This is a genomic window from Candidatus Methylobacter oryzae (genome assembly GCF_003994235.2).
GTDB lineage: Bacteria > Pseudomonadota > Gammaproteobacteria > Methylococcales > Methylomonadaceae > Methylobacter_A > Methylobacter_A oryzae.
In genome coordinates this window covers 1-51,835 of sequence record NZ_RYFG02000095.1, presented here as the reverse complement: position 1 = coordinate 51,835, position 51,835 = coordinate 1, and the positions used below count along the sequence as shown (strand labels likewise).

Genomic DNA, 51,835 nt, shown 5'->3' with positions numbered 1-51,835 from the left:
CTTTTTCGGAATTAATTGGAGCGGGAAACGAGATTCGAACTCGCGACCCCAACCTTGGCAAGGTTGTGCTCTACCACTGAGCTATTCCCGCGCTTCAATTTATTTGCTTATTATAAGCCTTTTTTATATCTTGTCAACTTTTACTGAACATCAATTGCCAAAACCCAACCTGCACTGCCTTTACATTCGCCATCCTCAACCTGAACTTTAACAAATGCATTTTTCTTTCCTGCAAAATCCTGAAACTCCTGAACAGTTACCGGTGTGCCTTGTGCTATACGTCTGCAAGACTCAACTTTGCCTTTTTCTAAATCTTCACTGTCATCAAAAGCCGCTATAGCGCCAGGCACTGCAACTAATTGAATAGGTGATTCAACTTCATAAGTATTCGGATTTTTCAAAACATACCGTTGCCCTGTAACAAGACTTTTAGGCGAAGAACTCGAAATAATACCTGAATCGCCGCCACTTACCATCATAGCGATGAACAGGAAGACTACGCCTCCAATAATGCCAAAAAATACTTTTGGATTATTTTCTTTTAAATCCATCATTGATGAAAACAGCTTACCAGCCGTTTCTTTTGCTGCATCTACCGATTTTTTAGCGTTTTCTTCATTACTCATTTCTTATCCTCACGATTGTAATTTGTTATTATTTTCAGGTTCCAACTCAAAACATATTACCTGATTGTCACGGTAACTCATATACATAAACAATGTCATTATAAGTTAACGCTCTTAGTTTTATTTATATCTACTTTATAAAAGCGACAATTTACATTAATAATCAACTCGACATGCCAACTTACCACGATAAAAAAACTTTTCAAGTGCTATATGCGTATAGCACTATTATTCCGGCTGGATAAGCTCTCTAAATAAAATCGTATCCTTTTTTAGTTTGTGGCGATACAGGCTTAACCTTCTCCGCTACACGCCGGCATTCAAACTGCCAGTAACCTAGACCGACATTCTTTCTGTTGCTCAATACAACGGGAAAGTCTTCACTATTCATAAACATCCGAATGACATCGTCATCTTTCAACATAAAACTATCCGTAACAATATAGCTCTTTTCGTATTCCAATTCCTTTGCGCTATAAAACAGTCCTTTTTGTGGAGCCTCCTTCCCCAGTTCATCCAGATGAACATAGGTGACTGCTGCGGATTGATGAGCCAACAACTGCATACCAAAGTTTATTCTGCCGCTTTGCTTATCAACAATAACCTTGTTGACAATGCCTAAAGACCGCTTGTGCTCAGGACTGTCTGTTTTTCTGAAACTGACCAAACTCCCAACCGATAAAACGCCGGTCTGTTTGAAAACGCCGGATAATAATCTATCAGAGGCCGATTGAACCAGGAACTCCAGCTCTTTCTCTGCAGCAAAATCCAACGCGCTTTGCAGCTCATGAGTTGATTCCAGACCTACAGCAATATATCGATCTGCCCTATCACTAAAAAAAGGCACGCCCTGCAAATCAATCCCCAACCATCTTTGCTCAAGATAATCGAGCAATTCCGCTGCCGGCTTTCCCATGTCATTTTTTATTACATGCATCGAACTGAACCTTGCCTCTGCAGCATTAATCAGTTTTTCTTTTTGCTTAAAGGCCTTGAACAGTTTGGTAAGATCCAAATACAGTGTTGCCGCGTCGTTTTTAGCATTGACTTCAAATTGACAATGCGGCGCTTTATCCTCGTCCACGAAGACAACACATTGTATTTGCTGACCATTGACAGGTTCTTTTTTTAGACCGACTAAAGAACCAATTGTCTCTATAAAACTATAAACCAATAAAAGTTCCTTTTGCATTAAGCCGGTCGGATCGGCAAGACTGAGCAAGAGGATCTGCCGATAGCAGTCTTCAGGACTACTGGCTTTATTGGATTGGCCTGAATCATTCGCAACTTTGGTCGTGCTGTTCTTTATTTTCACACTCAAGCTATAAAGCGAATGTAAATCTATCCATACCCAATCGGGTATCGGCATTCCCATAATGAAATGACTGACGATAATGCCGCTTAATCCTTTAATGCAGCGCTGGATCGCCAATGCGGCATTCTTTCCTTGAAACCAGCCAACGCCTCTCTTGGTTAACTCTTTAAGCACCATCCAATAGCCGATCGTGAATTCCTTTTCAATCGAGATCAATACCGTCAAAATCTTCTTATCATTCTCTTCTTTTGGAAAACCCGTTTTAATCAGTCTAGAGCGAAGATAATCTTCAATCACATGGACGCTTGGACTTAAAAGTTCCAGCGCATCCAGCCTTAACTGGATGCCCATTTCGACAGTATTAAAATCTATAAGAAAATCGTGAAGCAAACGTGTGGCTAATCCAGGATTAGCAGTAGGCAGTTCAGCTACCCAATGTTGTAGCGCTTTTGCTTCAAACTCTTTCAGGCGCTGAGGATTATTTTGTTGTGTTGGAATAACCAGAAAAAAAGAGTTCTTCACATATTCACCGAATTGATTTTAATGCTTTGTATTATCTAATAAAAACTTACGACGACACCGCTCATCAATATCACAAACCCTTTCTAAAAACACATCAAGCCCCTCCTTTTCTCATCATCATCCCTTTTGACGGGTTGTAGCCAATGATTGCAGCCACCATAAACACGACAAAAGCGGCAAAAGTATAGATAAGCGCATGACTGTTAAACTGTCCATAAAGAGCGAAACGAACTAGTTCAACCGCTTGAGAGAAAGGATTATATTGCGCCAAATGATAAAGCAAGGCGCTAGACTCTTTGATTTTCCATAAAGGATACAATGCGGTCGACATAAAAAACATCGGAAAAATCACAAAGTTCATCACACCGGCAAAATTTTCCAATTGTTTTATAAAAGACGATAACAACAAGCCCAAAGCGCCCAACATTAAACCGGACAATAACAGCGCCGGCATGATCCACAAGTAACCTTGCCATGGTGCTTGAATATCATAAAACCAAGCAATCGCTAGAAACACGTAAACCTGCAAGATCGACACACCGGTACCGGCCAGTAATTTACTGAGCAATAAAAACCAGCGCGGCAACGGGCAAACCATCAATATCCGCATACTGCCCATTTCCCTGTCATAAACCATCGACAATGAACTTTGCATGCCGTTAAACAGTTGTATCATGCCGATCAGTCCAGGAGTGATATAGACTTCATACAAGATATAAGTCTCATAAGGCGGGGTAATCGCAAGCCCTAACGCAGCCCTAAAACCCGCCGCAAATACGAACAGCCAGACCAAAGGCCTGACTAGGGCGGAAATAAAGCGCTCGCGCTGAGTAACAAACCGCGATAACTCGCGCCAAATGATGCCCCACATGGCGCGCCAATAATGAACCAACTTCACCCCTGTTCTCCTTGCGTCAACGAGTAAAAAGCGTCTTTAATGGTTGGAGTGCCGGTTATTCTAAGCACGTCATCAACCGTTCCATTGGCTTTAACCTGCCCTTTATGCAGCACGATTAAATGATCATCCGGATAAATTTCATCAATCAAATGACTGGCCCATAAAACCGCCAATTTTTCTTCGGTCGCCAAGCGATGTACATATTCGACAATCGACAGCCGGCTGGGTACATCCAAACCGACGGTAGGCTCATCCAGCAACAGCACCGATGGTTTATGCAACAATGCCCGAGCAATCTCGACGCGCCGGCGATGGCCGCCATTTAGCTGGCGCACGCGCTCAAAACGCCGGTCATACATATCCAGGCGCTCCAGCTCCTGCTGAATCCGCTGCATAGCTTGCTTGCGCCCCATGCCATGTAATGCGGCGTGATAGCGCAAATTTTGCATCACCGTCAAATCCATATCCAATGTAGTCTGCTGAAAAACCACGCCGAGCTTTCCCAACGCTTTCAGCGTTTGCCGCTTAATATCGAAGCCGCATAGCTCGATACGCCCGTCGCGAGTGTCATACAAGCGGGTAATCAACGAAAACAGCGTACTTTTCCCTGCTCCATTGGGACCCAACAAAACCGTACATTCCCCCGGCTGAATCTTGAAACTAACTTGGGTTAGCGCTTTTTTGCTACTATAAGAAAAACTTAACCCCTCAACGGACAGCGCTATCGATGAGTTCATGGTTTGACAGCCACTCCCCAAGGGTAAGTACCGACACCGACCGACTTGATCACAGTTTGGCTATCGAGATCAATAATTGATATATCATTACTGGTGCCATTGGTCGTATAAAGCCGCTTTTGGTCCGGCGAAAAGGCCAAGTTCCAGACTCGCTGACCAACCAGCAGATATTTTTCCACTTCAAAGGTTTGAGCATTAACTACTGCCACGCGATTTGCCGGCCCTAACGCAACATAACCGCGTTTTCTGTCTTTATCGATCACAACGCCGACAGGCTGTATTTTATCGGAGGTAATGCCCTGAACATCGAACCTAACCGTTTTGATGATCTGTTTGGTTTTAACATCCAGGACCATCAACGTGCCGGCCATTTCCGAAGTCACCCATAGCTGCTGACTATCGGCGGTAAAACTTAATGCACGGGGACGAGGATCGACCAAGGTATTTTCGACAATGGCATTGTTCTTGGTATCGATCCAATGCACCATGTTGGTCGTTTCGGAAGCACTGGCTACCCACAGATTATCAGGGCTGACAGCGATGCCTTCAGGCTCCACGCCTACCTTAATCTGTTTGGCCGCTTTTTTGCGCTTAATATCGATTACGGTAACTTGGCTATCGTCTTCATTGGACACATAGAGCTTGTCGCCAACTGGATTTAACGCAAACGTTTCCGGATCTTCACCGGACGGCAATTTTCCGGTTTCTTTGAGTGAATCAGCATCGATAATCTTGATAGTATTATCATCGCTGACTGCGACATATAAATACTTATTATCGGGACTAATAGAGATACCTCTGGGGCGCTGGCCGATTTCCACGGTTTTGATTAACTTGCCGGCAATCGGGTCGACAATCGCCAATGCATTATCCTTTTCCAAAGTAACAAACACAGTTTCAGCCTGCACCGTAGCAGCTAACGCAGCGGTTAAAAATAATCCTAATATATTCTTTTTCATCACTATTGACTCCATTTACAGGTCGACTCGGGCTGATCATAACCCAAAGTATCGAGTTCGGTTTTCGGATGCAAAAATCCTTCAATCGGCGCAACCGCAACCAATGATCTCGGCGCCGCCAATAATACCGGCTGCCGCAACTGATGATCCCAGGAACGAAACGACAGTGGATTGCCTTTATAGCCTTGCAATGCAAATGCATCGCTTAACATATAATCCCTGACTTTATTGACGTCATTGGATTTGGTCCGGGTAGCCGCTTCGCCGATCGCTCGTACCGCCATGTAAGCAGCGTAATCCTGTTCCTCCATCCAGCGCCCGGCTAGATCTTTAAAGCGATTTTGAATCTGTGTCGCTCCCCATTGATCATGAGTACGATGCCATGACGTTGCGATTAAACCTTGAGTGCCGATCACCGGCCTTGCATTCCAAGTCCTGTATTCGAGGTATTCGCCAAATAAGCCTTGCTCATCGGCAACGACCAGCACATCGTAATCATCATTAATTTGGGTAAATACCGCTACATCAGACTGTGCGGTACGACGAGCATCGTACGTATGCTCCCAGTTTTTTTCCTCGACGATTTTCATACCGAAACGTTTAGCCGAGCGCTTAATTGCATCGGCGAACATCCGGTCCTCCGGCTCAGGACCAATAACCAGAAACCACTTATTCCAGCGCTTCTTCATCATGTACTGTGCCAACGTATCAGCGCGCATGGCCCTGTTAGGCAAAAGATGCAGCACATTATTGCGGCACTGTTCATTACGTAACGCATCGTCAATCGTCGCCGCGTCGAACAGCATTTTTTGCTTTGCGGCAGGTAAATCGGCAACTTTATTCAGCGCATCGGCCGGCAAGTTAACTACGACAAACGCATATTGATCGCCAATATCTTTATTAAAGACCTCGACAACATTGCCATCCAACGGTACGGTGAAATTTTTCAGCACATACTGCTGCCCGGTAAATTGCCCAGTCGTATTATTGTCATCGATTGCCAGTTGCATACCCAAAACACCTTTATCTTTTATAAAAGCATCTAAATTAGACAATTGCGGCGGGACTTTTTGCTCTTGCGTAAAATAAGCAACATTAACGACTTGCTTAGCCTCGGCATGAACCAACCCGACAGTAAGCAAATGAATAAGAAATAGGAACTTAGTAGTTACCTGAAAAAACAAGTTGATTGATCGCATCGTTTCCTAACAATAATAAATCGCACAGATGCTAATTTTAACGGATTCATCGACTTTAATTTTGTTTTTCAATAAAGCCCGCTAAATTTAACCGCTAAAGACTTTAAGTAATTTGTTCTAAAATTACTATACCTACTTGAAAAGCCAATGTGTTTAATTCTGATTCGGAAAATTTTCTTGGACTAATCAACGGTACTGTAAATAGGGTATTGACTTCAATCAATAAAGAGTTCAGCATCAATATAAAATAATCCTGACGTTAAAAATCAGGCTAAAAACACCGCCGTTTTTACGGTATCCACTTTAAACTAAAGGGAGATAAAAATGGACACTAGCAGCATACAATCACGACCCGACGCATTCATTAATACAGCCTCATCCCAACGGACGAAAAACCTGGAAAATAATGAACCCTCGACCGAAAACCGATCAGATAATGACAAAGACAACAGCCTAAATGTTTCCCAAGAAACAGTAAACCTTTCTAATGCGTCATTAAAGCTATCGACGTCATCACCTGTAAAAAGCAGCGATCAAGCTGCCGCCATAGCGACTAAAGATCAAGCTCAACAAGCGTTAAAACAACTGATTGCCGATTTTCAAAGCAATCCGTTCCAAGCGCAAGCGGCACACAGCAATATCTTCGACGGCGCGGTAAAATCATTGTTAGGTTAATACTATCGCCAATGACACACTTTACATTAAGCGGAATATTCATTTATCCCGTAAAATCACTCGCAGGCATTAGCGCAAACAGCTGGCCTGTCACTGAAAGAGGCTTTCAGTACGACAGAAAATGGATGATTATCGATAATGACCGGCAATTCCTCAGCCAGCGGAAATTGCCGAGAATGGCTTTAATTAGAACCGCACTGACAGATAAAAACCTGATCCTGTCCGCACCGGACATGGAAAACTTATCCTTACCGCTCGAACCTGTTGCCGGACAAATCATCAACAGCACCATCTGGCATGACCAGTGCGATGCTCGTAGCGTATCAGCCGAAGCCGACAAATGGCTCAGCGATTTTTTAAAACTGGATTGCCGACTGGTTTACCAACCGGATGAAGTCATTCGACGCGTCGATCCCGACTATGCCAAAGTTAACGATCAAGTCGCTTTTTCCGACGGCTTTCCTTTCCTGATTATTTCAAAAAATTCGCTAGTCGCATTAAATCATGAAATGCAGATGGACTTACCAATGACCCGTTTCCGGCCCAATCTGGTCATTTCAGGCTGCCCCGCTTACGAGGAAGACACTTGGCGCGCAATCACCATCGATGCGATAGATTTCAGGCTGCCTAAACCCTGTTCCCGATGCGCTATTCCGACTATCGATCCGGAAACCGCTCAAATTGGCAAAGAACCCCTTACCACACTCAACCGCACCAGAAAATGGCAAAATAAAGTTTATTTCGGGCAAAATGCTTTGCATGACCAATGCGGGCAATTGACTGTTGGCGACGTGGTACACATTAAATCGACCGGCACCAAGCAACCTCCAATCTAGCCAACGCAGGCGAACAGTCAGTCGCCTTCCATTTAAAATCTTACAATAGCATGCATAAAGCCCTTTTGCTGACAGTCATCCTACTGCTGTCTTACGGTTTTTGGCTAAGCGATGCATTTAAGGGGATTGCCGCAGGCGTGTCGATATTCCTGTTCGGCATGTTATCACTGGAGCAAGGATTTAAAGCCTTTACCGGCGGCGCACTGGAACGCATCCTGCAAAGAACTACCGATACGTCCTGGAAAAGTTTCGGCTTTGGCTTTCTGTCGGCTACTTTGATGCAGTCTAGCGGCTTAGTCTCAGTCATTACCGTTTCATTCCTGAGCGCCGGCTTACTCGATTTAGCCGCCGGCATCGGCATTATTTTCGGCTCCAATCTGGGCACCACCACCGGCGCTTGGCTGATCGCAGGATTGGGACTAAAAGTCAATATTGCCGCTTACGCCATGCCGCTGCTGGTTTTTGGCGTTTTATGCATATTCCAACGCAGCAAGAAATTAAAAGGCACAGGCTATGTTCTGAGCGGACTGGGCTTTCTGCTGCTCGGCATTCACTACATGAAAGACAGTTTTGAGCATTTTGAAAACACTATAAACTTGGCGAATTACGCGATGCCGGGCGTCAAAGGATTGCTGATCTACACTGCCATAGGAATCATAGCCACCATTATCATGCAGTCCAGCCATGCGACTATGCTATTGACTATTACGGCGGTTTCCGTGCACCAAATTACTTATGACAATGCGTTGGCGCTCGTTATAGGCGCTAATATCGGTACCACCGTTACCGCAATCATTGCTTCTTTGGGCGCCAATATTCAAGGCAAACGCCTGGCCGGGTCGCACCTGTTAATTAACCTGCTTACCGGAATCTTTGTACTGTTTTTTGTTAAAGATTTTGTCGCTATTATTGATAAACTCAGCATATATCTGGGCATTGCCGCTACAGATAAGGCAATGAAGCTGGCGACCTTTCACAGCCTTTTTAACCTGTCCGGTATCATTCTATTTTTTCCATTTATTAGGCAACAAGTTATGTTATTGGAAAAAATGTTCATAGAAAAACGCCCAAATATTTTTCAACCTAAATATTTGGGAGCATCCGCGATGGATTTCCCTGAAACAGTCGTTGAATCGGTCAGATTGGAAAGCATCCATTTATACGAAAATGCTATCTATATCATTTTGCGTACTTTCGGCTTATATAAATATGATCTTCAAACAAACGTCTTGTCGATGCCACTCATAGAACGAAGCAACCATAACTCTATCGAATACGACATTGATGCCAGCTATGAAAAAAGGATAAAAGGCATATACAGCGCTATCATTGCCTTTATCAGCCAAGTCGGATTCACCGGGCAAATGACTCAATCTTCCAAGCTGTCCTGGCTACGCGAAGCAAATAAACATCTTGTGGAAGCGATTAAAGACACCAAACACTTACAAAAAAACTGGAGCCGGTCCAGAACCTCAAGCAATCAGGCCACGATAAACGAGTACAATAAAATTGCCTATCAAATAGCCTTGCATATCCAACAGATTGAGAATTTCAGGCATGAAATTGAAAACAATGAATTACCGCTATTATCATTGGATACCTTAAAAGCTGCGATTAGAAACGATGACGTACAAATGAATTACGCGATCGAAACGCTAATCAGAGAACAAAAAATAACCCCCCAAACCGGCTCGTCCCTGATCAATGACAGCGCCTACATGCACAACATCAAGAAAAATCTGCTAAAAGCCGCCGAAACGCTGTTTTTACACGGCACCGACGGCAATGCGAGAATTGAACGGCAATTAGCTCTAAACGACGCTGAAATCAATGACATTGTTCAGACTGTGGATACAAAATAGCAGCAATCTACATACTTTTCACGCCTTCTAGTCAGTCATTCCAGCCATGAAAATAGAAAAGTTATTCCATAAATTACATGCTTTTTTTGATACCGATAGACACAGGAAAAAACAGCATATCGAGGAATTAAAAAAAATCCTGCTTAAGCTCAAGAAAAAAGAACGCAAAATAACCCACGCACTGCAACAAACTAACGACGATAGTTTAAGAGAGCATTATCAGACTGAGTTGAAAATTATAAGAGTGCAACGCGTAAAAGGCATTGAACTTTTACAGCAGCTTAAAGAACATAAAAAAGCTGAATAGAAAATCGCTTGAATATGTCCAGCACCCGTCCTGCCAGCGTTTAGCACACCGGCTCGGCATTTATTTAGCACACGCCCGAGCCGTTTCAAATATAATATTCCCATTAAATTAGTCCAGAATCTCCGCCTTTTACTAATCTTTATATTTTTTGTGAGTCATATATGCAGATTGAAGTATTTTTATCCGTTTTTACCTTATTGATACTTGCATTATTGCCCACCAAGATAAACATACCGAATAAAACCAGCTTTACCCTTTCTAATAACCCCCCTTTTAAATTGCTAAAAGTAATGCCTTGCTCGAAATACCATCCGCTGTTAATCGGACTGCTTTTTCCTTCGCTAACAATGGCCGCCGATGAAACAAGCAGCGTTAGCCAAATGCAGCAGTTCGACTTAACCCAACACTGGGCCGGCTATCTGGCTTTAATAGTGTTTGCCCTCGCCTACATTCTTGCCATGACCGAGGAAGTAACGGAGCTAAAAAAGTCAAAACCTATGGTATTTGCGGCAAGCCTTATCTGGATATTCATTGCCGTTTTTTATACCAAGGCCGGAATGAACGAACAAGCCGGAATTGCGTTTCGCGCTACGCTTGAAAGTTATGGCGAGCTGTTCTTGTTCATCATGGTCTCAATGACTTACTTAAACGCGATGGAAGACCGCGGCGTATTTGACAGCCTGCGAGTATGGCTATTAAGCAAGAACTTCAGCTACCGGCAATTATTCTGGATTACCGGCTTCCAGGCGTTCTTTATTTCTTCCGGGTGCAACAACCTGACGACCGCATTGCTGATGGGGTCGGTTATTCTGGCGATGGGCAAAGGATGCTCGCGCTTTGTTACCTTATCCTGTATCAATGTTGTGGTCGCTTCCAATGCGGGCGGCTCATTCAGCCCTTTTGGCGACATCACCACCTTATTGGTATGGCAAAAAGGCGTAGTGCCTTTTGGCGATTTCTTTACGTTGTTAATTCCGGCTATCGTCAACTTCACCATACCTGCCGGCATCATGCATTTTTTTATTCCGCAAGAAAGACCCGCTGCGGTAATGGAAGCTCAGGAGATGCAGCGAGGCGGTTGGATGATCATCTTTTTATTCATATTGACCATCATTACCTCGGCCTGCTTCGAAAATTTCCTGAGCTTACCGCCCGCTGCCGGGATGATGATGGGCTTAACTTATTTAAAGTTTTTCAGTTATTACCTGCAAAAAACCCGGGACGCCCACTCGATATTAATACCGGTGGATCTAGCGGCCGATGCCAAAATCGATCATTTTGCCCCGATGAAATACATGAACAATCCAAAAGCCGAAGGAGCTCAACAACTGGCCCAAGAACAGCCTTTCGATATTTTCCAGAAAGTCGCCAACCTGGAATGGGACACACTGCTGTTTTTTTACGGCGTTATGGTTGGCGTTGGAGGCTTGAGCTTCATCGGTTATATGGAAGTGGCCTCTCATCATTTATACAGCGGCGTCGATCCCACCATAGCCAACATTCTGGTGGGCGTTGCTTCAGCGTTCGTGGATAACGGCACCATCATGCTGTCGGTACTAACCATGGCGCCCGATATATCAGAAGGCCAGTGGTTGCTGGTCACATTGACCGCCGGTGTGGGCGGCAGTATGTTGGCGGTTGGTTCCGCAGCCGGCGTTGGCCTGATGGGACAGGCTAAAGGCATTTATACCTTTACCAGCCATTTGAAATGGACTCCGGTCATAGTGCTGGGTTACTTAGGCAGCATCGCCACCCACTTTCTTATCAACGGCCGTTTTTTTTAGGTTCGAGCTTCGGCAACCAATTACTCTGGGGCAGACAAGACGAATTCATTGCCCCTTCTAACCTGTTCTTATCCTACTTATAACGTTTAGCCATTTCGCCCAATGAAATGGCTTTAATCTTACCGGCGTGCCCGGCTGAGCCGAATGCTTCATAACGTGCCTGACAAAGCGCTTGCATCGCATCCCTAGCCGCTTTATAAATCTTGCGTGCATCCAAGTCGGATGCGTTTTCCGGTTGGGCTATATATCGGCGAATAGCGCCGGTTGAAGCCATGCGCAAGTCGGTATCGATATTGACTTTACGAACGCCGTATTTAATTCCTTCAACAATTTCGTCAACCGGCACGCCATAGGTTTGGGGAATATCACCACCATGATCATTGATGATTTGCAACCAATCCTGCGGCACAGAACTTGACCCATGCATGACAAAATGCGTATCAGGCAAGCGTTGTTGCAATGTTTTTAAACGGCTAATAACTAAAACTTCGCCGGTGGGCGGCTTACTGAATTTATAAGCACCGTGACTGGTGCCAATGGCTACAGCTAACGCATCGATTTGAGTTTGCTTTACAAAGTCGACCGCTTCGTCAGGATCGGTCAGTAGCTGACTGTGATCCAGTGCTTCTGATGAATCTTGCGTTTTTATTTCCAACGAACCTAAGCAACCGATTTCACCTTCGACCGATACGCCGCAAGCATGGGCCATCTTAACTACGGTTCGCGTAACATCGACGTTATATTCAAAAGAGGATGGGGTTTTCATGTCTTCCAGCAAAGACCCATCCATCATTACCGAGCTGAAGCAGGATTGAATAGCTTGCGCGCATATATCAGGCGTGGGCGCATGATCTCGATGCATAACGATAGGTATATGAGGATATTGTTCAACGGCGGCAAGAATCAAATGGCGCAAAAAAACTTCGCCGGCATATCGATTCGCACCGGCCGAGCCTTGCATAATTACAGGACTATCGCACGCGTCGGCCGCTTGCATGATAGCTTGAACTTGCTCCATGTTACTGATATTGAACGCCGGTACGGCAAAGCTATGCTCCGCCGCATAATCCAAAAGTTGTCGCAATGATACTAAAGCCATAATCGGCTCTCCTTAGCTTTGTTTTTATGTTGGGTTCTGCTTCAATCCCCAGGAACTAGCGTATGACTTGAGAGGAATGCAGTAGGACTATTGGCTTAAGATTTCTCCCGATCAACTATCAACACGAGAAAAAGCCCCGCCATTGATACACATTAATCGTCTAAAAAGTCCGCGCATCGGAATTCAAGCGCGAAAGCTTACGCGGCGCTTATTATACCCCACGCAACTCAAAACTTGGTTTAGAGGGATTTGGTTAACTCAACGGCCTGTAGATGACCGACCATGTCAAATTAACCGAACTCGATGCGCGGGAGCATGAGCATCGCCATACAAGCACCATGCCTATCCGCTCAAAGCCGTACATTTGCTTGCTAGAGGTTGGCAAGTAGGCCAAATGACCAAGCCCTAATAAAACAAAGCCGCATTCGATCCGGAATTGATGGGCGATGTTTTTAATTTCGCAAAATTATTTATTCTTTATCGCAAATTAATCGACTCGTTACAATTAAAGCCGACCCGGATTCAGCGTTACAAGGTTACAATAGCAGCCATGAATACAAATCTCACTCCTTTTTCAGCGCTCACCCCCGATATTATCTTAAACGCGCTCGACAGTATTGGCCTGCATGGCGACGGCCGGCTGTTGGCGTTGAATAGCTATGAAAACCGTGTCTATCAGGTCGGCATGACGGATACGTCTTTTATTGTTACTAAGTTTTACAGACCGGAACGCTGGGCAACTGCGGCTATTCTTGAAGAACATACGTTCGTTCAGGAGCTGTTCGAGTCTGAAATTCCCGTGGTACCGGCAATGCCGTTTAGTAATAATCAGACTTTAATCCATAGCGACGGCTTCCGCTTTTCAGTATTCCCCAAACAAGGCGGCCGTGTACCAGAACTTGAAGGCCGCGAAAAACTCGAATGGATGGGCCGGTTTATCGGCCGTATTCACGCTATCGGTGCATTAAGACCGTTCAAAGAACGCCCGACTCTCGATATCGCCAGTTTTGGCGATGAACCTAGAGCTTACCTGCTGGCAAATAATTTCATCCCCAGCGATCTTGCCGAAGCTTACCGCAGTGTTACCGAGCATGCACTGAATGCCGTGAGACGCTGCTTTGAACGCGCAGGCAAGATAAAAACCTTGCGCCTACACGGCGATTGCTACCCCGGCAATATTTTATGGACAGATGACAGTCCGCATTTTGTTGATTTCGATGACAGCCGGATGGGACCGGCAATTCAAGATTTATGGATGCTGCTGTCGGGAGACCGCACTGAAATGAGTGTGCAGTTAAGCTACCTGCTGGCCGGTTACCGGACTTTTTACGATTTCGATAGCCGGGAGCTGCACTTGATAGAAGCGCTACGCACTTTGCGCCTGATTCATTATTCCGCCTGGATTGCACGGCGCTGGGACGACCCTGCGTTTCCGATAGCGTTCCCGTGGTTTGATACGCCGCGTTATTGGCAGGACAGAATTATTGAACTGCGCGAACAAATCGCGTTAATGGATGAAGGGCCGCTTGAGCTGGGCTAATCATTTCGTCCACGAAAACGAAAATTTTCAAAAAACTCAACCGTAGACCGTACCAAAGCAGGAATAGCTAATCTCGTGCTTTTCGTGGACAAGATTAATATTTTCACTGCTGCATCAGCATGGTTTTCACCGGATTGAATGTTTTTCTATGCACGTCCAAAAAACCGAACCGCTCGATTTCGGCCAGATGTTGCCTGGTGCCATAACCCTTATGCACATGAAACGAAAACTCAGGATAGTGCCGATGATAATCAACCATCAGCTTATCCCGTTCGACTTTAGCCAATATTGAAGCCGCACTGATCGCCTGTACTTTACTGTCTCCTTTAACGATTGCCTGAGCTGACATCGACAGTTTAGGAAGCCGGTTGCCATCCACTAAAACCTCGTCAGGCTGGATATGCAAGCCCTCTACCGCTCTTTGCATGGCCAATAGCGTTGCGTGAAGAATGTTAAGTTCATCAATTTCTGCAACACTGGCTTGGGCAATAGACCAGCTCAAGGCGTTTTCCTTGATGATAGGATAAAGACTATCCCGTTTGCTTTCGCTAAGAACTTTGGAATCGGCCAATCCGGCTATCGGCCGCATAGGATCTAATATAACAGCAGCAGCAAACACAGGACCTGCAAGCGGACCACGGCCGGCTTCGTCAACGCCGGCAACCGTTAAACCTTGGGGAATTTTTATTGAAGATTTATCATTCATGATCACTGACATTCCTGTAACAACTTAAGCTAGCACTAACAGCGCTTAACGTAATATGCCACGACTTACATTACGCAAAAAATTTACCATATCCGACAATTCTTTACTTTCACCAGCTAAATCTTCCATCTGATCAATAGCATCTTCCAAACGCAGGTTAGTCTTGTAAATGATCTTGTAGGCTTTCCTGATTAATCTGATGTCTTCAGCAGAAATGCCGTTACGCTCCATGCCAACGGAGTTGATGCCGTGAGGCCTAGTAGGTTTACCGCCGACCATAACAAAAGGCGGAATGTCTTGAGTAATCGCACTGCCCATCGCGGCAAAGCTGTACTGGCCGATTTGGGTAAATTGATGCACCAACGTAAATCCGCCTAGGATCGCATGACTATGTAAATGCACATGCCCGGCCAATGAGGCCCCGTTAGCCATGATCACATGATTGCCGATAATGCAATCATGCGCCACATGGGTATATGCCATGAACAGGTTATCGTTGCCTATCTTGGTGACACTGCGATCCTGCTTTGTTCCCCGATGCATGGAAGTATACTCGCGTATCGTATTTCTATCGCCGATTTCCAGCCGGGTTATTTCTGCCGCATACTTTTTATCTTGGGGATCTTCGCCAATCGATGAGAATTGATAGATGCGATTATCTTTCCCGATTGTAGTAGGCCCTTTAATAACAACATGGGAACCTATCACAGTGCCGGAATCGATTTTTACATCGGGCCCGATCACGGAAAAAGGACCAACCGAAACGTCATCGGCCAGCTCTGCCTTGCTATCAACTATTGCTGTTGGATCGATCAAAACTAGTTTACTACCGCTGCACATCGGATTTCGGCACTTGCAACAAACTCACCATCAACTTCTGCACAACATTCAAATGCCCAGATATTACGTTTGCTTTTCACGAATTTTGATTCCAACATCAATTGATCGCCCGGTACGACAGGTCTTTTAAACTTGGCCTTATCGATACCAGCCAAGTAGTAAATCATTCCCGCCAGTTCATCTCCAGCAGTTTCGGATGCCAGCAGCCCGGTAGTTTGAGCCAAAGCTTCCAAAATCAGCACACCCGGCATAATAGGTTTTTGCGGAAAATGTCCTTGGAAAAACGGTTCATTATATGTCACGTTTTTCACGCCCAATAATCTAACACCGGGCTCACATTCGATAACCTTATCCACCAATAAAAAAGGGTAACGATGCGGCAAGAATTGTTGTATTTGTAAAATATCTAGTGTAATGGACATGTTTGAGTCTGCTGCTCTTAAAAGTTGATGGCTATGCGATTAAATAAAAAATCGGTCGGGATTATTCCGGCATAGATGACAACTTTTGTTGAACTTGAGCAGTTACGTCAATTTGTTCGCTGGCGTAAATAACGCCGTCAGTCAGTAATAAATCAAAATTTTGATCTTTGGCTATTTCCCGGATAGCTTCAACAATACGACGTTGTAATTTACCTAATTCCTCATTACGACGGGCATTGAAATCTTCACTGAACTCTTGCTGAGCTCTTTTTGCATCGCGCTTTTTATTTAAAATATCTTTTTCCAAGTTAACTCGCGCAGATTCCCCCATCACTGCCGCATCTTTAGCCATTCTTTCGTCCATGCTTTGGATTTCTTTTTGCTGGGCAACTAACTGCTTATCACGCGGCGAAAATTCTTGCTCCAAACGTTTTTTGGCTTTTTCTGCCTGGGGTGCTTTTTCAAGAACGGCTGGTATATTGACAAAGCCAATTTTTAAATCAGCATAGCTCACATTGGATGCAAGCAACAATCCTAAAAATAAAGCAATCTTGGTTTTCATTGTTAAACAGATCTCTGATGAAATTAAAATAAATAGTGATTAAAGCTGAGTTGAGCGGCTTGTCCGCTCAAACGAAACTTATGCCCTCAGGGTATATATTTCACTGAAGCAAATTATAGGGGATATAAGCTTGTTAAACAAAAACAACTTCTACTAGAAATTCTGGCCGAAGTTGAATTGGAACATCTGTTTTTGATCCCCTGTAACAGTGCCGTCAGCCGCCGTTGTAGTAGATTTGGCATTCAACGGTAAGGCGGCACTGACTGATAAAGCCCCGAACGGCGATAACCATTCGCCTGAAACCCCGACAGAATATTTCAAATTGTTCGTTTTAAAACCGTTGCTAATAGAACCTGCATCTAAAAAGGTTCCTAACCTGACTGACTTGGTCTCCGGCATAAAAGGCACAGGAAAAAACAGCTCGGCATTGCCGATGATCTTACTAGAACCGCCAAATGGGTAACCATTCGAATCTCTAGGTCCTACTGTGTTATTTTTGAAACCGCGTATCGATCCTGTGCCGCCGCCGAAATAATTTTCAAAGAAAGGTAAACTGTCCGTTTTTCCATAACCGTTGCCGTAGCCGGCTTCGGCTTGCACTCTAAAAGTAAAATCCTTAGCCAACGGAAAGTAAAGCTGATGTTTATAACCGATCTTATAATACTCAAGATCACTGCCAGGGACTGTCGCCAAAGCGGAAAAACGCTGCTGTCCGCCCTTATTCGGAAAAATTGCCCTGTTAAGCGTATCATGAGTCCAACCAATTGCCGGTGCGAATGTTAGAAATGAATCGCCTATAGCTTTAACTATCGGCCGACTATTGGGAACTGTTCCTGGAGGAGCATAGCCGTTGCTAATATTCGAACAAGCATCCATGCCATTATTGCCGTTAATAAAATCGCAAATTTGATTAGATGAATAAGCGGTAGTACTCAGCGCAGTATGTTTTAAATCGAAATCAAAGCGTAAACTGTCGAACTCATTCAACGGTATGCCGAAATTGACTCCTGCATTAGCCACATTCGTTGAATAATTGGCAATGTTTACGGCCCCTGCATTTCGCTTCGTATAGCCCAAATTATAACCTTGGCTCACACCGTCCACGGTGAAATAGGGATTGTAAAAACCAAACTGATAACTTGTTATATAAGTACTGTTGTTAAAAGCAACATTCACCCGTTTACCGGACCCGAAAACGTTATCCTGGGCAATATTGGCGTTCAATACTATCCCTTGAGTTTGAGAAAAGCCTATACCGGCTGACAAGTTACCGGACGGCTTTTCGATTACCGTATAATTAACATCAATCTGGTCGGCAGTGCCTTGAACCGGCGGCGTTTCAACATTGACCTCTTCGAAGTAGCCTAAGCGCTCAAGACGCGTTTTCGAGCGTTCGATTTTCGAACTGGAAGCCCAACTGGACTCCATTTGCCGCATTTCACGGCGCAATACCTCGTCGCGGGTCTTGCTGTTGCCTTTCATGTTGATGCGCCTGACGTAAACGCGTTTTCCAGGATCGACAAAGAAAGTCATATCGACCGTTTTTTGTGCTTCGTTGATTTCCGGCACCATGTTGACGTTGGCAAAAGCATAGCCGTCATCCCCTAAACGGTCGGAAAGCGCTTTAGATGTTTCGGTTGCGTTCTTTCTGGAAAAAGTTTCCCCCGGACCGACTTTTACCAATTTAATAAGCTCTGGAGGATCGACTACCAGATTACCGGCTAGCTTGACTTTTTCCAGTTTATAAATATCGCCTTCTTTAACATTGATGGTTACATAAATATCTTTTTTGTCCGGGGTGATAGCAACCTGCGTGGATTCAATATTAAAGTTAATATAACCACGGTCCAAATAATAGGAGCGCAAGGTTTCCAAGTCTGCCTGCAACTTCTGTTTGGAATACTGATCGTTCTTGGTATAAAACGACAACAGGTTAGAGGTGCTTAATTCAAGATTACGCAACAATGTCTCATCATCAAAAACGCTATTGCCGACAATATTGATCTGCTTGATTTTGGCTACCCTGCCCTCGGAAATCTTGATATGAATACCGACCCGGTTGCGGGTAAGATTGGATACTTCGGTGGTAATCTTTAAGCCGTATTTGCCGTGGCTGAAATATTGGCGGCTTAATTCCTGTTCAACTTTATCCAACACCTGTTGGTCGAACACCTTGCCTTCAGCTAAACCGATTTTCTTTAAGGCCTTAGTTAAGTCGTCTTTACTTAAATCTTTATTACCTTCAAAAATGATTTTTGCAATAGAAGGCCGCTCTACGACGTTAACGACCAATGTTGAGCCTTCTCTTTCTAAAGAAATATCCTTGAAAAAGCCGGTTTTGAAGAGCGCCTTAATTGCCGGACCGACATTATCCAAGGAAAATCTTTCGCCAACATTGACGGGAAGGTAGTTATAAACGGTACCTACCGAGATACGCTGCAGGCCTTTGACTTGAATGTCCTCTACAATAAATTCTTCATCGCCTTTGGCAGTCTGGGAAACCAATAGAGCTAACAATAGCAAGCGAGAAAGAGTATTTAATTTCATGTAGAAGTCTAAAATAAAACGGCGTTGCCCAATGTAAAAAATCCGGCGGATTATATCACAGTAAATATTTAAAGAAGCTTAAGCCCTGTGAATAGGAAAATTAAGCACATCTTCAATAGACGCGCTTTTCGATAACAGCATCAATAAACGATCCAAGCCTATGGCCATACCTGAGCATTCAGGCAATCCCGATTTCAAAGCTGAAATAAGATGTTCGTCCTTAATGGAAACCGGCAGATTTTGTTGTTGCCTGACAGTCAGTTCTTTATCAAAGCGATTGTTTTGTTCTTCCGCATCGGTTAATTCGTAGTAGCCATTGCCTAGCTCAATACCATTAATAAATAATTCAACACGCTCAACAACCTGTGCATTATCTTTGTTGATTCTCGCCAACGATGACTGGCAAGCCGGATACCCATAAACCATATACGCAGTATTGCCCCCCAAATGTGGCTGGACTTTATGGCTAAATATAAAATCCAGCCACGTAGCATGGTCGTGTCCGCAAATACCCACCGCTTCGGATAATCCACATCCTTCAACAAAGGCGCAATAATCTTGATAAAAAAACTCCAAGGGGTCCAAGCCGGTAAGCGAAACAAATAATTCCCGATAACCGACTCTTTTCGTTTCCGCTAACTGCCGGTCACTGAACAGCATTGCAACCAAATCGGCAATTTCATCCATTAACTGAGACAAATTAAAACCGACCCGGTACCATTCAAGCATCGTAAACTCAGGATTATGAAAACGCCCTGCCTCGCCGTTCCTGAATGCTTTACCTATCTGGTAGATAGATCCGCTGCCTGCTGCCAGCAGCCGTTTCATTGCAAACTCGGGCGATGTTTGCAAGAACAATGTTTGCCGTTTTGGCGGCAAACAATACTCCGTGGTAAAAAATGCCAACTGCGGATCCGTTCCGACACTATGGCTAAGCAGCGGCGTTTCTACTTCCAATACCGACCTGTCGGCAAAAAACCGGCGTATATCGGCCAGCATCCGCGCTCTTAAACGCATCAGCTCCAGCGAGCACGTCGGTTGCCAGTCCTGTAGCACTATTCTTTTACGCGGGAAACGTATTCGCCGGTTCGGGTGTCGACCTTAATCATTTCACCTTGCTGTACAAATAAAGGCACCCTGACTACTGCGCCGGTATCCAAAGTAGCCGGTTTACCGCCGCCGCCCGAAGTATCGCCGCGTACGCCAGGATCCGTTTCAACAATTGTCAACTCAACGAAATTGGCAGGAGAAATCGCCAAAGGCGCATCATTCCATAAAGTTACCGTGCAGGAATCCTGATCTTTAAGCCATTTGCCGGCATCGCCGACAATCTTTTCATCTGCCTGATACTGTTCAAAAGTATCCGGCACCATAAAATGCCTGAATTGGCCGTCGTTATAAAGATATTGCATCTCGACGTCGATAACATCCGCGCCTTCAAGAGATTCGCCCGACTTAAAAGTTCTTTCAATAACCCGGCCGGTTTTCAAGTTTCTTATTTTCACCCGGTTGAAAGCCTGACCCTTTCCAGGTTTAACAAACTCATTTTCAATAATTGCACAAGGGTCGTTATCCAACATGATCTTCAACCCAGCTTTAAATTCATTAGTGCTATAGACAGCCATTTTATCCTCAAATATGACAAACAATATAAACTCAACCATTATAATAGAGGCAACAACCGATAGAAACTTTAATAATCTCTGATGCCCGAACCACAAGCCGAAACCCAGCACTTTAATAAAAACTGGCAACAGCAACTTGCCGAAGCCTTTAACAACATTGAAGACCTCTGCCATTACCTGCACTTGTCCCCGAATGACTTACCGGTATCAATCACAGCAGTTGAACAATTCCCTTTACGCGTCCCTTTAAGCTTTGCGGCCTGCATCGAAAAAGGCAATCCGCACGATCCATTATTACGCCAGGTATTACCTATTAGCGATGAACTGCTCGATTACCCCGGATTCAGCAACGACCCGGTCGGCGACCTTGCATCGGCCGCTCAAACCGGCGTTTTACACAAATACCAAGGCCGCGTTTTGTTTATTAACACCGGCAGTTGCGCAATCAATTGCCGGTATTGTTTCCGGCGCAATTTTCCCTATATTGATTTACAACTTAGCAAACAGAATGAAGACGACGCCATACAATATATCCAAAACGACGCCAGTATCTCGGAAGTTATTTTAAGCGGCGGCGATCCGTTGTTGTTGAGCGATTCGCGACTAGCCCGGCTTATTCAACAATTGGACAGTATCAAGCACTTGAAGCGCATCCGAATACACAGCCGACTGCCAATTGTGCTGCCGGCCCGAATCACGAATGAATTCATTAGCACGTTGACCCAAAGCGCTAAGCAAATCGTCATCGTCACCCACTGCAATCACGCCAACGAAATCAGCGACCGTGTGATTGCCTCCTGCAAATCGTTAAAAACCGCAGGGATTACCTTGTTTAATCAGGCCGTGCTGTTAAAAGATGTAAATGACAATGCAGAAGCCTTATGCGAACTGAGCGAACAACTGTTCAACCACGGCATCATTCCTTATTATCTGCATTTATTAGACAAAGCGGCCGGAACGGGACATTTTGAAGTTTCCGAAACCGAAGCGCTTGCGCTTATCCGGCAAGTTCAAGCCGCCTTACCCGGCTATATGGTACCGAAACTGGTCAAAGAACAGGCAGGAGCCCGCTCAAAACAGAATGTTTTATAGATCAACCGTTCCGGTTAACGATGCCATGCGGCACATGCGCAGCAGCGACATGCCGGGCGGCGGATTCACAGTGGCCTTTTTGATCATCAAAGAAAATATCCGCACCAAACGCTTCCAAAAAAGCGCCTTTGTCGATGCCACCCAAAAAGAAAGCCTCATCAATACGGATACCCCATGCTCTTAAAGTCCTGACCACCCGCTCATGAGCCGGAGCCGACCTTGCCGTGACCAAGGCCGTTCTTATCGGCGACGACTCAGGATCGAATTGCATTTGAATATGATGCAAAGCGCTTAGAAAATCCTTAAAAGGTCCTCCCGGCAACAGTTGCTTAGCTTTGCAGCGCTCATTTTCGGCAAACGCATCAAGACCGTACTGTTGATAGATTTGTTCCGACTCATCCGAAAACAGCACCGAGTCCCCATCGAAAGCGATGCGCAGTTGATCGGAATGATGCTCCATCGAAGGACCGCAAAGAATAGTCGCTGCGGCAAAACCGGCACACAGCGCTTTTGCGACATCATCGGCATTGGTCGATAAAAACAAATGAGCGCCGAAGGCAGGAATATAACTATAGGGAGAAACGCCGCTGGTAAATGCCGCACGTATAATCTTTAACTGGTAATGGGCAATGGAATTGAAAATCCTCAAGCCGGTATCGGCACTATTTTGCGATAACAGAATGATTTCGACCAAAGGATCGTTGGTGCAACCGTCATTTAAACTCAAAAACTTTTTAACCAGGACAAAACCGTAGCCCGGTTCTAAAATTTCATCCTCATGTTCTATTTGATACCGGCAGAAAGCTTCCTTGCCTTGCGTCTCAAATATCGTGTGCGACTCATCCAAATTGAATAGTGCTCTGGATGACACCGCCACAACAAGCTTTTTTTCTCTCATGGACGAGGAGGCTTAATTGCTAGTTATCGCTCACCCAGACCGAATCCAGATTAAGCGTTTGTTTGATCCTGGCCGTATTGGCGTTGGCTTCCGCTTTGGTTCTAAAGCCTCCGACGCGTAACCGGTACATTGTGGCATTTCTTTCATAGACAGGTATCACTTCAGCAAAAATACCTTGCCTTGCAAATTCGGCGGCTTTGCTTTTAGCAAACCACTCCTGTTTGAACGCGGCCAGATTGACCCCCCACTTCCCAACAGTTGTTGGCTCGTTTATTTTTGCAGGCTCCTCTTTTTTCAAGATAGCTTTCGGAGGGATAACCGGTTCGGCCTCTTCTTGAGTTTTAGCTTTGGCGGGCGCCGCTTCAGGAACAGGCTCTGCCTTGGCAGATGCTTCTTCGTGCTTTGCCCTTTCTTTAGTGGGGGCAACTTCATGCGCGTTTTTTTCCTTGGACGGATGCGCTTCACTCGCTTTGCTCGGAGCATGCTCTTGGGCTGGCTCGATTTTGGCCGGCGCCGCCGGTTCATGGACGGCCTCGGTCTTGATAGGAGCGGCAACTAACGATTCCAACAAAGGCATTCTTCCTTCGCCCCCGACTTTAGTTTGCAGCATGTCCAAGGCCTTACTGACCATGTCCTGCTTTGCCGCAATATCAGGCACTTTATTGTTTAAAAGATCGGCTAGAGACTGGGGACTCCCTTTAAGCTCCGTTATGAACCCGTAGACTTTCTGGTTCAACTGCACAACAGAATCCATCACAGCATTGATTTCTTCCTTAGGGTTATTTTCAGCATTCTTCGCCAAGCTTGCCTCAAGGCTTGTCACTGTTTCCGTCAGCTTTGAAACCTCGGATTTTGCATTATAGGTCATCACTCCCAAGCCGGCGGCTGCGCTTAACGCTACAGTACCGAATCCTAACGCAATATAAGCGAAGAGCTTTGCTTTTTTAACCCTACGCTCAGCATCTTCCAACTGCTTTTTAACATCCCCCTGCCCGGATGCTGAGGCACTGTTTTTTGCATTTTCAGGATTTTCCGAAACCGTATCTGCGGCTTGTTTCGGCTGGGCCTCAAAAACCGAATCGTCATCTCCCGGCTTGAGTTCCGGTATTTCCGGTTTAAAAGCCTGTATAACATCATCTTCGTCCAGAAAATCACTATCTCCAAACGCATCAGCCAAATCATCTGTTTTAGTGCCTGGGTTGCTGCCCATATCGGAAGTTTCCATGTCGGCAGTAATATCGAAATCCGGCAACAGAAAATCATCTTCATCTTGAGTTGATCGTTCGCCCCCTGTTAAATCAGCCTCTCCTGTTTCCTTGGAGAAGTCGTCACTCACCTCATCCAACTGAAAGAACTCATCAATTTCGCTTAAATCCGTATCGTCGCCGAATTCATCTTTCTTATCGACCGCCTGCTCTAATGCATCCTCCTCATTAAAGTCAGAATCCATGAATAAACTATCAAAGCTATTTTCATCGTTCTGTAAGCCACTGGATTCTCCAACGCTAACTTGCTGTTCTTGATTAGGCGCTACTTCAGGAAGAGAATTGGATGATTCAACGCCATCATCCTGAATCATATCCGATTCGTCAAAACTTCCAGGACTGAAAAAATCGTCAAATTCATCAGCAAACGCGGCATTTTCATCGCCAAGAGATTCTGCCTGCTGTTCTTGATCAGCCTCTACCTTAGCCGGAGCAGGCGATTCAACATCATCCTCGATCATATCGGACTCGTCGAAACCGCCAAGATTGAAAAAATCATCCATCTCATCCGCCGGCTCAGCGCCGAAAGATGGCTCAACAACTGCTTGCGGCTCTGCCTTAACGGGAACGTCATCATCCTGAATCATATCCGATTCGTCAAAGCTTCCAGGACTGAAAAAATCGTCAAGTTCATCAGCAAACGCGGCATTTTCATTGACAGATGATTCCACCTGCTGTTCTTGATCAGCCTCCACCTTAGCCGGAATAGACGATTCAACATCATCCAGGATCATATCCGACTCATCAAAACCGCCCTGACTGAAAAAGTCATCAATTTCATCCGGCAGACCGGCATTAGTATCGATGGAGCGTTCAAACTCCGCCGACTGCTGCGGATTAATCTCCGTATCAGTAGGGACCGATGATTTAACCAGCACATCTTGGACCGGATCCGGTTGATCAAGACCGTCGAAATTTAAAAAATCATCAATCTCATCCGACAGGCCAGCATTATTGGAAGGCGGTTCAAAAGCTGCCGGCTGCCCCGGCTCTGACTCTACTTCAGCAGCGATCGACGATTTAACCTGATCATCCTGAATCAAATCCGACTCATCAAAACCGTCGAGACTGAAAAAATCATCAATTTCATCCTGCAACTCTTCCTCGTCATGCGCAGATAAATTTTCTGCAACTTGTTCAGGCTCGTCAATTACCGGAATGGGATCCGGTTCAACGAAATCGCTAAAATCCGAGAAGGAATCCAATTCCTCATCAATATCGACAGAGCCGGCTTCTAAAGTCGGCTCTCTAACTGCCGCCATAGCCGGAGCCGGTACTTCAACCTCGTCTTCATCTCCCCTGCCGGACTTATCGACAGCATCAATTTCGTCTGTTAAAACCGCATCGTCAGTAAACGTGGATAGGCTATCTGCGGCTAATTCAGGCTCATTAGTCTCGTCCGCCGGCATAGGGTCCGGTTCAGCAAAATCGCTAAAGTCAGAAAAATCATTCAACTCGTCAAGCTCATCGGAATTATCCGCATCAAGCTGGGCATTCATCAACAGCCTATCGATAGCATCTTCTTCATCCTGACTATCAGTTAACGGAAAATCAGGTGAACTCCCTACCGGCTCTGCTAATTCCGCAACGGCTGCCGAAGGTTTTTCCTGAGCATTGAAATCTTCTCCAAAATCGTCAAAGTCTAAAAAATCATCCAACTCATCATGTAAGCCGACATCTGCTCTTGCCTTTGACGGCATTATTTCGTCATCGGTATCAAAACCGGCATCCATTAACAACCTATCGATAGTATCGTCATCGTCTTTAAACTCATCCCTTGGAAGCAAAGAAGATTCCGCCTCATCCAGCATCGCATCCAAATCAACATCGAGATTATCGCGTTTTTCTTTTGATTTTTTATCTATTGGATCGGTCATATTCAGACTCAGCAAAATGAGGAATTAAGATATTACGATTAAATATAGAACATTTTATTCATTATTAATATCAAACAAACTTAATGTTCATCAAGTTTCGGCAATTTAATGATAAACTCCAAAAAAAACTTCCAAGAAACGAAATGCAATTAGCTATCACCGCCTTAGGCCACAATCAGACTAATTTTATTGCCGAAATATTACCCATCGTACGCGACTGTAAATGTAGCATTTTGGAAATAAGATCTTCCCGCCTCGCGCAATCCTCCGCGGCATACCTGCTTATCCAAGGTAATTGGAATCAAATAGCCAAATTTGAAAATACGCTAGACACTATCCAAAGACGACTGGACCTTAAAATCCACACATTACGGCCAGATCCAAAAGACAAACCCAAAGACTGCGTTCCATACTCACTGGAAACAATATCCCTGGACCGCGATAACATCACAGAAGCCATTACTTCCTTCCTGTTCGATCGGCAGATAGATATTGAGGAAATAACCGGCAGCTGCTATCAAGCTCCCTATATCCAAACCTCGGTGTTCTCGACTAAATTTGTGATTTTGATTCCGCCGCAGCTGCATCTTTTAGCTTTACGCGAAGAATTTTTGGATTTTTGCGACCAACTCAATATAGATGCGATTCTTGAACCTATAAAACGGTAATTCTGATCATGATAACTCTCGGCAATACGATACCCGATTTTGAGGCTTTATCGACCGGTGATAAAACGGTAAAGCTAAGCGACTACAGAAATAAATACCTTGTCCTTTATTTTTACCCTAAAGACAACACGCCGGGCTGCACTCAGGAAGGCCAAAGCTTTCGCGATAACATCGAAAGATTCGCCGCGCTGAATACCGTCATCGTAGGCGTGTCCCGTGACACTGTCCGCGTTCACGAAGGTTTTAAATGCAAGCAGGAATTTCCTTTCGACCTGCTTTCAGACGCGGATGAAACGTTGTGCCAGCTATTCGACGTAATCAAAATGAAAAACATGTACGGCAAACAGGTACGAGGTATCGAACGCAGCACTTTCCTGATCGATCCCCAGGGCGTGCTGGTCCGCGAATGGCGCAAAGTCAAAGTTAAGGATCATTGCGAAGAAGTCCTGCAAGCCTTAGATGAACTCACAGGTTCCCGATCATGAATATCCATTCCTCGCCGGATAAAAAGCTGTTTGTCCTCGATACCAATGTGTTGATGCATGATCCAACGGCTATTTTCCGTTTTAAGGAACATGACATCTTCATTCCGATGATTGTCTTGGAAGAACTGGATCACGCCAAAAAAGGCCTGACCGAGCTGGCGCGCAATGTCAGACAAGTCAGCCGATTCCTGGATGAATTAATCTGCGATGCCAATCAGCAAACCATCAACGACGGACTGCCGTTATCGAGTATAAAGCACGGGCCGAACATCGATATTGCCGATGCCGGGCGTTTATATTTCCAGACCAGCACCATGACGGCATTGCTGCCGGAAAGCATGCCCGGCAACCTTGCCGACAATTCGATACTGCGCATCGTTTTGGCGCTAACCAAGGAACTGCCCGACACCACCGTTATCCTGGTTTCGAAAGACATCAACATGCGCATCAAAGCGGCGACATTGGAATTGCTTGCCGAGGATTACCATAACGACCAAACCCTGGATGACATCGATTTGTTATACAGCGGAGCAACAGCCTTGGAAAAAGATTTTTGGGAAGTGCACGGCGCCAAAATGCAATCCTGGCAAGAGAAGAACCGCACTTTTTATAAATTGGAAGACCCTGTTGTCGCCGAATGGTATCCAAACCAATATTTATACATTGAAGACGAAACCAATTTTGAAGCCATCGTCCGCTCCTGCGAAGGGAACACTGCGGTCTTGGAGCTGGCAAAAGATTATCGCGCCAAACATAACAATGTCTGGGGCATTACCGCAAAAAACCGCGAACAGAACTTCGCCCTCAATGTGTTGTTAGATCCCAACATCGATTTTGTCACCTTGCTGGGCACGGCCGGGACCGGCAAAACCCTTCTGGCATTGGCCGCCGGACTCACCCTGACCCTGGAAAACAAAACCTACCAGGAAATTATCATGACCCGCGAAACCGTCCCTGTCGGCGAAGATATCGGCTTTCTGCCCGGCACCGAAGAAGAAAAAATGGCGCCGTGGATGGGCGCCTTAATCGATAATCTCGAACTGCTCGGTAAAAATCCGGAACATGGAGAATGGGAACAAAGCGCAACCAGCAACATTATTATGAACCGGATCAAAATCAGATCGCTTAACTTTATGCGCGGCCGCACTTTCCTGAACCGTTACCTGATTATCGATGAAGCGCAGAACCTGACATCGAAACAAATGAAAACGCTGATAACGCGTGCCGGACCGGGAACCAAAATCATCTGTATCGGCAACCTGTCTCAGATCGACACGCCTTATTTAACGCCGACGACTTCCGGGCTGACTTATGTTGTCGACCGTTTTAAAACTTGGCAGCATGGCGCGCACATCACATTGCGGCGAGGCGAACGCTCGCGCTTGGCCGATTACGCTTCGGATATTTTGTGATTGCCCGCTTATACAAGATTGCCGGCATAACTTTTAAAGACTTATACCGGTACTGTTATCGTCAATCCGCGGCCAGGCCGTCAACACCGCCTTGACAACGGTCGCTAGCGGAATTGCCAGAAATACGCCCCAAAAACCCCATAAACCGCCGAAAAACAAAATCGCAATAATAATAGCAATGGCATGTAAATTAACGGCTTCGGAAAATAACACCGGCACTAAGACCACACCGTCGAGCGCTTGAATGATTGAGTACGCGATAACAACGTACATAAACTCCTCGCCGTTCAATCCCCACTGGAAATAGGCGACGCCCAAAACCGGAAAAGTCACCAGCGTTGCCCCAATGTAGGGAATGATCACCTGCAAGCCCATCAAAACAGCCAACAACATCGCGTAATTCAGGCCCATGGCGGCGTAAGTCGCGTAGCTCACCGCCCAAAGAATAAAAACTTCGCCGAATTTGCCGCGTACATAATTGCCGATCTGCATATCGACTTCCTCCCAAACACGTATGGTCAAGTTCCTGTCTTTAGGTATGAACTGTAAAAACCAGGCGATTAACAGCTGTTTATCTTTTAAAAAGAAAAACACCATCATCGGTACGAGGAACAGGTAGATCATCACACTGACCAATCCCACCACTGATGCGGCCGAGTACGACAATATATTCTGCCCGTAAGTCAACAACTCCCGCTGCACCGCGAACATCATCTGCTGGATTTTGTTTTCCGAGATAAACTCGGGATACATGTCCGGTAAGCTCATAATGCCGGCCTGCGCCCTATTCAATATCTCCGGAATATTCTGGACAAGCTCGATTGCCTGTTGCGAAACCAGCGGAATCAAATAAAACAATAAAAAAACCAGACAGCCCATAAAGACTGAAAATACCAGGTACACGGCCGCCAAACGCGGCATATTCATGTTTTCCGCCTTATTGACCAAGCCCTCAAGCAAATACGCCAGCACAATCGATACAAAAGCCGGCATCAACAAATCGGATAACGAGTAGATCAGCACAAAGCTGACAGTCAGGATAATTGCCAGCGCAACAACTTGGGGATTGGGTAAAAAACACTTAAACGTGTCTCTTAGAAAATGTAGACTTGGAGATTGGTATCGAGTTGCCATTAATAACCGGGATTTCTATATTTGTTTTTGCCATTCTACATTTAATAAGACTTTTGGCTGAAATAAAATGGCTTATTTTATAGGCGAGTAAAAAAGGGAACACGGCAAATGCATAAGCAATTACCGTATTCCCTTTTTAAAATCTTAGCGTCTGTCTGTTAATCTCACAAAATGAGATTAGACTTCTAATCCGATTAAACTAATCCGTTGACTGTGAGGATGCCGCGCCTAATGAGGCGTAATTCAGGCAACTAAAAAGAAAAAACTGCGCGCCGAAAATCAGATTAGCCATCAACAGGTGAATCGGCTGGGCTACCGGAGGCATACCCAGTCTGTCCAAGCTGATACCGGCAAGAATGGCCGTAACAACCAAAGCGGCAAGAGAAAAACCAATGCGCCGCAACACGCTTTTTTTATCGACAGAGCGGATAATCTTCCAGGCTAACCAAAGATTAGTGAATAAAATAATCGAAGAGAACGACCTGTGTATGTAAAAAATGACCGGAAAGTCGTCGCGCCAATATTGCCGCTCAATATAAGCATGATTATGCGAGATAAAATCCACCGCTTCCCTGACTTGAGTCCCCATCGCCACCTGCACCAAAGTCATCATCATTGCCACGATCAAGACGCTTCTGAATTTATCCGGCAGCGCTCGAATATCAATCCGGGCGATAACATCCCGTTGCGAGCGGGTAATCGTATAAATAAGCAATGCAACAATGAACAACGCCAGTAACATATGCAATGTAATCATCAAGGGCTTAAGATTGCTCGCCACCACCGAAGAGCCCAGCCAACCTTGAAATCCGACCAGAAAAAACACGCTGACCGCCAAATAAAAAATGGTTTTGTCTGTTCTAAGATAAATACGCGATGACCAGGCCGTCAGGAAGATCAAAAAACCAATCGTTACACCGACCAGTCGATTAGTGTATTCGGTCCAGGTCTTTACCGGGTTGAACTGGGTATTTTCATAACCGCGTTCGGCATAAATCTGATGATAATTAGCCGGTAACTGCGATTCATTGGTCGGCGGCACCCATTGCCCAAAGCAGGTCGGCCAATCGGGACAGCCCATACCTGCCCCGGAAGCCCTGACGATGCCTCCGACAAGAATAACAAAATAAACGGCAAAAATTGTAACCGTACCTAATCGGCGGAAACGCGCGGCTGCTTCAGCATTAATCATAGTTTTAAATCTTTTTTAAGAAAGCATGTTTCGGGCAATTTCAACTTCATCTGAAATATCTTCAATTTCCAATATTTCAGAGCTGGCAGAAAACCCGAGTTTGCTAAATGAAGGAACAAGAGAACAATCGACTCGGCATGCGGGATGATCGGTTCCGGCGATACTTTGCAAAAACGCAACTTGCACGACATCGACATAATCCGCCTTCGCCCCCGAGTCATACTGAAAATTAACATATTGAGAGGCGACGGGCTTTAAGTTTTCAGGAAAATCCCACGCATCCATAATCAACTTACCCACGGCAGGATGCGCTTTTTCCAGCAATTTCGCCATTCTTGTCGGGCTGTCCCTGAACTCAGGAATTTTCTCAACCAACATTAATATAGGTAACTTGCCGATTTGATGAATAAGACCGCCCAACATAGCCTCATCAGCATTAAGATGGGGCGCGAAAGCGCAAAGCGCCCGACTAATGGCCGAAACATTGATGCTTTGTTCCCACGTTTTCCTGAACAGGCTTTCCAACAGTTTTGATGAGGGGCAAAACATCTGTTTAATAACCAAACTGGTAACCAAACTACGGATTGTGTTGTTACCGAGCCTTGAAACAGCCATTTGTATATTATTAATCTCGGATGCACTGCGATACATAGGGCTGTTTGCGACACGGATAACCTGCGTCGACAGTGCTACATCGGTGACGATAATGTCAGCCAACTCCTTGGCCGATATATCGCCGTCGGTAACAGCATTTTTAACCTTTAACGCAATATCGGGCAATGTAGGCAAAACAAGACGATTAGCGTCAAGTTCGGACTGGACATGATCAAGAAAACCTTGAACGGAAGTAAATTGCATTATTACTGCATCCCTTGATAAATAATACGTATTAAAAAATTATCTTAATAGTCTGATTTTATCTTGGTTGTCGTTTTTTAACCTAAGATTATAAGTATCGGTATCCGAAATTTGCAGAACGACAAGCATTTTACAAGAATCCTGCCCATTTTGCGCATACAGAACTTTGCCTGTGCTTTGCTCCGTATCGATGCTGTCGTCGATAATTGTTGAATTAGGTTCGGGTAGCGCGGCCAGCACATCGCATTCAGCCAGGAACATTTCCCTTTTTGCTTTACCCAAATAGTGAGTCCTCGCAACAATCTCCTGACCGGTATAACAACCCTTATTAAAACTGATGCCGCCCAGCTTATCCAGATTCAGCATTTGCGGAATAAACTCTTCCGATGTTTCGGCAGTCAGCCAGGGAATCCCTGAAATGATGTCGAGATAGCGCCATTGCGCTGAATCTTCCGCTTGGAAACCTAATTGCGCCTGTTCTTTCCAAAACTCTTTGGCATGATCAACTTCGGCAATAATCAAGCTACGGTTTTGAAGATTAACAACGATATATTCCTGCCGGTTTGTCGCAAACAACTGTTCGGATGCATAGACAGGCTGCGGCACTCCATCCGATAAACCGATCAGGCACAATTGATCCGAACTGTCCGTTAAAACCACCTTTGACCGTAACACATACATTTGCAGTTTTTTCTTAACCGCCTCCAGCAATACTTTAGGCAACACCATCAAAAAAACATCGGCGTTTTTAACCAGTAAAAAAGTGGTAATCGCCCTGCCTTTGGGATTGCACATTGCGCCCAGGCTGCTTTTCGTCTCGGAAATGTCGTTAATGTTACAAGTAATTTGCCCCTGTAAAAATTTTGCCGCATCGGCACCGGCGACAGCCAAAATCCCTAAATCGGTAATCGCGTAAATGCATTGGCTGCTTTTATGATCGGACGATGGGAAAGTAATATCGATATCGTTTTTAAATATTGCGTTTTCCGCAAGCAGAAAGTTTTTCCAGTCAGCGTTCATCAATAACCAAAATAATAGTTTTTAAGTGCGCCGATTATATCGCTATTCGAACGAAGACAATATGCAGACCTTCCAGGTTTTCAAAACCTGGAAGGTCTTAGCCGACATCGATTATTTCGTCTTTATTCCTAAAACAGGGCAACTAAGATGCGTTTAAGCACGGTAAGCTCGTCGAACCGCAAACATTTAACCGCGCGGGCTTTATGATGTTTATACCTACCTCCCGCGTTATTTTGCAAGCTCCCGAAAGAGTTTTGCGGGTTCATGGTAAGCTTTTATATATTCCCAAATTGTTTTTGTGAATCGTCAAAAAATTTTCCCATTCTTCGCAACCGCGAAAAAATAAAAGACCGTCGAGATGGCTGTTTTCGTGTATAGCGATAAATTTATTGACGGACAAAATAAATAAGGCTTAACTTAAACGCCAGAGCAAACGGGAGCTTACTCCCTGCAAGCTTACAAACACTGGTTGCCTTTTGCCGCTTGAGAAAGAGGAAATGAAGAATTGCGGTTTGTTGTCTATTTCTCTTTACCTGAATTGGATTAGCCATGCTTCTAGATGACGCAACTCAATTTTATTTTAGGATTCACTAAACTTATGAAAATAACTGAAACTAAAGGTATTTTTTTATAAGTTTGTTAGCAAACCTTTCGATGCAATGGTCAATTAAACTGAAGCCCGTCTATTACCAACCACCAATAAAATAAGTCCCATCTCGACTTGCCCAAAAAACTCGAACCCTCATTACTGCTGGAGCTTAAACCCTCCCAGCGATTAAAACAGTTGCTGGTCGCCATGCATGCACTGACCTTGGGCGCAAGCATCGTCAATGCTTTACCGGTTACCGTCAAGCTGCTTTTGTTAATCGCAATTTGCATTCATTTTTATTTTTCGATTAAACACTTAGAAAGCGAGCCGTATACAATCAAACATACCGACGCATTAGGCTGGGAAGTATCCGGCGGCAGTGACTTTAAACCGGTGCAAATCCTGGATTCAACCGTCATCACTACCTTCGCAATATTCCTGCATTTTACCGGCGATGCGCATAAGCGGTCCCTGCTTATACTCAACGATGCATTAAGTAAGGACGATTACCGGCGCCTTATTGTCAGGCTAAAAACAGCCGGTAACAGCAAAAGCCAAACTCATTAACCTAAAAAAGCGGTTGGAGCAAGTGAAAAGCCGTTCGTGCCGAGCCCTTCGGCAGGCTGGGAGAACGGGATATTAGAAAACTCAACGGCTCTTTTTAGGATTAAATTTTCCGGAAAATCGGAATTGATTTTTCGGAAGAATGTCGTGCCTTAAGTCCCCAAGCCAAGAGATATTCGATCCTGCGATGATTATCGGTTAAGCGTTTTAAAAATACGCTAAACAGCTTTTTATAAAACAGATAGCCTTTATTCGGATGAGCATCCAGATATTCGCCAAGTTTCTCTCCGCTGATTTCCAGTAAACACCCGTCAGTCATTGCTATAACGGAAGCGGTCCTGACAGAGGATTCATGAAGACAAGCATCCCCAAAAATATCTCCTTTTTCTAAATCACCGATTCCGGTTTTCATGTTTCGATGTTCTTCCAGCTCCACATGCACGGATACTCGTAACTTGCCTTTTTCAACCAGAAACAGAGACTTGGCAACATCGCCCTCCTTGACGATGATTTCGCCGGCATAAAAACGCCAACGTTTCCAAGCAATCCCTTGAATAAATGCCGGATCATTCAGTATTTCTTTGATTAAATTTTCCAAGGCCGTCTATCCCTGCTGTGAACAATATTTAACAAACTACTCAATCCAGTACTCAGTCAGTATTAATATGTCGAGTACAAAGTATTTAACTCAGCGTAAATCCGCTGACCTCATTCGACAAGCTCATGACAGGCTTCGACAGGGCTCTCCTGAGTTTATCGAAGGACTCAGGACGAACGGATTTACTTTTACTCGTCAAAATAGCATTGACTGAGTACTAGTCTGATTGCATCCTGTCACTCGCACTCCAGGCCATCAACCCGTTGAAAGCCCCTGGGCAATGCCGATCCTCTATTGGCCCGGTTGCCGGAATAATGCTCAATATCCGCACCTTTAAGCGTTAATTGCCGTTTGCCGGCAGTAACTTTCAACTGCCCGTTTTCCGGCAGCGCCGCTGCGGCAATAACGTAATCTTTTCCCGCGCCCAGGTCGGCGCCCGGAATTTGAATCAGCTTATTGCCCTTGCCTTTCGCCAAAGCCGGCAACTCGGCCGCCGGAAATATCAGCAAGCGGCCTTGCAACGTCGCGACGGCGAGCAAATCGGATTCATTGCGTATCGGCACCGGCTTCAGGACCTTGGCGCCATCCGGCAGCGTGATCAGCAGTTTACCGGCTTTGTTTTTACTGAACAATTCTTTTAGCTGAACCCGGAATCCATAACCGAAGTGGCTGGCAACGACATACCAGTCATCCGGTTGACCGGCCAGAAGATGCAAGAACAACGAGCCCGGCGGAGGATTCAAGCGCCCGGTCAACGGTTCGCCCTGGGTCCTGGCCGACGGCAAATCATGCGACGAAGTGCTGTAAGCCCGTCCGGTCGAATCGAGGATATAAACCGGTTGCGTGCTCCGGCATTTAACCGCATCCAAAAAACTGTCGCCGGAACGGTAACTCAAGCTGGCAACGTCGATGTCATGGCCTTTCGCCGCCCTGATCCAGCCTTTTTCGGACAGGATCACAGTCAGCGGCTCGTTGCTGATCAACGCGGTCGTATCCAGCGCTTGTGCGGCTTCCCTGGCAACAATCGGCGAGCGGCGATCATCGCCGTATTTTTCCGCGTCGCGCTCCAGTTCTTTCCTGATCAGGCGGTTCAGCAAACGCGGCGAGGCCAGCGTTTTTTCCAGTGCGGCGCGCTCCTGCTCCAGCTCGTCCTGCTCGCCGCGAATTTTCATTTCCTCAAGCTTGGCCAGATGTCTTAGTTTTAATTCCAATATTGCTTCGGCCTGGATGTCGGTCAGGCCGAAACGCGCCATCAGCACCGGTTTTGGATGGTCTTCGTTGCGGATAATCGCGATCACTTCGTCGATATTCAGGTAGGCAATCAGCAGACCTTCGAGGATGTGCAGCCTTGCCAATACCTTGTCCAAGCGGTATTGCAGACGCTTGCGCACGGTCTCGGTACGGAACGACAGCCATTCGACCAGAATGTCTTTAAGGCTTTTAACCTTGGGCCGCCCGTCCAGGCCTATCATGTTCAGGTTAACGCGATAGCTTTTTTCCAGGTCTGTCGTCGCAAACAGATGCGACATCACTTCATCGACATCGATGCGTTTTGATTTAGGAATGACCAGCAAACGGGTCTGGTTTTCATGATCGGACTCATCGCGCAAGTCTTCGATCATCGGCAATTTTTTCGCCAGCATTTGCGCGGCAATCTGCTCCATTAATTTCGCGCCGGAAACTTGGTGCGGCAGCGCGGTAATCACAATATTGCCGTCTTCCTGCTCGTACTTGGCGCGCATTTTGATCGAGCCGCCGCCGTTGATATACATTTTTTGTATCTCGTCGGCCGAGGTGATGATTTCTGCGTCGGTCGGGTAATCGGGGCCTTTGATATGGCTGAACAGCATATCCCAGCTACTGTCCGGATCGTCCAACAACTGTATGCAGGCATTGGCGACTTCGCGCAGGTTATGCGGCGGTATGTCGGTCGCCATGCCGACCGCAATGCCCATCGTGCCGTTCAGCAATATATTCGGCAACCGCGCCGGCAACAGCACAGGCTCTTTCAAGGTCGCATCGAAATTATCCGTCCACTCAACCGTACCCTGCCCTAACTCGCTCAATAAGGTTTGCGCGTAAGCGGTCAGGCGGGATTCGGTATAACGCATTGCCGCAAAAGACTTGGGATCGTCAGGCGAGCCCCAGTTGCCCTGTCCGTCGACCAGCGGATAGCGATAGGAAAAGTCCTGCGCCATCAATACCATCGCTTCGTAACAGGCGGAATCGCCGTGCGGATGATATTTACCCAATACGTCGCCGACGGTTCTGGCCGATTTTTTAAATTTGGCGGTCGCGGTCAAGCCCAATTCGGACATCGCATAAACAATACGCCGTTGCACCGGCTTCAACCCGTCGGCGATATTCGGCAAAGCCCGGTCCAAAATCACGTACATGGAATAATCCAAGTAGGCTTTTTCGGTAAAATCCTTTAACGGCAGTTGTTCAAAATTTCCCTGCATCATCATAAGTTACAGCTCATCCTCTAATAATTGTTTTTCCAGGCTTTCCCGGATTGTTTTTACGCAGTTGAACTGCGTTATAAAATTTGCCGTTATCTCTCAACTATCGACACTACCGCAGCAAAGCGCTTTACGGCTTAAGCGCCAAACCAAGCGGTGCTTTTCTATTGTATAGCCGAGACATTTGGGGGGCGGCAATTATAATTATCTTTATTCATATATTTGAATTTTAAATTTTGAAAAGCCGAACGGCGAGACAAAAAGCATCGTCTGTATCGATTAATTGATTGCTTTTTGAGGACCTCAAGGCTTGCGGCAGATTCATGATGCGGATAGCATGTTAAATACCGGCCGCAAATATCGGGTGAATTTCAGTTTTCTTTCAAACAGTTAACAGGAGATCATCATGCCAAGCGAAAAACAACGCGACGACCAGCCCTTACCTTCAACCGATGCAGAAAATCTCACGGAAAGTGTTGTAGGTAATTTTAAAATGCTGCTGCTATTCATTGGCGGCGTGGCGCTGGTTTTATCCATTCTTGTACTACTGCCGATGTTTCTGACCTATTTATCCGAGGGCGATTATCGTGCGCCATCCGAAGTCCATCCAACGGATAGCGCAGTTAAGAGGGGTCAAAGTACTTACAAAGCAGATAAATAAAGATTATTGTTAGGCGGGGAGCTAGACCTTCCAGGTTTGCAAAACCTGGAAGGTCTGAGAGATGGCGAATAATCCCTATAGGCTTTGCTTAATCGCCCAAGCCACATCGACCGCTTGCCGGTTTTCCTTGACGTCATGCACCCGGAATATCCGTACGCCGGCCATCACGCCTAAAGCCGTGGTCACTGCGGTGGCGGTAACCAATTCCGAAGGTTCGTTTACATCGCAAATCGTTCCCATGAAGCGCTTGCGGCTGGTGCCCAGCAGCACAGGAAAACCGCTTGCGACCAATGCATCAAGATGGGCCAGCAAATCCAAATTATCCTGCTTGCGCTTGCCGAAACCTATGCCCGGATCGATTGCAATGGCTTCTTTGTTAACGCCGGCCTTTAATGCCGCATTAATACTTTCATCCAAAGCATCAAGCACTTCCTGCACGACATTTTGATAATGCGGATTATCCTGCATCGTTTTTGGCGTTCCCTGGCTATGCATCAAAATAATCGGCGCGCCGGTTGCGGCTGCCAGCGTTAAGATTGCCGGGTCCGCGCTACCGCCTGACACATCGTTGATAATATTTGCGCCCGCATCCAAAGCCGCTTTGGCGACCGCGCTTAAGGTCGTATCGATGCTGATCAAAATATCGCTACGTAATTGCTGCCTGATCGCTGCGATAACCGGAACGACCCGCCGGATTTGCTCGTCAGCCGTAACCGGGTCGGCTCCGGGGCGAGTCGATTCGCCGCCTATGTCAATAATGTCGACGCCTTCGGACACCATCAACTCGACTTGTTTTACGGCCGCATCAAGACCCGAATATTTGCCGCCGTCGGAAAAACTATCCGGCGTCACATTTAAAATCCCCATAATCAGCGGTTTATTTTGCGCGTTATCCGCAAATTGACTGAACATTCCTTAAAAACTCCTGTGTACGAAATCGATATATCGAATCATGTATAATGCCCGCATGTTTCCGACTCTAACTCAATTAAATGGATAAGCCACGATTAGCCTGGGCCATCACCGGCTCCGGCCATTATATAGAAGAATGCCTGGACTTCCTGTTGACCTTGGATAATGTCGACCTGTATTTAAGCCAGGCCGGCGAGGAAGTGTTGAAAATGTACGGCATCAGTCTCGACGACGTCCGCAAAAAAATGCCGGTCTACCGCGACAAAACCGCTTCCGCGCCGCCGGTCGGCCTTTTCTACAAAGGCTATTACCATACTTTTGTAATGGCCCCGACGACGTCGAACACGGTCGCCAAATGCGTGCTGGGCATTGCCGACTCGCTGGTCACCAATCTGTATTCCCAAGCCGGAAAATGCAAAGTTCCGAGCATTGTTTACCCGTGCGACATAGCGCCGGAAATGGAAACCACCGCACCCGGCGGAAAAGTCATGGTGTACCCGCGTAAAATCGACCTGGAAGGTACGGCTAAACTGCGCACGTTTGAATATACCAGTGTAGTCGAAAGCGTCGAGGAACTGGTTAGCCATGTTACAAAACGGTTACAATCGCTGACATGAGCGAACATATCCTCTTTCTTACCGGCAGGCTGGCGGAAAAACAGCTGCATGGCATTCTCGAAAAAATGCAGCCGGAATTCACCTATACCGTGCACGAACTGGGTCTTAAGGTTGCCGCGTTAATGACCGCGGACATGATTGCCCGACGCCTGACCGATACATTCGGCGCCGACCGCATACTGGTGCCCGGCCGCTGCCGCGGCGACTTGGAAGCTTTGTCCAAAGACTTGGGCTTGCCTGTCGAGCGCGGCCCGGAAGAACTCAAGGACTTGCCGATGTTTTTCGGCCAAGCCGCGCATAAAATCGATTTAAACCGCTACAACGTCAAAATCTTTGCCGAAATCGTCGATGCGCCGAATATCAGCGTTGAAGAAGCGCTTAAGCGCGCTCATTACTACAAACATAACGGCGCCGACGTGATCGACATCGGCTGTTTGCCGAGCACCGATTTTCCGCAGATGGAAGACATCATTCGCGCATTGAAACAGGAAGGTTTTACGGTCAGCATCGATTCTCTTGAAGCGAACGACCTGCTCAGGGGCGGCAAAGCGGGTGCGGATTACATGCTCAGCCTGCACGAAAGCACGCTGTGGATTGCCGACGAAGTCGCGGCAACGCCGATTTTAATCCCCAAAAAACATGAAGACTTGGCTTCATTGGATCGCGCGATCGAAGCCATGCAGGCAAAAAACCGCGACTTTATTGTCGACCCAATCTTGGACCCGCTGCATTTCGGCTTCACGCAATCCATCGTTCGTTACCATGAAGTCAGGAAGAATCATCCCGGCGTCGAAATGATGCTAGGGGTCGGCAATATCACCGAGCTGACCCATGCCGACACGATGGGCATGAATGCGCTGCTGCTGGGTATCTGCTCGGAGCTTAACATCAACAGCATCCTGGCGACGCAAGTCAGCAAACATGCCTGCCGGGCCGTCAAGGAAGCCGATCTGGCGCGCCGAATCATGTTTGCGGCAAAAGAGCATCAAATGCTGCCCAAGCATATCGATCCGGGCCTAATGGCCCTGCATGAACCCTCTCCTTTCCCTTATAGTCTGGAGGAAATCAAGGAACTGGCCGCGCAAATCAAGGACCCCAGTTACCGTGTCCAAATCAGTAGCGAGGGCGTGCATATTTTCAACCGCGATGGCTTGCACAGCGCCACCGACCCGTTCGACCTGTTCCCGAAACTGCATGTTGAGAACGACGGCGGCCACGCTTTTTATCTCGGCGTCGAGCTGGCCCGTGCCGAAATTGCCTGGCAACTGGGTAAACGCTATAGCCAGGATCAAGCATTACAATGGGGCTGCGCAACCGACAACGAAGAATCGACCGTTGATTTGCATACTTTTAAACCGGCCGGAACCACTTTAAAAAAACATTAATGATTCAAGAAACCATCGTCATCACACAAAACAACTCGGGCATCGCGCATATTGCCCCGATGGGCGTGCATACATCTGCCGAAACACCGGATGAGTTCATCATCCTGCCGTTCCGCCCTTCTACAACGCTGAACAACCTGCTGGATAGCAAAACCGCGACCGTCAACTGCTGCGATGACGTCCGCGTCTTTGCCGGCTGCCTGACCGGACGGCGCGGTTGGCCGTTAAAACCGGCGGAAAGAATCAATGGTCAAGTGCTCAACTGCGCATTGGCTCATACCGAAGTCGAACTGATCCGCATTGAAGACGACGAAACCCGGCCCAAATTGTTTTGCAAAGCCGTACACACCGTCAATCATGCCCCATTTAGAGGCTTTAACCGCGCCCAATATTCGGTATTGGAAGCGGCTATTTTAGTGAGCCGTTTAAATATGCTCTCTGCCGAAAAAATTCGGAACGAAATCGAATACTTGCGTATCGGCCTGGAGAAAACCGCCGGCAGCCGCGAACTGGAAGCCTGGAGCTGGTTAATGACCGCCATTGAAAATCATACCGGAATCAACTTATGACCAAAATGCTCGCCAGCGTTAACAGCTTAGAAGAAGCGCTATTGGCATTAGCTGCTAATGTTGATATTATCGATTTGAAACAGCCGGCCTCAGGCGCTTTGGGCGCGCTGGAAACCGCTCTTGTCAGCAGCATCGTTCTTGCTGTTAACGGCCGCAGTCCCATCAGCGCGACCGTTGGCGACCTACCGATGCAGCCGGAGATTGTTTACCTGGCAGTCGAAGCAATGGCCGAAACCGGCGTCGATTATATAAAAATCGGCTTTTTTCCCGGCGGCGACTGGCGCGGCACTATCGAAAAACTGGCTACGCTGCCGCGAACCATGAACTTGATAGCCGTATTGTTCGCCGATACCCAACCGGATTTTGCGGTAATCGACATGCTAAAAAGCGCCGGTTTTAAAGGCGTCATGCTCGACACCATGAACAAAAACAACGGCTCTCTGACACAAGTCATGGCCAAGGCCGACATAGCGCAATTTGTCAGGCTTGCAAATGACCTGTCCATGCTTTGCGGTTTAGCCGGCTCGCTCAGATTGGACGACATAGCCGGGCTCATGCCTTACCGGCCCGATTACCTTGGGTTCAGGGGCGCGTTATGTCTGGAACACAATAGAACAGCACAATTAAACAAGGCGTCAATTATGCAAATAAAACAGGCGATAGATGACCAAAACTCTCAGCAGCCAGCAACTGTTGAAAACCGGGTGTTGATTGCCGACGATAGTGAAATAAACCGGTTGATATTGGCCAACATGCTTGAATTAAACGGTTACACTGTCGATTCGGTTGCCGACGGTGCGGAAGCGCTGGAATTCATCAACAAGAACCAGTACGAGTTCGCGCTTATCGATCTTGGCATGCCTGTCATGTCGGGCCTGGAAATGATCAGAGCGCTAAGAAAACAACGCAATCCTTTAAAAGCGGCCGCTATCAGTACTTTTACCGTCGCCAGTCAAAAAGCTGAAGCATTCAGTGCCGGGTTCGATTACTGCTTAACCCGGCCGGTTGATGAAGACCAATTAAACGCACTGATCAATCTTCGTTAAACGGAGCTTGTAGCACGTAATTTCTTATTCAAAATAGCGTACTCACATTAAAGCATAAACCCTTACTCGGAACGCCGCGTAAGGGTTTAGTTGTAGAGTTACTTGCCTACCGGCACGCCCGCCATTTTTAAAACGCTTAGTGAGTAGAAGCGTATAGCTGTTTAATCTCCTTATACCGGTTTAGTGCATCAGTTAAAGATTCTTTAGCCGATTGCCGTTCATTGTTCTGCAAAGCCGTACGCGCCTGCTTTAGCACATTGCTGGCTTGGTTACGTTTCACATCAAGTACATTATTAGCTATATCTTTTTGCAACTGGCGAGCGTCGGTAACCATCTCAACCACAGCTTCGTTATTCACTCCGCTGTCCAGAGCCGCGTTAGCTTCTTCTACTTTAGCCAGCGTATTTTCAATAGCCGATCTAACATCATCGTACGACGGATTCGCCACCGCAAAAGCGGCTGATGACAATGTAGCCATAACAAAAGCAACCACGATTTTTTGGAATATATTCATAGGATAAACCTCATTGTTGATAAGCAGGATATTGATACGTAACGATGCGCTGCCATTTACAAATTCAAGCTAATCGCTAGGTATGATTAAATTCTAGCATATTTAGTTCGCATTAGAACTATTTTCGTTCTAATACGAACTATTTTATCGCATGAACTTTTCCCTTTTAACCTGCCGATCAAAAATAATAGCTATTTATCAATTTGTTACATTAGCCTATCAGCAAAATTGATCACCTACCGGTTCCGTTCAATTTACTAGATGGCCGGGCGGTTTTGCAGAAAATACGTAGAGGATCGAATACATGAAAACATGGCTAAAGAGACGATGGATTGCATTATCGCTACCCATCCGTTTGCTGTTTTTTGGAGAGAAAGCTTTAACCGGTCATTAAAACTATTGAGGTTAAATGGGGTCCAAGCTATTATTTTGTACTAATTAAAACAATTACATTAAAAAAATGAACTCTACTTCGACATTTCCAAGTGTATTGCGTGAGTTATTACGCACACACCAAGCTTTTTTAGCTTATGCCGCCAGTCATGTTTGCACACTGGATCTGACGCTGCCGCAATACGATATCATTATCACTTTGGGTGATAGCAACGGCATGACGTTCAAGAAACTGGGCGAGAAAACCTTAATTACCAAAGGAACCTTAACCGGAGTTATCGGCCGCTTGGAGGACAAAGGCCTGGTGCAGCGGGTGGCTTCGGAAACGGATGGCCGCAGTCAGATTGTAAAACTGACTGCGGCCGGCGAAGACGTATACCAACGTAGTTTTCCCGAGCATCTGTCTTTCATTAACCGGATATTTGACGATTATTCCCCGGAAGACATAGTAAACCTTGAGGACAGCTTGAAACGGTTACACAAAACTGTAACCGCCTTGCGTAACAACGAGAGCGGAATGCCTAGCGATGAAACCGATCAGTAAAACTCATTCGATTCCCCTGCCCCATTGCCCGGCATAAAACTGCTCGCTCAATACTGCCCGGGAACGCGGACCTGATTCCGCGTCCTTAAAATCGTCGTCAAGCACATCCGCATCGGCCTGATAACCGACGGCCATCATCGCCATCGGTTTGCAATCGTCCGGAAGATGAAAAACTTCCCGGGCCTTTTCAGCATCGAATCCGCCCATTTGATGCACGATCAATCCCAATGCCGTAGCCTGCAAGCTTAAGCCGAGACTGGCCGCTCCGGTGTCGTACATTGCCCAGCGGTTCGGCTGGCCGTTATGTTTGAAATTATCCATCGCCACAGCCAATATCAAAACAGGCGCATTCTTGGCCCAGCGCTGGTTTTTTTCAGCCAGCGTTGCAAATGCATTCTGCCAGCCGGCTTCATCGCCGGCTTTATCGCAGACCACAAATCGCCAGGGCTGGCCATTAAAGCAAGACGGCGCCCAATGCGCCGCTTCCAGTAAGGCCAGCAAATCATCAGGACTGACCGGCTTACCGGCATCAAAAGCCCTGGGACTCCAGCGCGCCTGGATAATATCGTGGAGTTTTACACGGGTTGGTGCAGGTTTGTACTGCATGTTCGTCACCTTAATAGTCTTAGATAAAATTTATTTACAGCGTCAATACGCCGTCACGGTAATCGCGAAACGCCTGTTCAATTTCTTCGGCGCTGTTCATCACAAACGGGCCGGACTGCACAAGCGGTTCTTTTAACGGCAGAGCCGCTAACACAAGGAACCGGGCAGACTGTCCTTGCGTTGCCAGTTGAATGTTATCGCCGTCGATTAACTGCCCCAATTGCCCGGCCGCTAAAATTTCGGCCGATGAATCGACCGCCAGCTCGCCTTCGTAAACATAGACCAAAACCGTATGTTCTGCTTCTACCGGAATATCGAACTGTTGCCGAGGACTTAACGATACATCGCAATATAAAGGCCGTGTCGTCACGCCTGTCACCGGGCCGGATATTTTTTGCGTTTCGGACTGATATTCTCCGGCAATCACCTTGATGTAACCGCCATCCGCCAGCGCAACTTGAGGAATTTTTGCAGCAGCAAACTCCTGATAATGCGGTGCTTTCATTTTTTCTTTGGCCGGCAGGTTAATCCAGAGCTGAAAACCGCGTAACAAACCATTTTCCTGTTCCGGCATTTCCGAATGAATAATGCCGTGCGCGGCCGTCATCCATTGCACATCGCCGGCCCCCAAATGCCCTTCGTTGCCCAAATGATCGCGGTGCCGCATCGCGCCTTCCAGAATATACGTCACCGTTTCAAAACCGCGATGCGGATGATCCGGAAAACCGCCGATATAATCGGCCGATTGATCTGAACCGAACTCGTCCAGCAAGATAAACGGATCGAAACTGTTTTTTTGCTGCGGACTGACGATACGTTTCAGCTTAACGCCGGCGCCATCCGAAGTATTTTTGCCGGTAATGACGGCCCCAAGTTTCCGCGTTTGCTTATTCATCTTTAGCCTCCGATAATTTTGCTTTGATCAGCGCATCCAGCGAATACCGGCCGCCGCCGATAAATACCAACGCCGCGGTTGCCGATAATAAAGCCAGCGCATATTCGATACCGTGCGTATCCAGAAAAAAGCCGTGTCCCCAATGCACCCATAAAAGCGCAACCAACATTGTGATCGCGTTAACCAGCGCTGCCGGACGCGTCAGCAATCCCAAAATTAGCGCAACCCCGCCAAAAAACTCGGCGCCGCCCGCCAATAACGCCATCGTAAATCCCGGATTCAGGCCTACCGACGCCATCCATTGCCCGGTTCCATCCAACCCATAACCGCCGAACCAGGCGAATAATTTTTGTCCGCCATGCGCAGCCAGGATCAAGCCGATAGGAACGCGCAAGATAACGGCTTCCAGGCCGGCGTTGGAATCTATTGTTTTATCGATTAAGTTGCTCATAATGACCTCATAATTGTTTAATATTTTGAACTTTCGAGTTCATTATAGGTTTGCGATAAATAATAAAAAGCGATAGATTTTGCTCAATAGATTCAGAATATTTGAACAATAAATCTATTAATTTAACAGCAACTGCGGAGTGCAAGCTTCGCTTGCGCTTGCAGGCAAAGCCTACACTCCTAAACACAAACAGAAAACATGAAATACCCCATCACCCTCGACGCGCTGGAAGTTCTGGACGCAATCGACCGGAAAGGCAGCTTTGCCGCCGCGGCCAATGAACTGTTCCGGGTTCCTTCGGCTATCTCTTATACCGTGCAAAAACTGGAACAGGACCTGGACGTCGTCCTGTTTCGCAAGGAAGGCAGAAAAGCCGTGTTGACCGAAGCCGGAAAAGTATTGCTCGAGCAAGGCCGGGAAATCCTGGAAGCGACAGAACGCTTGGCTATTGCGGCCAAGAAGACCCATAGCGGTTGGGAACCGGTTTTTAATATCGCGATAGATACCATTTTGGATTTTGATTTTATCTATCCGTTAATAGCTAAGTTTTACGAAGTATTGCCGGATATTGAAATCAATATTTACGAAGAAGTATTAGGCGGTTCGCAAGAAGCGATAACCGGCAATCGTGCCGATCTGGTCATCGGCACGGGCGTATTCCCCACGCCGAATCAGGGCATCAGATACCAAGAGATCCGACAAGTTGAATGGATTTTTACCGTTGCGCCGGGCCATCCGCTGAGCCAAGCGCCATTGCCGCTTTCCCGCCAGTTGATTGAGCAGCACCGTTTTATCGTGATCAGGGATTCATCCAGAAACCAGGCGCCGCAAAGCCACCGGGTATTCAGCAAGCGGCCGGTGCTCAGCGTGCCGTCGATGTCGGAAAAAATTAATGCTTTAAGCGCGGGTCTGGGCGCCGGTTTTTTACCGGCGCACCGGATTCGGCACTTGCTTGAACAAGGCCTGCTGGTTTCATTGCCGGTAGAAGACGCAATACCGGTTGATCATCTTCATATAGCCTGGAAAACCAGCAATAAAGGCAAGGTCTTACGCTGGTTTATCGAACAGTTGTCTCGGCATGAATTTGTTTAGTAGTCGCACAAAAGATTTTTTATCTCACCACGAAGGACAGAAAGTTTTATGTTTTCTTCGTGTCCTTCGTGCCTTCGGTGAATCAATTAACTATTTGCCCGATTCTTTGCCTGCCTGTTTTCGTCAATAATCTTCTTAATCAACGTCTCGGCGCCATCCAGCTGGTAATCGTAAACGTCGGTCTTATAAGCCGTAGCCGGCGTCGTGGTTAAAGGCTCCAATACCGAACGTCCGGGGTGACTGGTATCGATCCGTACGACTGCCGACAAGCCCGGACGCAACGGTTTGGCCTTTAACTCTTCGGCGCGTAAGCCAACCCGCACCGGTACCCGCTCGACGATATGGATATAGTTGCCGGTCGCATTATCCGGCGGCAATAAACCAAATACGCTGCCGGTACCGGCGCCCAAGCCCTGCACTTCGCCGTGATAAACCACGCTGGAACCGTATAAATCAACGGTGATTTCGACCGGTTGGCCGGGCTGCACATTCGCCAGCTCGTTTTCCAGGAAGTTAGCTTCCACCCATAAATAATCCAGCGGCACGATAGCCAACAGCGGCGTCTCCGGGTGAACCTGCTCGCCGGGTTGGATGCTGCGTTTGGCGACAAAGCCGGACACCGGCGCGACAATCTGCTGCCGGGCATTGTCCAGATAAGCCTGTTTCAGCGCGGCGACCGCCTGTAACACTTTCGGGTTGTCGGCCGGGCTGGTGTTCCGGATCAAGGCCTCGGCCCCGCCCAATTCGGCGCGAATCTGGCGAACCTCAGCCTCCTGCTCGCTGACCTGGAACTCGTTGTCTTCAATCTGTTGCGCCGATACCGCACCGTCGCCGGCCACGCTACGATAACGCGCCAGGTCTTTCCTGCTGCGATTCAAGACCGCTTCCTTCCCGGCCAGCTTCTGCCGCAGCATGTCGGCTTGGCTGAACGCCGTCTCGATCTGCCTGACGCTATCGGCCAGATTCGCTTCGGCCCGCTCCAGCGCCACTTGCGCCTGCAAGCCGTCGAGACGCACCAATACATCGCCCTGACGCACATACTGGGTATTATCGACCCGCACATCGACAATCGTGCCGCTGGTTTGCGCCTTCAATGGCGCCTGGTTGCCGATGATATAAGCATCGTTGGTGACCACGAACCGGCTGGCAACATTCCACCAGTACAGCAGGTAAATCAATCCGGCCAGCGCAGCGATCACAGTCACCAGCAACAAGCGGTACCCCCGGTGCTGCCGGCGCTGATGAAAACCTAAGTGGCGTTGGGGTTTGGTTTGGGCATTAGTCATGGCTATTTACTTTGATCAACATTAATTAAGATTTGCTCTCTTTCCCACGCGCTACGTCAAGACCATTAAGTCAAGCATCGTAGGTGCGGGCCATGCCCGCGATATTTGGGCAGCGAGCAGAATTGTAGAGTTTTCATCGCGGGTGCGGCCCGCTCCTACGGTGTCCTCGACATTCTCATCGTTGTGTTTTCATATCCGCCGCCCAGCGCTTCGATCAAACCGACCGCCGCCAGCAGATGAGCATTTTTCAATTCGCTGGCGGTCAGCCGTTGCCGGATCAATGCGGCCTCGGCGTCGATAATCCCGTCGCGGTCGCTAAGCCCCGCCCGGTAACGTTTTCCGGCCAGTGTCGATGCCGCCTCGGCAGCCTCCAGCGCCCGTTCTTGCGCGGCATCGTGTTCGACGGTTTTCCGCCAATCGGCCAGACTGTCGGCGACTTGCTGCACAGCGGTCAACAATGTGCCGTTGTAACTTTCAACGGCCGCATCGTAAGACGCCTGCTGGTTCTTCAATTCCGCCTCCAAACGCCCGCCTTCAAAAACCGGCAAAGTAAGCGTCGGGCCGATGCCGTAAGCCACGCTCGCGCCGTGAGACAGGAATAAATCTTTCAAGTTAAGGCTGCGCAAACCGGCAAAACCGACCAAGTTAACGTCAGGGTAAAAACGGGTTTTCGCGACTTTGATCAATTGCGCGGCCGACTCCACTTGCCACATTGCCGCGGCCACGTCCGGGCGGTGCGCGAGCAAGCCCAGCGACAGCGCTTCCGGCTGCGGCAAATGTCCGGCAATCTCAATCTCGCCAACGCGAATGTTTTTACCCCAATCCGGCCCCTGACCTGCCAACGCCGCCAGCCGATTACGCAAGGTTTGCGCCTGGTTATGCACAGTGGTTTCGCGTTGCCGAGCCGCTTCAACCTGCTGTTCGCCGGCGTAGACCGAATCCTTGGCGGCCAGCCCGCGTTGCCAGCGCAGCTCGGCCAGTTGCATTTTTTCCTCGGCTTTTTTGACCAAAGCCTGGGCCAGCTCGACGTCTTCTTCGGCCGAACACAAACGGATATAGCTGCGGGCGATTGCGGTGCTCAACATCAGCCGGGCCATCGCCAGCTCCGAAGCTTGGGCTTTTTCTTTTCCCAACGCCGCCTCTAATGCCGCCTTATCCTTGCCCCACAGATCGAGGTGATAGCGAAACACCGCCGGATCGATATAAGCGCCGGTAAACGTCTGGCCTCCGTTAGGCCCGTAAAAATCGGTTGCTGAAAAGCGGCGCTGATGCAATTCGACGCTGGCGCCGATACTCGGCAACATCTCGGCAGCCTGAAAATCGGCTACTGCCTCCGCCTGGGTCAAACGCGCCGCTGCAGCGTGCAAACTGGGACTGTCTTTCAACGCGGTTTCCACCAGCCTGTTCAGCTCCGCATTGTGAAATTCCTGCCACCATTGCGCTCTCGGCCATTCGCTGACGATTTTTTCGGCCTGTGCGTCGGCGTTCAGCGTTTGCTTCAGGCTTGGCATGTCCAGCAATTTAGCCCGCATTCCGTCCTCAGGCAGCCATGCACAACCGTTCAATAGACCCGCCAATAAAATAAAGCTGAGTTGAGCGGCGTGTCCGCTCAAACGAAACTTATGCCCTTTGGGTATAATTCTGCTTAACCGGAACATGACTACGGCTCCTCGATTAAATCTTCCAACGCGGCTAAACGATGATCCTGTTTAACCGCTGGCTTGGGCCCAACCGGCTTTGCAATCCAGACCATTGCCGCCAAGCCTGCAAACAGCCAGGCCGCCAGCCGGAAGGTATCGTCCAAGCCGAGAATCGCCGCATGCTGATTAGCTACTGCCGCCAGCTTCGCCGTAGCCAGCTGACCGTGCAGCCCGGCATCGTGCAAACGGCCGATAATCTCGGCGTCAAAACCGTCGTGCAGAGAAAAACCCTCGATCAATCGGCTTTGGTGAAACGCAGCGCGCCGTTCCCAAAACACCGACAATACCGGCGAGGCGATACTGCCGCCCAATACCCGCAACATGCCGCCCAGTTCGACGGCCTGGGTTTGCCGTCTCGGCGTCAGTCCGGAAAGAAACAGCGTCGTCAACGGCACGAACAACGCGCCCAGGCAAAAGCCTTCCAACACTTGCGTCCACAACGGTTGTGTAAACCAGCCGCCGCGCCCGAAAAAGTCGTAACGGCTGCTCCAAGCGCAATACAGCGCAAACAGCAGCATGTTTACACTGACCAGCAAGCGGGCGTCGAAACGATGCACAATCCGGTGCATCACGCCGGCCATCGGCTTGGCTAAAAACACCAGCGGCAACAACACGCTGCCGGCCAGGAACGATGAGTATCCGGCCACCGCCTGCAAGCGCACCAGCAGCACCGACAATAGGCCGTACATCAACATGAAGCTGACGCCGAGCATGATGCTGCCGATTGCGAAATTGCGCCGGGCGAACAAGCGCAAATCCAACAGCGGCGTACGCTCCGCCAGCTCCCAAACAATGAAATAGACCAACATCAGCAAACCTGTGAACGCCACGATGATCAGCCAGCTAGAATTAAACCAGTCCGCATCCTGGCCTTGATTCAACACCGTCTGCAAACAAAGCAGCGCGGCAGTCAGCAATAAAAACCCGATACCATCGAACGGCACTTTCCGTTGCAACGATTGCCTATCGAACAACAAAGCCCAAACCAACGCCGCAGCCAGCAACGGCAACGGTACGTTCAGGAAAAACAGCCAGCGCCAGCCCAAATGATCGGCGACCCAACCGCCGGCAACAGGACCGAGCGTGAAAGGGCTCAACGCGGCAATACTCCACAGCGACACCGCAAACGATTTGGCCGATTCCGGGTATTCGCGCATCAACAGGGTTTGCGACAGCGGGATAGTCAAACCGCCGAAAAAACCTTGCAGCGCCCTGCCCGACAAAAACCAGAACAAATCGCCGGTCATAGCGCATAGCAGCGAAGCCAGCGTCATTGCAACCATCGCCAGCAAATACAGCCGGACTTCGCCGACCGCAGCCGCCAGCCACGAACTGACCGGCAACGCCAAAGCCAGACAAACGAAATAGTAAGTCTGCATCCAAGCAGCGTGGCTGGGGCTTACGCCCAAATCGCCGGTCGCATGCAGGACGACGGATGCGAACGCGCCGGTATTGAAAAGCACCAAGACGTTGCCCAGCAGCAAGCCGAAATTCAGGAAGAAAAACTGCACGCCGCTTAGCGCGTGCTTGCCGGTATGGCCGTTGTTCAGGCTGTCGTGCGTTAAGGTTGCCCACGCGGCTCGGGCGGTTTTATCGGTAGAGCTCATGACTCGGACTCGCAATAAAGGGAATTATCCGTTTAACTGCAAGCGCCGTGCCGGAGTAGGACGAAGCCCATTATCTCTATTTAAATCATCAAGTTAATAAATTTAAATAGTAAAAAACGATAGGCTATCCAAAATACCAATTCACTATATATCGTGAAACTTACGTAATATCGTGACTTACCAGATACTCACTTTGCATAACCAACCTTCATAGACTGAACACCATCACGGTTGCGGATTCTTAATCAATACAAGGATAATGCTATGTTATAGGTGCAGTAATTCATTAAGGCTAGAACTTACGCATTGACAGCCGGTATAGAATATGAGGCATGAACTAACCCTAGGCAACGGAAGGCCCGCCCGTGATAAGAAAAATAAG

At 47.3% G+C, this 51,835-nt stretch carries 48 protein-coding genes and 1 tRNA gene; 18 read left to right on the top strand and 31 right to left on the bottom strand.

All coding sequences use genetic code 11. The features are described from left to right. Positions 1–16 precede the first annotated feature (16 nt). From EKO24_RS11155 to EKO24_RS11125, 7 genes are all read right to left on the bottom strand, one after another. A tRNA-Gly gene (locus EKO24_RS11155) sits at positions 17–91 on the bottom strand. A gap of 49 nt (positions 92–140) precedes the next feature. Beyond that, positions 141–626 carry a hypothetical protein gene (locus tag EKO24_RS11150; RefSeq protein WP_127029368.1) on the bottom strand — a complete coding sequence of 162 codons (486 nt, stop codon included), beginning with the start codon at positions 624–626 and terminating at the stop codon, positions 141–143. A gap of 250 nt (positions 627–876) precedes the next feature. Continuing rightward, complete coding sequence (locus EKO24_RS11145) at positions 877–2,463, bottom strand: hypothetical protein (protein WP_127029369.1); 1,587 nt, start codon at positions 2,461–2,463, stop codon at positions 877–879. A gap of 94 nt (positions 2,464–2,557) precedes the next feature. After that, on the bottom strand, positions 2,558–3,361 hold the full coding sequence (locus tag EKO24_RS11140; RefSeq protein ID WP_127029370.1) for an ABC transporter permease: 804 nt from the start codon (positions 3,359–3,361) through the stop codon (positions 2,558–2,560). Beyond that, positions 3,358–4,098 (bottom strand): ABC transporter ATP-binding protein, encoded by a 741-nt coding sequence (locus tag EKO24_RS11135; protein WP_127029371.1) that lies wholly within the window; start codon positions 4,096–4,098, stop codon positions 3,358–3,360. The genes EKO24_RS11140 and EKO24_RS11135 overlap by 4 nt, the downstream gene beginning before the upstream one ends. After that, positions 4,095–5,057, bottom strand: coding sequence for a PQQ-dependent catabolism-associated beta-propeller protein (locus tag EKO24_RS11130; RefSeq protein ID WP_127029372.1), 963 nt, complete (start codon positions 5,055–5,057; stop codon positions 4,095–4,097). The genes EKO24_RS11135 and EKO24_RS11130 overlap by 4 nt, the downstream gene beginning before the upstream one ends. 2 nt (positions 5,058–5,059) lie before the next feature. After that, positions 5,060–6,256 (bottom strand): ABC transporter substrate-binding protein, encoded by a 1,197-nt coding sequence (locus EKO24_RS11125; RefSeq protein WP_127029373.1) that lies wholly within the window; start codon positions 6,254–6,256, stop codon positions 5,060–5,062. 324 nt (positions 6,257–6,580) lie between these two features. Here EKO24_RS11125 and EKO24_RS11120 point away from each other — a divergent pair, with 324 nt between their 5' ends. The 5 genes from EKO24_RS11120 to nhaD all read left to right on the top strand — a co-directional run bounded on the left by EKO24_RS11120 (position 6,581) and on the right by nhaD (position 11,720). Beyond that, a complete protein-coding gene (locus tag EKO24_RS11120) occupies positions 6,581–6,931 on the top strand; it encodes a hypothetical protein (RefSeq protein ID WP_127029374.1) in 351 nt (116 codons plus the stop codon). Positions 6,932–6,942: 11 nt separating this feature from the next. Beyond that, complete coding sequence (locus EKO24_RS11115; RefSeq protein WP_127029375.1) at positions 6,943–7,767, top strand: MOSC domain-containing protein; 825 nt, start codon at positions 6,943–6,945, stop codon at positions 7,765–7,767. A gap of 50 nt (positions 7,768–7,817) precedes the next feature. Continuing rightward, positions 7,818–9,629, top strand: coding sequence for a Na/Pi cotransporter family protein (locus EKO24_RS11110; RefSeq protein ID WP_127029376.1), 1,812 nt, complete (start codon positions 7,818–7,820; stop codon positions 9,627–9,629). A 46-nt stretch (positions 9,630–9,675) separates the two neighbouring features. Continuing rightward, the gene (locus EKO24_RS11105; RefSeq protein ID WP_127029377.1) at positions 9,676–9,936 is read left to right on the top strand and encodes a hypothetical protein; all 261 of its coding nucleotides are present in this window, start codon (positions 9,676–9,678) and stop codon (positions 9,934–9,936) included. Positions 9,937–10,226: 290 nt separating this feature from the next. Beyond that, positions 10,227–11,720, top strand: a complete 1,494-nt coding sequence (gene nhaD, locus EKO24_RS11100) for a sodium:proton antiporter NhaD (RefSeq protein WP_127029378.1) — start codon at positions 10,227–10,229, stop codon at positions 11,718–11,720. 73 nt (positions 11,721–11,793) lie between these two features. Here nhaD and fba read toward each other — a convergent pair whose 3' ends face one another. Continuing rightward, positions 11,794–12,819: a class II fructose-bisphosphate aldolase gene (fba, locus tag EKO24_RS11095; RefSeq protein ID WP_127029379.1), complete on the bottom strand. Its 1,026-nt coding sequence runs from the start codon at positions 12,817–12,819 to the stop codon at positions 11,794–11,796. A gap of 550 nt (positions 12,820–13,369) precedes the next feature. Between fba and EKO24_RS11090 the strand changes: the two genes are divergently transcribed. Continuing rightward, positions 13,370–14,359 (top strand): serine/threonine protein kinase, encoded by a 990-nt coding sequence (locus EKO24_RS11090; RefSeq protein WP_127029380.1) that lies wholly within the window; start codon positions 13,370–13,372, stop codon positions 14,357–14,359. Positions 14,360–14,462: 103 nt separating this feature from the next. On the opposite strand, the gene rnhB is transcribed toward EKO24_RS11090, so the two are convergent. From rnhB to efp, 7 genes are all read right to left on the bottom strand, one after another. After that, complete coding sequence (gene rnhB / locus EKO24_RS11085; RefSeq protein WP_127029381.1) at positions 14,463–15,065, bottom strand: ribonuclease HII; 603 nt, start codon at positions 15,063–15,065, stop codon at positions 14,463–14,465. Positions 15,066–15,110: 45 nt separating this feature from the next. Further along, positions 15,111–15,881 (bottom strand): acyl-ACP--UDP-N-acetylglucosamine O-acyltransferase, encoded by a 771-nt coding sequence (gene lpxA, locus EKO24_RS11080; RefSeq protein WP_127029382.1) that lies wholly within the window; start codon positions 15,879–15,881, stop codon positions 15,111–15,113. A 2-nt stretch (positions 15,882–15,883) separates the two neighbouring features. Continuing rightward, positions 15,884–16,327 carry a 3-hydroxyacyl-ACP dehydratase FabZ gene (gene fabZ, locus EKO24_RS11075; protein WP_127029383.1) on the bottom strand — a complete coding sequence of 148 codons (444 nt, stop codon included), beginning with the start codon at positions 16,325–16,327 and terminating at the stop codon, positions 15,884–15,886. Between the two features lie 61 nt (positions 16,328–16,388). Then, positions 16,389–16,889: an OmpH/Skp family outer membrane protein gene (locus EKO24_RS11070; RefSeq protein ID WP_127029384.1), complete on the bottom strand. Its 501-nt coding sequence runs from the start codon at positions 16,887–16,889 to the stop codon at positions 16,389–16,391. 153 nt (positions 16,890–17,042) lie between these two features. Continuing rightward, positions 17,043–19,436: an outer membrane protein assembly factor BamA gene (bamA, locus tag EKO24_RS11065; RefSeq protein WP_127029385.1), complete on the bottom strand. Its 2,394-nt coding sequence runs from the start codon at positions 19,434–19,436 to the stop codon at positions 17,043–17,045. 78 nt (positions 19,437–19,514) lie between these two features. Beyond that, the gene (epmA, locus tag EKO24_RS11060) at positions 19,515–20,492 is read right to left on the bottom strand and encodes an EF-P lysine aminoacylase EpmA (protein WP_127029386.1); all 978 of its coding nucleotides are present in this window, start codon (positions 20,490–20,492) and stop codon (positions 19,515–19,517) included. After that, complete coding sequence (efp, locus tag EKO24_RS11055; RefSeq protein ID WP_127029387.1) at positions 20,492–21,061, bottom strand: elongation factor P; 570 nt, start codon at positions 21,059–21,061, stop codon at positions 20,492–20,494. Before efp ends, epmA begins: the two co-directional genes overlap by 1 nt. An 81-nt stretch (positions 21,062–21,142) precedes the next feature. On the opposite strand from efp, the gene epmB reads away from it, so the two are divergent. After that, a complete protein-coding gene (gene epmB, locus EKO24_RS11050; protein ID WP_127029388.1) occupies positions 21,143–22,153 on the top strand; it encodes an EF-P beta-lysylation protein EpmB in 1,011 nt (336 codons plus the stop codon). A gap of 1 nt (position 22,154) precedes the next feature. Here the strand turns inward: epmB and EKO24_RS11045 are convergent, their stop codons facing one another. Together EKO24_RS11045 and EKO24_RS11040 are read right to left on the bottom strand one after the other, a co-directional pair. Further along, positions 22,155–23,051 (bottom strand): 5'-nucleotidase, encoded by an 897-nt coding sequence (locus tag EKO24_RS11045; protein ID WP_127029389.1) that lies wholly within the window; start codon positions 23,049–23,051, stop codon positions 22,155–22,157. A gap of 19 nt (positions 23,052–23,070) precedes the next feature. Next, a complete protein-coding gene (locus EKO24_RS11040) occupies positions 23,071–26,193 on the bottom strand; it encodes an SPOR domain-containing protein (protein ID WP_127029390.1) in 3,123 nt (1,040 codons plus the stop codon). Positions 26,194–26,336: 143 nt separating this feature from the next. Between EKO24_RS11040 and EKO24_RS11035 the strand changes: the two genes are divergently transcribed. The 3 genes from EKO24_RS11035 to EKO24_RS11025 are packed head-to-tail and all read left to right on the top strand — an operon-like array spanning position 26,337 to position 28,758. Continuing rightward, the gene (locus tag EKO24_RS11035; protein ID WP_127029391.1) at positions 26,337–26,861 is read left to right on the top strand and encodes a glycine cleavage system transcriptional repressor; all 525 of its coding nucleotides are present in this window, start codon (positions 26,337–26,339) and stop codon (positions 26,859–26,861) included. A gap of 8 nt (positions 26,862–26,869) precedes the next feature. Next, complete coding sequence (locus EKO24_RS11030) at positions 26,870–27,346, top strand: peroxiredoxin (protein ID WP_127029392.1); 477 nt, start codon at positions 26,870–26,872, stop codon at positions 27,344–27,346. After that, positions 27,343–28,758 (top strand): PhoH family protein, encoded by a 1,416-nt coding sequence (locus EKO24_RS11025; RefSeq protein WP_127029393.1) that lies wholly within the window; start codon positions 27,343–27,345, stop codon positions 28,756–28,758. The genes EKO24_RS11030 and EKO24_RS11025 overlap by 4 nt, the downstream gene beginning before the upstream one ends. Before the next feature lie 33 nt (positions 28,759–28,791). Here EKO24_RS11025 and EKO24_RS11020 read toward each other — a convergent pair whose 3' ends face one another. From EKO24_RS11020 to ygfZ, 4 genes are all read right to left on the bottom strand, one after another. Then, entirely contained in the window at positions 28,792–29,892 is a 1,101-nt protein-coding gene (locus EKO24_RS11020; protein ID WP_127029394.1) for an AI-2E family transporter, read from the bottom strand. Positions 29,893–30,091: 199 nt separating this feature from the next. Next, positions 30,092–31,084 carry a COX15/CtaA family protein gene (locus tag EKO24_RS11015; protein ID WP_127029395.1) on the bottom strand — a complete coding sequence of 331 codons (993 nt, stop codon included), beginning with the start codon at positions 31,082–31,084 and terminating at the stop codon, positions 30,092–30,094. A gap of 15 nt (positions 31,085–31,099) precedes the next feature. Next, positions 31,100–31,942 (bottom strand): HDOD domain-containing protein, encoded by an 843-nt coding sequence (locus EKO24_RS11010; protein WP_127029396.1) that lies wholly within the window; start codon positions 31,940–31,942, stop codon positions 31,100–31,102. A gap of 39 nt (positions 31,943–31,981) precedes the next feature. Then, positions 31,982–32,962, bottom strand: coding sequence for a CAF17-like 4Fe-4S cluster assembly/insertion protein YgfZ (gene ygfZ, locus EKO24_RS11005; protein ID WP_127029397.1), 981 nt, complete (start codon positions 32,960–32,962; stop codon positions 31,982–31,984). A 721-nt stretch (positions 32,963–33,683) separates the two neighbouring features. Here ygfZ and EKO24_RS11000 point away from each other — a divergent pair. Beyond that, positions 33,684–34,118, top strand: a complete 435-nt coding sequence (locus EKO24_RS11000) for a protein YgfX (protein ID WP_127029398.1) — start codon at positions 33,684–33,686, stop codon at positions 34,116–34,118. Between the two features lie 100 nt (positions 34,119–34,218). On the opposite strand, the gene EKO24_RS10995 is transcribed toward EKO24_RS11000, so the two are convergent. Then, positions 34,219–34,713, bottom strand: coding sequence for a Crp/Fnr family transcriptional regulator (locus EKO24_RS10995; protein ID WP_127029399.1), 495 nt, complete (start codon positions 34,711–34,713; stop codon positions 34,219–34,221). A 236-nt stretch (positions 34,714–34,949) separates the two neighbouring features. Further along, complete coding sequence (parC, locus tag EKO24_RS10990; RefSeq protein ID WP_127029400.1) at positions 34,950–37,181, bottom strand: DNA topoisomerase IV subunit A; 2,232 nt, start codon at positions 37,179–37,181, stop codon at positions 34,950–34,952. Between the two features lie 400 nt (positions 37,182–37,581). Here parC and EKO24_RS10985 point away from each other — a divergent pair, with 400 nt between their 5' ends. Continuing rightward, positions 37,582–37,836 (top strand): hypothetical protein, encoded by a 255-nt coding sequence (locus EKO24_RS10985; RefSeq protein WP_127029401.1) that lies wholly within the window; start codon positions 37,582–37,584, stop codon positions 37,834–37,836. A gap of 75 nt (positions 37,837–37,911) precedes the next feature. Here the strand turns inward: EKO24_RS10985 and folP are convergent, their stop codons facing one another. Next, on the bottom strand, positions 37,912–38,748 hold the full coding sequence (folP, locus tag EKO24_RS10980; RefSeq protein ID WP_127029402.1) for a dihydropteroate synthase: 837 nt from the start codon (positions 38,746–38,748) through the stop codon (positions 37,912–37,914). 80 nt (positions 38,749–38,828) lie between these two features. Here folP and EKO24_RS10975 point away from each other — a divergent pair, with 80 nt between their 5' ends. The 4 genes from EKO24_RS10975 to EKO24_RS23470 are packed head-to-tail and all read left to right on the top strand — an operon-like array spanning position 38,829 to position 42,365. Continuing rightward, positions 38,829–39,365: a flavoprotein gene (locus EKO24_RS10975; protein WP_127029403.1), complete on the top strand. Its 537-nt coding sequence runs from the start codon at positions 38,829–38,831 to the stop codon at positions 39,363–39,365. Next, the gene (locus EKO24_RS10970; protein WP_127029404.1) at positions 39,362–40,750 is read left to right on the top strand and encodes a DUF6513 domain-containing protein; all 1,389 of its coding nucleotides are present in this window, start codon (positions 39,362–39,364) and stop codon (positions 40,748–40,750) included. Before EKO24_RS10975 ends, EKO24_RS10970 begins: the two co-directional genes overlap by 4 nt. Beyond that, positions 40,750–41,319, top strand: a complete 570-nt coding sequence (locus tag EKO24_RS10965) for a DUF447 domain-containing protein (RefSeq protein ID WP_127029405.1) — start codon at positions 40,750–40,752, stop codon at positions 41,317–41,319. The genes EKO24_RS10970 and EKO24_RS10965 overlap by 1 nt, the downstream gene beginning before the upstream one ends. After that, the gene (locus tag EKO24_RS23470) at positions 41,316–42,365 is read left to right on the top strand and encodes a (5-formylfuran-3-yl)methyl phosphate synthase (RefSeq protein WP_143733215.1); all 1,050 of its coding nucleotides are present in this window, start codon (positions 41,316–41,318) and stop codon (positions 42,363–42,365) included. The genes EKO24_RS10965 and EKO24_RS23470 overlap by 4 nt, the downstream gene beginning before the upstream one ends. Before the next feature lie 136 nt (positions 42,366–42,501). On the opposite strand, the gene EKO24_RS10955 is transcribed toward EKO24_RS23470, so the two are convergent. Then, complete coding sequence (locus tag EKO24_RS10955; RefSeq protein WP_127029406.1) at positions 42,502–42,879, bottom strand: hypothetical protein; 378 nt, start codon at positions 42,877–42,879, stop codon at positions 42,502–42,504. A 460-nt stretch (positions 42,880–43,339) separates the two neighbouring features. Here EKO24_RS10955 and EKO24_RS10950 point away from each other — a divergent pair, with 460 nt between their 5' ends. Then, positions 43,340–43,816 carry a MarR family winged helix-turn-helix transcriptional regulator gene (locus EKO24_RS10950; protein ID WP_127029407.1) on the top strand — a complete coding sequence of 159 codons (477 nt, stop codon included), beginning with the start codon at positions 43,340–43,342 and terminating at the stop codon, positions 43,814–43,816. Positions 43,817–43,819: 3 nt separating this feature from the next. On the opposite strand, the gene EKO24_RS10945 is transcribed toward EKO24_RS10950, so the two are convergent. The 3 genes from EKO24_RS10945 to EKO24_RS10935 are packed head-to-tail and all read right to left on the bottom strand — an operon-like array spanning position 43,820 to position 45,768. Then, positions 43,820–44,422 (bottom strand): nitroreductase family protein, encoded by a 603-nt coding sequence (locus EKO24_RS10945; protein ID WP_127029408.1) that lies wholly within the window; start codon positions 44,420–44,422, stop codon positions 43,820–43,822. 34 nt (positions 44,423–44,456) lie between these two features. Continuing rightward, on the bottom strand, positions 44,457–45,317 hold the full coding sequence (locus tag EKO24_RS10940; protein WP_127029409.1) for a pirin family protein: 861 nt from the start codon (positions 45,315–45,317) through the stop codon (positions 44,457–44,459). After that, positions 45,310–45,768 carry a DoxX family protein gene (locus EKO24_RS10935; protein ID WP_196240018.1) on the bottom strand — a complete coding sequence of 153 codons (459 nt, stop codon included), beginning with the start codon at positions 45,766–45,768 and terminating at the stop codon, positions 45,310–45,312. The genes EKO24_RS10940 and EKO24_RS10935 overlap by 8 nt, the downstream gene beginning before the upstream one ends. Before the next feature lie 198 nt (positions 45,769–45,966). Between EKO24_RS10935 and EKO24_RS10930 the strand changes: the two genes are divergently transcribed. Then, the gene (locus tag EKO24_RS10930) at positions 45,967–46,860 is read left to right on the top strand and encodes a LysR substrate-binding domain-containing protein (protein WP_127029411.1); all 894 of its coding nucleotides are present in this window, start codon (positions 45,967–45,969) and stop codon (positions 46,858–46,860) included. An 86-nt stretch (positions 46,861–46,946) separates the two neighbouring features. Here the strand turns inward: EKO24_RS10930 and EKO24_RS10925 are convergent, their stop codons facing one another. The 3 genes from EKO24_RS10925 to EKO24_RS10915 form a co-directional block, all read right to left on the bottom strand. Continuing rightward, entirely contained in the window at positions 46,947–48,146 is a 1,200-nt protein-coding gene (locus EKO24_RS10925) for an HlyD/EmrA/EmrK family protein (RefSeq protein ID WP_127029412.1), read from the bottom strand. A 155-nt stretch (positions 48,147–48,301) separates the two neighbouring features. After that, positions 48,302–49,804 carry an efflux transporter outer membrane subunit gene (locus tag EKO24_RS10920; RefSeq protein WP_127029413.1) on the bottom strand — a complete coding sequence of 501 codons (1,503 nt, stop codon included), beginning with the start codon at positions 49,802–49,804 and terminating at the stop codon, positions 48,302–48,304. Between the two features lie 2 nt (positions 49,805–49,806). After that, positions 49,807–51,453: a DHA2 family efflux MFS transporter permease subunit gene (locus EKO24_RS10915; RefSeq protein ID WP_127029414.1), complete on the bottom strand. Its 1,647-nt coding sequence runs from the start codon at positions 51,451–51,453 to the stop codon at positions 49,807–49,809. Positions 51,454–51,835: the final 382 nt, after the last annotated feature.

What these genes read in the sequence shown, in the direction of transcription:
- EKO24_RS11150 (WP_127029368.1), bottom strand. Translation starts at nt 626, where the DNA reads ATGAGTAATGAAGAAAACGCTAAAAAATCGGTAGATGCAGCAAAAGAA.
- EKO24_RS11135 (WP_127029371.1), bottom strand. Translation starts at nt 4,098, where the DNA reads ATGAACTCATCGATAGCGCTGTCCGTTGAGGGGTTAAGTTTTTCTTAT.
- EKO24_RS11130 (WP_127029372.1), bottom strand. Translation starts at nt 5,057, where the DNA reads ATGAAAAAGAATATATTAGGATTATTTTTAACCGCTGCGTTAGCTGCT.
- EKO24_RS11125 (WP_127029373.1), bottom strand. Translation starts at nt 6,256, where the DNA reads ATGCGATCAATCAACTTGTTTTTTCAGGTAACTACTAAGTTCCTATTT.
- EKO24_RS11120 (WP_127029374.1), top strand. Translation starts at nt 6,581, where the DNA reads ATGGACACTAGCAGCATACAATCACGACCCGACGCATTCATTAATACA.
- EKO24_RS11115 (WP_127029375.1), top strand. Translation starts at nt 6,943, where the DNA reads ATGACACACTTTACATTAAGCGGAATATTCATTTATCCCGTAAAATCA.
- EKO24_RS11110 (WP_127029376.1), top strand. Translation starts at nt 7,818, where the DNA reads ATGCATAAAGCCCTTTTGCTGACAGTCATCCTACTGCTGTCTTACGGT.
- EKO24_RS11105 (WP_127029377.1), top strand. Translation starts at nt 9,676, where the DNA reads ATGAAAATAGAAAAGTTATTCCATAAATTACATGCTTTTTTTGATACC.
- nhaD (WP_127029378.1), top strand. Translation starts at nt 10,227, where the DNA reads ATGCCTTGCTCGAAATACCATCCGCTGTTAATCGGACTGCTTTTTCCT.
- fba (WP_127029379.1), bottom strand. Translation starts at nt 12,819, where the DNA reads ATGGCTTTAGTATCATTGCGACAACTTTTGGATTATGCGGCGGAGCAT.
- EKO24_RS11090 (WP_127029380.1), top strand. Translation starts at nt 13,370, where the DNA reads ATGAATACAAATCTCACTCCTTTTTCAGCGCTCACCCCCGATATTATC.
- rnhB (WP_127029381.1), bottom strand. Translation starts at nt 15,065, where the DNA reads ATGAATGATAAATCTTCAATAAAAATTCCCCAAGGTTTAACGGTTGCC.
- fabZ (WP_127029383.1), bottom strand. Translation starts at nt 16,327, where the DNA reads ATGTCCATTACACTAGATATTTTACAAATACAACAATTCTTGCCGCAT.
- EKO24_RS11070 (WP_127029384.1), bottom strand. Translation starts at nt 16,889, where the DNA reads ATGAAAACCAAGATTGCTTTATTTTTAGGATTGTTGCTTGCATCCAAT.
- bamA (WP_127029385.1), bottom strand. Translation starts at nt 19,436, where the DNA reads ATGAAATTAAATACTCTTTCTCGCTTGCTATTGTTAGCTCTATTGGTT.
- efp (WP_127029387.1), bottom strand. Translation starts at nt 21,061, where the DNA reads ATGGCTGTCTATAGCACTAATGAATTTAAAGCTGGGTTGAAGATCATG.
- epmB (WP_127029388.1), top strand. Translation starts at nt 21,143, where the DNA reads ATGCCCGAACCACAAGCCGAAACCCAGCACTTTAATAAAAACTGGCAA.
- EKO24_RS11045 (WP_127029389.1), bottom strand. Translation starts at nt 23,051, where the DNA reads ATGAGAGAAAAAAAGCTTGTTGTGGCGGTGTCATCCAGAGCACTATTC.
- EKO24_RS11040 (WP_127029390.1), bottom strand. Translation starts at nt 26,193, where the DNA reads ATGACCGATCCAATAGATAAAAAATCAAAAGAAAAACGCGATAATCTC.
- EKO24_RS11035 (WP_127029391.1), top strand. Translation starts at nt 26,337, where the DNA reads ATGCAATTAGCTATCACCGCCTTAGGCCACAATCAGACTAATTTTATT.
- EKO24_RS11030 (WP_127029392.1), top strand. Translation starts at nt 26,870, where the DNA reads ATGATAACTCTCGGCAATACGATACCCGATTTTGAGGCTTTATCGACC.
- EKO24_RS11025 (WP_127029393.1), top strand. Translation starts at nt 27,343, where the DNA reads ATGAATATCCATTCCTCGCCGGATAAAAAGCTGTTTGTCCTCGATACC.
- EKO24_RS11020 (WP_127029394.1), bottom strand. Translation starts at nt 29,892, where the DNA reads ATGGCAACTCGATACCAATCTCCAAGTCTACATTTTCTAAGAGACACG.
- EKO24_RS11015 (WP_127029395.1), bottom strand. Translation starts at nt 31,084, where the DNA reads ATGATTAATGCTGAAGCAGCCGCGCGTTTCCGCCGATTAGGTACGGTT.
- EKO24_RS11010 (WP_127029396.1), bottom strand. Translation starts at nt 31,942, where the DNA reads ATGCAATTTACTTCCGTTCAAGGTTTTCTTGATCATGTCCAGTCCGAA.
- ygfZ (WP_127029397.1), bottom strand. Translation starts at nt 32,962, where the DNA reads ATGAACGCTGACTGGAAAAACTTTCTGCTTGCGGAAAACGCAATATTT.
- parC (WP_127029400.1), bottom strand. Translation starts at nt 37,181, where the DNA reads ATGATGATGCAGGGAAATTTTGAACAACTGCCGTTAAAGGATTTTACC.
- EKO24_RS10985 (WP_127029401.1), top strand. Translation starts at nt 37,582, where the DNA reads ATGCCAAGCGAAAAACAACGCGACGACCAGCCCTTACCTTCAACCGAT.
- folP (WP_127029402.1), bottom strand. Translation starts at nt 38,748, where the DNA reads ATGTTCAGTCAATTTGCGGATAACGCGCAAAATAAACCGCTGATTATG.
- EKO24_RS10975 (WP_127029403.1), top strand. Translation starts at nt 38,829, where the DNA reads ATGGATAAGCCACGATTAGCCTGGGCCATCACCGGCTCCGGCCATTAT.
- EKO24_RS10970 (WP_127029404.1), top strand. Translation starts at nt 39,362, where the DNA reads ATGAGCGAACATATCCTCTTTCTTACCGGCAGGCTGGCGGAAAAACAG.
- EKO24_RS10965 (WP_127029405.1), top strand. Translation starts at nt 40,750, where the DNA reads ATGATTCAAGAAACCATCGTCATCACACAAAACAACTCGGGCATCGCG.
- EKO24_RS23470 (WP_143733215.1), top strand. Translation starts at nt 41,316, where the DNA reads ATGACCAAAATGCTCGCCAGCGTTAACAGCTTAGAAGAAGCGCTATTG.
- EKO24_RS10955 (WP_127029406.1), bottom strand. Translation starts at nt 42,879, where the DNA reads ATGAATATATTCCAAAAAATCGTGGTTGCTTTTGTTATGGCTACATTG.
- EKO24_RS10950 (WP_127029407.1), top strand. Translation starts at nt 43,340, where the DNA reads ATGAACTCTACTTCGACATTTCCAAGTGTATTGCGTGAGTTATTACGC.
- EKO24_RS10945 (WP_127029408.1), bottom strand. Translation starts at nt 44,422, where the DNA reads ATGCAGTACAAACCTGCACCAACCCGTGTAAAACTCCACGATATTATC.
- EKO24_RS10940 (WP_127029409.1), bottom strand. Translation starts at nt 45,317, where the DNA reads ATGAATAAGCAAACGCGGAAACTTGGGGCCGTCATTACCGGCAAAAAT.
- EKO24_RS10935 (WP_196240018.1), bottom strand. Translation starts at nt 45,768, where the DNA reads ATGAGCAACTTAATCGATAAAACAATAGATTCCAACGCCGGCCTGGAA.
- EKO24_RS10930 (WP_127029411.1), top strand. Translation starts at nt 45,967, where the DNA reads ATGAAATACCCCATCACCCTCGACGCGCTGGAAGTTCTGGACGCAATC.
- EKO24_RS10925 (WP_127029412.1), bottom strand. Translation starts at nt 48,146, where the DNA reads ATGACTAATGCCCAAACCAAACCCCAACGCCACTTAGGTTTTCATCAG.
- EKO24_RS10920 (WP_127029413.1), bottom strand. Translation starts at nt 49,804, where the DNA reads ATGTTCCGGTTAAGCAGAATTATACCCAAAGGGCATAAGTTTCGTTTG.
- EKO24_RS10915 (WP_127029414.1), bottom strand. Translation starts at nt 51,453, where the DNA reads ATGAGCTCTACCGATAAAACCGCCCGAGCCGCGTGGGCAACCTTAACG.